The 56,009-nt window shown below is 64.8% G+C and carries 52 protein-coding genes and 1 pseudogene (1 of these 53 running past the window's edge); 18 read left to right on the top strand and 35 right to left on the bottom strand.

Going from position 1 to position 56,009, the window contains the following annotated elements:
• The 4 genes from YU9_RS42370 to YU9_RS0123845 form a co-directional block, all read left to right on the top strand.
• Positions 1–162: the 3' end of an IclR family transcriptional regulator gene (locus YU9_RS42370; protein WP_051380494.1), read on the top strand. It extends 672 nt beyond the left edge of the window; only the last 162 of its 834 coding nucleotides appear in the window; the start codon falls outside the window, past its left edge; it ends in the stop codon at positions 160–162.
• Between the two features lie 108 nt (positions 163–270).
• Positions 271–1,566 (top strand): O-acetylhomoserine aminocarboxypropyltransferase, encoded by a 1,296-nt coding sequence (locus YU9_RS0123855; protein ID WP_027575059.1) that lies wholly within the window; start codon positions 271–273, stop codon positions 1,564–1,566.
• A 5-nt stretch (positions 1,567–1,571) separates the two neighbouring features.
• A complete protein-coding gene (locus YU9_RS0123850; protein WP_027575058.1) occupies positions 1,572–2,354 on the top strand; it encodes an alpha/beta fold hydrolase in 783 nt (260 codons plus the stop codon).
• Between the two features lie 69 nt (positions 2,355–2,423).
• Complete coding sequence (locus YU9_RS0123845) at positions 2,424–2,927, top strand: DUF6496 domain-containing protein (RefSeq protein WP_027575057.1); 504 nt, start codon at positions 2,424–2,426, stop codon at positions 2,925–2,927.
• A gap of 6 nt (positions 2,928–2,933) precedes the next feature.
• Here the strand turns inward: YU9_RS0123845 and YU9_RS0123840 are convergent, their stop codons facing one another.
• On the bottom strand, positions 2,934–3,887 hold the full coding sequence (locus YU9_RS0123840; protein ID WP_027575056.1) for an aliphatic sulfonate ABC transporter substrate-binding protein: 954 nt from the start codon (positions 3,885–3,887) through the stop codon (positions 2,934–2,936).
• 21 nt (positions 3,888–3,908) lie between these two features.
• Complete coding sequence (locus tag YU9_RS0123835; protein WP_027575055.1) at positions 3,909–4,130, bottom strand: hypothetical protein; 222 nt, start codon at positions 4,128–4,130, stop codon at positions 3,909–3,911.
• Between the two features lie 404 nt (positions 4,131–4,534).
• Between YU9_RS0123835 and YU9_RS0123830 the strand changes: the two genes are divergently transcribed.
• Positions 4,535–5,266 (top strand): SDR family NAD(P)-dependent oxidoreductase, encoded by a 732-nt coding sequence (locus YU9_RS0123830; protein WP_027575054.1) that lies wholly within the window; start codon positions 4,535–4,537, stop codon positions 5,264–5,266.
• A 277-nt stretch (positions 5,267–5,543) separates the two neighbouring features.
• On the opposite strand, the gene YU9_RS0123825 is transcribed toward YU9_RS0123830, so the two are convergent.
• From YU9_RS0123825 to phnG, 9 genes are read right to left on the bottom strand one after another with little or no spacing between them, the layout of a single operon-like run.
• Complete coding sequence (locus YU9_RS0123825; protein ID WP_027575053.1) at positions 5,544–6,155, bottom strand: pyridoxamine 5'-phosphate oxidase family protein; 612 nt, start codon at positions 6,153–6,155, stop codon at positions 5,544–5,546.
• A gap of 27 nt (positions 6,156–6,182) precedes the next feature.
• Entirely contained in the window at positions 6,183–6,779 is a 597-nt protein-coding gene (gene phnN, locus YU9_RS0123820; RefSeq protein WP_027575052.1) for a phosphonate metabolism protein/1,5-bisphosphokinase (PRPP-forming) PhnN, read from the bottom strand.
• The gene (locus YU9_RS0123815; RefSeq protein ID WP_027575051.1) at positions 6,776–7,933 is read right to left on the bottom strand and encodes an alpha-D-ribose 1-methylphosphonate 5-triphosphate diphosphatase; all 1,158 of its coding nucleotides are present in this window, start codon (positions 7,931–7,933) and stop codon (positions 6,776–6,778) included. The genes phnN and YU9_RS0123815 overlap by 4 nt, the downstream gene beginning before the upstream one ends.
• A 5-nt stretch (positions 7,934–7,938) precedes the next feature.
• Positions 7,939–8,637: a phosphonate C-P lyase system protein PhnL gene (gene phnL / locus YU9_RS0123810; protein ID WP_027575050.1), complete on the bottom strand. Its 699-nt coding sequence runs from the start codon at positions 8,635–8,637 to the stop codon at positions 7,939–7,941.
• Positions 8,638–8,645: 8 nt separating this feature from the next.
• Complete coding sequence (gene phnK, locus YU9_RS0123805) at positions 8,646–9,443, bottom strand: phosphonate C-P lyase system protein PhnK (RefSeq protein WP_027575049.1); 798 nt, start codon at positions 9,441–9,443, stop codon at positions 8,646–8,648.
• A complete protein-coding gene (locus YU9_RS0123800; protein ID WP_027575048.1) occupies positions 9,436–10,332 on the bottom strand; it encodes an alpha-D-ribose 1-methylphosphonate 5-phosphate C-P-lyase PhnJ in 897 nt (298 codons plus the stop codon). Before YU9_RS0123800 ends, phnK begins: the two co-directional genes overlap by 8 nt.
• A complete protein-coding gene (locus YU9_RS0123795) occupies positions 10,329–11,432 on the bottom strand; it encodes a carbon-phosphorus lyase complex subunit PhnI (RefSeq protein WP_027575047.1) in 1,104 nt (367 codons plus the stop codon). Before YU9_RS0123795 ends, YU9_RS0123800 begins: the two co-directional genes overlap by 4 nt.
• 3 nt (positions 11,433–11,435) lie before the next feature.
• Positions 11,436–12,044 carry a phosphonate C-P lyase system protein PhnH gene (gene phnH / locus YU9_RS0123790; RefSeq protein WP_027575046.1) on the bottom strand — a complete coding sequence of 203 codons (609 nt, stop codon included), beginning with the start codon at positions 12,042–12,044 and terminating at the stop codon, positions 11,436–11,438.
• 4 nt (positions 12,045–12,048) lie between these two features.
• Positions 12,049–12,525 carry a phosphonate C-P lyase system protein PhnG gene (gene phnG, locus YU9_RS0123785; protein WP_027575045.1) on the bottom strand — a complete coding sequence of 159 codons (477 nt, stop codon included), beginning with the start codon at positions 12,523–12,525 and terminating at the stop codon, positions 12,049–12,051.
• A gap of 119 nt (positions 12,526–12,644) precedes the next feature.
• Here phnG and phnF point away from each other — a divergent pair, with 119 nt between their 5' ends.
• Positions 12,645–13,376 carry a phosphonate metabolism transcriptional regulator PhnF gene (gene phnF, locus YU9_RS0123780; protein ID WP_027575044.1) on the top strand — a complete coding sequence of 244 codons (732 nt, stop codon included), beginning with the start codon at positions 12,645–12,647 and terminating at the stop codon, positions 13,374–13,376.
• A gap of 184 nt (positions 13,377–13,560) precedes the next feature.
• Here the strand turns inward: phnF and phnE (YU9_RS0123775) are convergent, their stop codons facing one another.
• The 4 genes from phnE (YU9_RS0123775) to phnC all read right to left on the bottom strand — a co-directional run bounded on the left by phnE (YU9_RS0123775) (position 13,561) and on the right by phnC (position 17,165).
• Positions 13,561–14,355: a phosphonate ABC transporter, permease protein PhnE gene (gene phnE, locus YU9_RS0123775; RefSeq protein ID WP_371259189.1), complete on the bottom strand. Its 795-nt coding sequence runs from the start codon at positions 14,353–14,355 to the stop codon at positions 13,561–13,563.
• 50 nt (positions 14,356–14,405) lie between these two features.
• Entirely contained in the window at positions 14,406–15,290 is an 885-nt protein-coding gene (gene phnE, locus YU9_RS0123770; RefSeq protein ID WP_027575042.1) for a phosphonate ABC transporter, permease protein PhnE, read from the bottom strand.
• Between the two features lie 62 nt (positions 15,291–15,352).
• On the bottom strand, positions 15,353–16,288 hold the full coding sequence (gene phnD, locus YU9_RS0123765; protein WP_027575041.1) for a phosphonate ABC transporter substrate-binding protein: 936 nt from the start codon (positions 16,286–16,288) through the stop codon (positions 15,353–15,355).
• Positions 16,289–16,355: 67 nt separating this feature from the next.
• Positions 16,356–17,165: a phosphonate ABC transporter ATP-binding protein gene (gene phnC, locus YU9_RS0123760; RefSeq protein ID WP_027575040.1), complete on the bottom strand. Its 810-nt coding sequence runs from the start codon at positions 17,163–17,165 to the stop codon at positions 16,356–16,358.
• 172 nt (positions 17,166–17,337) lie between these two features.
• Between phnC and YU9_RS0123755 the strand changes: the two genes are divergently transcribed.
• From YU9_RS0123755 to YU9_RS0123745, 3 genes are read left to right on the top strand one after another with little or no spacing between them, the layout of a single operon-like run.
• Positions 17,338–18,000: a chloramphenicol acetyltransferase gene (locus YU9_RS0123755; RefSeq protein ID WP_027575039.1), complete on the top strand. Its 663-nt coding sequence runs from the start codon at positions 17,338–17,340 to the stop codon at positions 17,998–18,000.
• Complete coding sequence (locus tag YU9_RS0123750; protein WP_027575038.1) at positions 17,997–19,190, top strand: alpha-D-ribose 1-methylphosphonate 5-triphosphate diphosphatase; 1,194 nt, start codon at positions 17,997–17,999, stop codon at positions 19,188–19,190. Before YU9_RS0123755 ends, YU9_RS0123750 begins: the two co-directional genes overlap by 4 nt.
• Positions 19,191–19,208: 18 nt before the next feature.
• Positions 19,209–19,907 (top strand): DUF1045 domain-containing protein, encoded by a 699-nt coding sequence (locus YU9_RS0123745; RefSeq protein WP_027575037.1) that lies wholly within the window; start codon positions 19,209–19,211, stop codon positions 19,905–19,907.
• Positions 19,908–19,910: 3 nt separating this feature from the next.
• Here the strand turns inward: YU9_RS0123745 and YU9_RS0123740 are convergent, their stop codons facing one another.
• From YU9_RS0123740 to YU9_RS0123715, 6 genes are all read right to left on the bottom strand, one after another.
• Positions 19,911–20,504 (bottom strand): hypothetical protein, encoded by a 594-nt coding sequence (locus YU9_RS0123740; protein ID WP_156952072.1) that lies wholly within the window; start codon positions 20,502–20,504, stop codon positions 19,911–19,913.
• An 83-nt stretch (positions 20,505–20,587) separates the two neighbouring features.
• Entirely contained in the window at positions 20,588–21,988 is a 1,401-nt protein-coding gene (locus YU9_RS0123735; protein ID WP_027575035.1) for a selenium-binding protein SBP56-related protein, read from the bottom strand.
• Positions 21,989–22,270: 282 nt separating this feature from the next.
• A complete protein-coding gene (locus YU9_RS0123730) occupies positions 22,271–23,209 on the bottom strand; it encodes a dihydrodipicolinate synthase family protein (RefSeq protein WP_027575034.1) in 939 nt (312 codons plus the stop codon).
• Between the two features lie 125 nt (positions 23,210–23,334).
• Positions 23,335–25,416 (bottom strand): methyl-accepting chemotaxis protein, encoded by a 2,082-nt coding sequence (locus tag YU9_RS0123725; protein ID WP_027575033.1) that lies wholly within the window; start codon positions 25,414–25,416, stop codon positions 23,335–23,337.
• A gap of 121 nt (positions 25,417–25,537) precedes the next feature.
• Positions 25,538–26,308, bottom strand: coding sequence for an enoyl-CoA hydratase (locus YU9_RS0123720; protein WP_027575032.1), 771 nt, complete (start codon positions 26,306–26,308; stop codon positions 25,538–25,540).
• Positions 26,305–26,754, bottom strand: a complete 450-nt coding sequence (locus YU9_RS0123715; protein WP_027575031.1) for a MarR family winged helix-turn-helix transcriptional regulator — start codon at positions 26,752–26,754, stop codon at positions 26,305–26,307. The genes YU9_RS0123720 and YU9_RS0123715 overlap by 4 nt, the downstream gene beginning before the upstream one ends.
• 40 nt (positions 26,755–26,794) lie before the next feature.
• Between YU9_RS0123715 and YU9_RS0123710 the strand changes: the two genes are divergently transcribed.
• Entirely contained in the window at positions 26,795–28,678 is a 1,884-nt protein-coding gene (locus tag YU9_RS0123710; protein ID WP_245266503.1) for an ATP-dependent Clp protease adaptor ClpS, read from the top strand.
• 111 nt (positions 28,679–28,789) lie between these two features.
• Here the strand turns inward: YU9_RS0123710 and YU9_RS0123705 are convergent, their stop codons facing one another.
• Complete coding sequence (locus YU9_RS0123705; protein WP_027575029.1) at positions 28,790–30,451, bottom strand: tannase/feruloyl esterase family alpha/beta hydrolase; 1,662 nt, start codon at positions 30,449–30,451, stop codon at positions 28,790–28,792.
• 82 nt (positions 30,452–30,533) lie between these two features.
• Positions 30,534–31,778 (bottom strand): phosphoglycerate dehydrogenase, encoded by a 1,245-nt coding sequence (gene serA / locus YU9_RS0123700; RefSeq protein WP_027575028.1) that lies wholly within the window; start codon positions 31,776–31,778, stop codon positions 30,534–30,536.
• A 103-nt stretch (positions 31,779–31,881) separates the two neighbouring features.
• On the opposite strand from serA, the pseudogene YU9_RS51135 reads away from it, so the two are divergent.
• A pseudogene (locus YU9_RS51135) lies at positions 31,882–31,926 on the top strand (hypothetical protein); the annotation flags it as partial.
• A gap of 152 nt (positions 31,927–32,078) precedes the next feature.
• Here YU9_RS51135 and YU9_RS0123695 read toward each other — a convergent pair.
• The 4 genes from YU9_RS0123695 to YU9_RS0123680 form a co-directional block, all read right to left on the bottom strand.
• Positions 32,079–33,311 carry a rhodanese-like domain-containing protein gene (locus YU9_RS0123695; protein ID WP_027575027.1) on the bottom strand — a complete coding sequence of 411 codons (1,233 nt, stop codon included), beginning with the start codon at positions 33,309–33,311 and terminating at the stop codon, positions 32,079–32,081.
• A gap of 71 nt (positions 33,312–33,382) precedes the next feature.
• The gene (locus YU9_RS0123690) at positions 33,383–34,579 is read right to left on the bottom strand and encodes a PepSY domain-containing protein (protein WP_027575026.1); all 1,197 of its coding nucleotides are present in this window, start codon (positions 34,577–34,579) and stop codon (positions 33,383–33,385) included.
• Positions 34,580–34,581: 2 nt separating this feature from the next.
• The gene (locus YU9_RS0123685; protein WP_027575025.1) at positions 34,582–36,903 is read right to left on the bottom strand and encodes a TonB-dependent siderophore receptor; all 2,322 of its coding nucleotides are present in this window, start codon (positions 36,901–36,903) and stop codon (positions 34,582–34,584) included.
• Positions 36,904–37,115: 212 nt separating this feature from the next.
• Positions 37,116–38,000 carry a dihydrodipicolinate synthase family protein gene (locus tag YU9_RS0123680; protein WP_027575024.1) on the bottom strand — a complete coding sequence of 295 codons (885 nt, stop codon included), beginning with the start codon at positions 37,998–38,000 and terminating at the stop codon, positions 37,116–37,118.
• A gap of 178 nt (positions 38,001–38,178) precedes the next feature.
• Between YU9_RS0123680 and YU9_RS0123675 the strand changes: the two genes are divergently transcribed.
• A complete protein-coding gene (locus YU9_RS0123675; protein ID WP_027575023.1) occupies positions 38,179–39,591 on the top strand; it encodes an FAD-binding oxidoreductase in 1,413 nt (470 codons plus the stop codon).
• Positions 39,592–39,598: 7 nt separating this feature from the next.
• A complete protein-coding gene (locus tag YU9_RS0123670) occupies positions 39,599–40,279 on the top strand; it encodes a GntR family transcriptional regulator (RefSeq protein ID WP_027575022.1) in 681 nt (226 codons plus the stop codon).
• A 6-nt stretch (positions 40,280–40,285) separates the two neighbouring features.
• Here the strand turns inward: YU9_RS0123670 and YU9_RS49170 are convergent, their stop codons facing one another.
• From YU9_RS49170 to YU9_RS0123640, 6 genes are all read right to left on the bottom strand, one after another.
• The gene (locus YU9_RS49170) at positions 40,286–40,528 is read right to left on the bottom strand and encodes a hypothetical protein (protein ID WP_036017950.1); all 243 of its coding nucleotides are present in this window, start codon (positions 40,526–40,528) and stop codon (positions 40,286–40,288) included.
• A 200-nt stretch (positions 40,529–40,728) separates the two neighbouring features.
• Positions 40,729–42,294, bottom strand: a complete 1,566-nt coding sequence (locus YU9_RS0123660; RefSeq protein ID WP_027575021.1) for an ABC transporter substrate-binding protein — start codon at positions 42,292–42,294, stop codon at positions 40,729–40,731.
• Entirely contained in the window at positions 42,291–43,349 is a 1,059-nt protein-coding gene (locus YU9_RS42360; RefSeq protein ID WP_051380495.1) for an ABC transporter ATP-binding protein, read from the bottom strand. Before YU9_RS42360 ends, YU9_RS0123660 begins: the two co-directional genes overlap by 4 nt.
• On the bottom strand, positions 43,346–44,335 hold the full coding sequence (locus YU9_RS0123650; RefSeq protein ID WP_027575020.1) for an ABC transporter ATP-binding protein: 990 nt from the start codon (positions 44,333–44,335) through the stop codon (positions 43,346–43,348). Before YU9_RS0123650 ends, YU9_RS42360 begins: the two co-directional genes overlap by 4 nt.
• Complete coding sequence (locus tag YU9_RS0123645) at positions 44,332–45,225, bottom strand: ABC transporter permease (RefSeq protein ID WP_027575019.1); 894 nt, start codon at positions 45,223–45,225, stop codon at positions 44,332–44,334. Before YU9_RS0123645 ends, YU9_RS0123650 begins: the two co-directional genes overlap by 4 nt.
• Positions 45,226–45,239: 14 nt before the next feature.
• Positions 45,240–46,181, bottom strand: coding sequence for an ABC transporter permease (locus YU9_RS0123640; protein ID WP_027575018.1), 942 nt, complete (start codon positions 46,179–46,181; stop codon positions 45,240–45,242).
• Between the two features lie 206 nt (positions 46,182–46,387).
• On the opposite strand from YU9_RS0123640, the gene YU9_RS0123635 reads away from it, so the two are divergent.
• The 4 genes from YU9_RS0123635 to YU9_RS42355 all read left to right on the top strand — a co-directional run bounded on the left by YU9_RS0123635 (position 46,388) and on the right by YU9_RS42355 (position 52,076).
• A complete protein-coding gene (locus tag YU9_RS0123635) occupies positions 46,388–47,431 on the top strand; it encodes a LacI family DNA-binding transcriptional regulator (protein WP_051380492.1) in 1,044 nt (347 codons plus the stop codon).
• A complete protein-coding gene (locus tag YU9_RS0123630; RefSeq protein WP_036017948.1) occupies positions 47,428–48,840 on the top strand; it encodes an amidase in 1,413 nt (470 codons plus the stop codon). The genes YU9_RS0123635 and YU9_RS0123630 overlap by 4 nt, the downstream gene beginning before the upstream one ends.
• 83 nt (positions 48,841–48,923) lie before the next feature.
• The gene (locus YU9_RS0123625) at positions 48,924–50,945 is read left to right on the top strand and encodes a YgiQ family radical SAM protein (protein WP_027575015.1); all 2,022 of its coding nucleotides are present in this window, start codon (positions 48,924–48,926) and stop codon (positions 50,943–50,945) included.
• Between the two features lie 558 nt (positions 50,946–51,503).
• Positions 51,504–52,076 (top strand): cupin domain-containing protein, encoded by a 573-nt coding sequence (locus YU9_RS42355; protein ID WP_198028289.1) that lies wholly within the window; start codon positions 51,504–51,506, stop codon positions 52,074–52,076.
• 162 nt (positions 52,077–52,238) lie between these two features.
• Here the strand turns inward: YU9_RS42355 and YU9_RS45110 are convergent, their stop codons facing one another.
• Both YU9_RS45110 and YU9_RS0123610 read right to left on the bottom strand, forming a co-directional pair.
• Positions 52,239–53,072, bottom strand: a complete 834-nt coding sequence (locus tag YU9_RS45110; protein ID WP_063623743.1) for a thioesterase family protein — start codon at positions 53,070–53,072, stop codon at positions 52,239–52,241.
• A complete protein-coding gene (locus YU9_RS0123610) occupies positions 53,069–53,890 on the bottom strand; it encodes a class I SAM-dependent methyltransferase (RefSeq protein ID WP_084299043.1) in 822 nt (273 codons plus the stop codon). Before YU9_RS0123610 ends, YU9_RS45110 begins: the two co-directional genes overlap by 4 nt.
• Before the next feature lie 156 nt (positions 53,891–54,046).
• Between YU9_RS0123610 and YU9_RS0123605 the strand changes: the two genes are divergently transcribed.
• Positions 54,047–55,585 (top strand): winged helix-turn-helix domain-containing tetratricopeptide repeat protein, encoded by a 1,539-nt coding sequence (locus YU9_RS0123605; RefSeq protein WP_027575012.1) that lies wholly within the window; start codon positions 54,047–54,049, stop codon positions 55,583–55,585.
• Positions 55,586–56,009 lie beyond the last annotated feature (424 nt).

Raw genomic sequence — 56,009 nt, 5'->3', positions numbered from 1 at the left:
GACGGGCAGCCCGCCGCGGCGATGACCGTCTCCGCGGTTCGCACGCGGCTCGGCCCCCGCCGCGAGCACGAGGTCGCGGAGATCCTGCTGCGGGAGGCGCGGATCATCGAGCAGGCGATCGGCGCTGAAGCGCGGACGGCGCTGCTTCGCCTCCCCCCGTAAGAACGGGGCGAGGGAGCGCACCGCCGATGCGGCGCTGTCAATGGCTGACTTCGTGCGCCGTTTTATGGCACAACGACCGCCATCGCCGACCGACCAACGAGGCCACGCATGCCCGCGCCGAAACCGCCTGCCTTCGAGACCCTGAGCCTGCATGCGGGCCAGCACCCGGATCCCGTGACCGGGGCCCGGGCGGTGCCGATCTACCAGACCACGTCCTACGTGTTCCAGGATTCCGACCACGCCGCGGCGCTGTTCAACCTGGAGCGCGCCGGCCACATCTATACGCGCATCTCCAACCCCACCACCGGCGTGTTGGAGGAGCGGCTCGCGGCGCTCGAAGGCGGTGTCGGCGCGATCTGCACGGCGAGCGGCCAGGCGGCGATGCACCTGGCCATCGCCACGCTGCTCAATGCCGGCGACCACATCGTGGCCTCGAGCTCGCTCTATGGCGGCACCATCAATCTCTTGGCACACACGCTGCCGCGCTTCGGCATCACCACGACGTTCGTGAAACCGCGCGATCTCGACGCATTCCGCGCGGCGATCAAGCCGAACACGAAGCTCGTGATCGGCGAGACCATCGGCAATCCCGGCCTCGAGGTGCTCGACATCCCCAAGGTCGCGGCGATCGCGCATGAGGCAAAGATCCCGCTCTTGATCGACAACACTTTTGCCACGCCCTATCTCAGCCGGCCCATCGAGTTAGGAGCCGACATCGTCATGCATTCGGCGACCAAATGGATTGGCGGCCATGGCATCGCAATTGGCGGCGCCATCGTCGACGGCGGCCGGTTCGACTGGCGCGCATCGGGCAAGTTCGCCGTGCTGACCGAGCCGTATGGCGGCTATCACGGCATCGTCTTCGACGAGCAGTTCGGCACCGCCGCCTTCATCATGCGCGCACGAACCGAGGGTTTGCGCGATTTCGGCGCTTGCCTGTCGCCGACCAATGCGTTCCAGCTGCTGCAGGGCGTGGAGACGCTTCCGGTGCGCATGGACCGCCACATGCAGAACACGCATCTCGTTCTGGAGGCGCTCAAGGCCAACAAGGCCGTCGACTGGGTGCTGCACCCCTCGCTGGAGGACCACCCCGACTATCAGCTTGCCAAGACGCTGCTGCCGCGCGGCGCCGGCTCGATCGTCTCCTTCGGCATCAAGGGCGGCCGGCCCGCGGGGCGCAAGTTCATCGAATCGCTGCGCATGATCAGCCATCTCGCCAATGTCGGCGATGCCAAGACGCTGGTGATCCACCCGGCGTCGACCACGCATCAACAGATGGATGCCGAGCAGCTCAAGGCCGCCGGCGTCGGCGAAGAGCTGGTGCGGCTGTCGGTCGGCATCGAGACGGCAAGCGATATCATCGACGACCTCAACCAAGCGCTGCGCATCTCGCAAAAGGTCTGAAAGCCATGAAGCTCTCCGTCAACGGCACCGAGGTGTTTGTCGCAACCGGCGGCCGCGATTTCGACAAGTCGCTGCCCGCGGTCGTCTTCATCCACGGCGCCGGCTTCGACCACTCGACCTGGGCGCTGCACACGCGCTGGTTCGCTCATCATGGTTTTTCCGTTCTCGCGCCCGACCTGCCCGGCCACGGCCGCTCGGCCGGGCCTTCGCTCTCGACCATCGCCGAGATGGCCGACTGGACGGCGGCGCTGCTCGATGCGGCGGGAGCCGCCAAGGCGCATCTGATCGGCCATTCCATGGGCTCGCTGATCTCCCTGGAGACCGCCGCGCGGCATCCGGACAAGGTCTCGGCGCTCAGCCTGATCGGCACCGCCGCGACCATGACAGTCGGTCCGGATCTCTTGAAGGCGGCCGAAGCCAGCTCGCAGGATGCAAACGACATGGTCGCGATCTGGGGCCTCGGTTTCAACGCCGAGCTCGGCGGCAGCCTCGCGCCGGGCCTGTGGATGCATGGCGGTGCGCAGGCGGTGCTGAAGGCTTGCGAGCCGGGCGTCCTTTTTAGGGATCTGTCGGCCTGCAATGCCTACGCGAACGCGCTGCCCGCTGCCGCAAGCGTGAAGGTGCCGACCACCCTCATTCTTGGCGAGCGGGACATGATGACACCGGCCAAGGCGGGCAAGGCGCTTGCCGCCGCGATCCCGCATGCAAAGACCGTCGTGGTGCCCGGCGCCGGCCACATGATCATGGCCGAGCGCCCGGATGAGTTGCTGGCGGCGCTGAGGAACTAAAACGGATCGATCTTCTGTCTTGCGCGTTGCGGTCAGACATCCCTGTCAATCACGAAGGGGAACTCGACCATGCCAAGACAAGAAGTCATTCGCAAAGCCCGGCAGGACAAGCGCGCCGGCAAGTCGGCCAGCACGCAGGCCGGCGAATTCGTCAAGGACGAGATCGACAAAATTCGCAAGGGCAAGCACGGCGCGCGCTCGACCAAGCAGGCCATCGCGATCGGCCTGTCCGAAGCGCGTCGCGCCGGTGTCGATCTGCCGCCACCGCGCAAAGGGCGCACCAAGAAGGCAACGCGCCGCAGCGCCAAATATGCCTATGAGGTTGGGCAGGGCAAGCGGACCGCGAAACGCCGGCCGCGTGTGTCGCGCGCCGTCGAAGGCGTGTTGAAGAAGGAGCCGCGGTCGACCGGATCGCGCAGCGCGCTGTCGAAACAGGCCAAGCGCGCCGCCAAGGGCCGCAGCGCTGCGTCCCGCTCGGCCGCCGCGCGGAAGGCGAGCCACACCAAGGGCGCCAAGGTCCGCTCCGCTGCCGCAAAGAAGGCGGCGCGCACCAGGGCGCGTCGGCGGCGTTGATCAGGATCAGGAGCCCGGCGTCCATTTCCAGACGATGTCGGAGACGTTGACCGGCTTCGGGATCAGGCCGAGCTTTGCGAAACGATCGGCGACGGCCTGCTGGCTCTTGACCACTTCGGCGTCGAGCGGCACCACGCGATAGTTGGAGCGGTCGACGAAGCGCCTGATTGCCTCGATGTCGACGCCGGTCGCCTCCGCCTGTGCTTTCGCCACATCCTCATGGTGCGAGTCCGCCCAGACGCCTTCGGATGCGAAGGTCGTGTTGAGCTTGGCGACCAGCGAAGGATACTTCTCCACGAAGTCGGTGCCGGCGATGTAGAAGGCGTTCGGCTTGTGCACGTCCTTGTCGAAGGCGATGACGCGGGCGCTCTCCTTCAATTCGGCGAGCGCGAGATACGGATCCCAGATCGACCAGGCATCGACCGAGCCCTTGATGAAGGCGGCCGTCGCATCGGCAGGAGCCAGTGGCGCCGGCGTGATGTCGGACCAGGACAGGCCGGCCTTTTCGAGCGCAGCGACGAGCAGATTATGCGCGCTCGATCCTTTGCCGAAGGCGACGCGCTTGCCCTTGAGATCTGCCAGCGAGTGAATCGGCGAATCCTTCGGCACGATGATCGCCTGGGTGTTGCCTTCGGATTTCACCGCGGCGACGTAGCGGATCTTGGCACCACCGGCCTGCGCGAAGATCGGCGGTGAGTCGCCGACATAGCCGAAATCGACGCTGCCGACATTGATGGCTTCCAGCAGCGGCGGACCGAACTGGAAATCGACCCACTTGATCTCGATGCCCAGTGGCTTGAAGGCGTTCTCGAGCGTCTGGCGCTGACGCACCGCCGGGAAGAAGCCGCCCTTCTGCGTGCCGATGCGGATTTCCGCCGGCTTGTCCTCGGCGCGCGCGGGTGCAGCCAGGGCCGTCGCAAGCAACAGCGTCGTTGCCAGAATGTGTCGTCGGTTGATCATGACGCGGTCCTTTCGGTGGGATCAGTTGGCGAAGAAGTGCGAGCTCGCGCGACGGCTACGCTCGGAGAACACGGCACGGGCGGCGCGTTCGGCCTCGCGGGCCGAACGGAACTGGCGGCCTTCGAGGCTGTCGAACAGGCGCTCGGAGGAGAAGAAGCGGAAGCCGCGCTCGTCTCTCGTGATGATGCCGGCGGCGCGGTCCTGGATCTCGATGATGTAGGCGTTCGACTGGGTCTGGGACATGACTGCTCGTTCGCCGGAGTTCGGCGTTCCTGTCTTGGGATTTTTCTTGGGATTTTCGGTGTTGGGTGCTGCTAAGAGACGGTCAGCAACAACAACAGGCGCCCGTTGCCGCCGAGAAACAGCGCCGCGTCATGCAGGCTTGCATGTCGTCTTGGTTACGCTGGTGATCAATTCTCATATCGCGGCATCAAGCTCGAGGAGCAGTCTCTACGCTCCGAATATCGAGCGGTTGGCACGATTGGTCAATGAAATGGCTATCCATATTTGCGACCAGCACGCCGGGGCGATTCTCCCGCCGCAAGCACGGACAGACGGATTCATCTCGCGATGAGTTCAACACGCGCGAGCCGCAAGCATGATACGCTTCGAGCACCACAAGCCCGACGACTTGGGAGGTTCCAGGCATGACGGTTGCTCTGAAGGGGCGCACGGCGCTCGTGACCGGCGGCTCGCGCGGAATTGGCGCGGCCGTCTGTCGCGCACTGGCCGAAGCAGGTGCAGCGGTGGCGATCAACTGCCGCGAGAGAATCGGGCAGGCCGAGCAGCTGGCGGGCGAGATCGGCAAGCAGGGCGGCCGCGCCATCGTCGTCGCCGCCGATGTCTCGCAGCGCGAGGCCGTGGCCGGAATGGTCGAGCGCGTCACGGCCGGGCTCGGGCCGATCGACATCCTCGTCAACAATGCCGGCATTGCCATCACGCGCGGCGTCGACGATCTCACCGAGGACGATTTCGACCGCACCATCCTGGTCAACCTGAAATCCGCCTTTCTGTGCACGCAGGCGGTGCTGCCTTCGATGCGCGCGCGGACATGGGGCCGCATCGTCAACATCTCCTCGGGCGCCGCGCGCGGTGCCGGCTCGATCGGCCCGCACTACAATGCGTCCAAGGCCGGCCTGGAAGGTCTCACGCGGGGCTATGCGGCGCGCCTTGTGAAGGAGGGCATCACCGTCAATGCCGTGGCGCCGTCGCTGATCGAGACCGACATGATGAGCGGCCAGCCGCAGCTCGTCAGCCGCATCCCGCTTGGCCGCTTCGGCACGGCGGACGAGGTGGCGAAAGCGGTGATGCTGCTGGTCGACAATGCCTACATGACCGGGCAGACCATCGCGCTGAGCGGGGGGATGGCGTTCAATTGAAGCGGAGCGGCGCTTCCTTCTCTCCCCGCTTGCGGCAGGGCTATCGCATATGAGAGCTTTTCCCTGCGGCCATCCTTCGAGACGCCCGCTTTAGGCGGGCTCCTCAGGATGAGGACGGAGTGGGTAGCTGCAGCTTCAAAGGGCACTGACGCTGATTAGCCTCATCCTGAGGAGGCGCGTAAGCGCCGTCTCGAAGGACGTGCGCGCAGGCCGCCGCAACAAGTCATATGCGATAGCCCTGCCGCTTGCGGGGAGAGGGGGACGAGAGAGCGCGGGGTCACCACATCGTTGCCGCGGCCCGCTCCGGCCACGCGCGGTCGTACTCCACGCCACCGACCTTGTTTTGGCTCATCTCTGCGAGGATCTGGCCGGGTGTCGGCAAACTCTTCGGGTCGACGCGCTTGTCGGGGTTCCAGAGATCGGAGCGGACGATGGCGCGGGCGCACTGGAAATAGATCTCCTCCACGTTCATGACCATGACGCTGCGCGGCGCCCTGCCTTCGACCTTGAACGAGGCCAGCAGCTCCGGATCGATCGACAGATGCGCGCGGCCGTTGGCTCGCACCGCATTGCCGGAGCCGGGGATCAGGAACATCAGCGACACCCTGGGATCGCGCACGATGTTGCGTAAGGAATCGACCCGGTTGTTGCCGCGGCGGTCCGGCAGCATCAGCGTCTTGGGGTCGTGAATGCGGACGAAGCCGGGCAGATCGCCGCGCGGCGAGCAGTCGATGCCCTCCGGGCCAATGGTGGCGAGCGCTGCGAACGGCGCCTTCTCGATGAAGATGCGGTAGAGCGGCGTGACGTGGTCGGCGACTTTCACGGTCGAGGCGTCATTGGTGGCGCCGTAGATGGCCTCTAGCTGTTCGACCGTTTCGACCACCGTCATTCTACTCTCTCCTTATTTTTCCGGCAACTACTCTTGCCAGTCTTCATTCCTGATCACGCGCATCAGCTGGCGGCTGTGGTACTCCGCGCTGCCGGCGTTGAGGATGGTGACGTCGGCATTGGCCGAGACGTCGTCGACACTGCGCGCAAGGCGATCGGCAATATTGCCGTCGCTGTGACGGGCGCGCGCGGCGAGCCGCTGCGCCAGCACGTCCGGCGGCGCCGTGATCGCGACCACCACGACATTGGCATAGGCGTGCCGCAACGCGACGATCACGGTGCGTGAGACGTTCACAACGACCGCGCGACCCGCGCGAATGTCGTCGTTGATTTCGATCGGCAGCGCATAGGCATGTCCATGCGCCTCCCAATGCACGGCGAAATCGCCGTGCTCGCGCGCGCGACGAAACTCATCGGGGCTGACGGCAATATTGTCCTCTGCCGAGGAGGACTCTCGCGTCACGATGCGACGCGGGAAGACGATGTCGGGATCGTCGATACAAGCCGCCTGCGCCAGCCGCAGCAGGGTATCCTTGCCGGCGCCGCTGGGGCCGACCACGAGCACGAGCCGGCCGGGGCCGATCGCACCCGCCTCGCCCTGCGCCGTGGTGACCATCTCGCTCATGCGACGCGGCTTCCTTCGCGCCACACGCTGCGGACCACGGGAACGTGGCCTGCGACCTGCACGCGGATCAAATCGGCGCGCTTGCCGGTCGCGACCTCGCCGCGATCGGTGAGGCCGACCGCCTCGGCCGGCGCCTTGGTCACGGTGCGAACCGCGGCCGGAAGGCTGATCGCCGGTACGTGTTCGGGCAATTGCAGCGCCGCCATCAGCAGGCTGGACGGAATGTAGTCCGACGACAGGATGTCGAGCAGGCCTTCGCGGGCGAGATCGACCGCGGCGATGTTGCCGGAGTGCGAGCCGCCGCGCACGACGTTCGGCGCGCCCATGAGAATGTCGATGCCGGCCTGGTGCAGGCCGCGCGCAGCCTCCAGCGTGGTCGGGAATTCCGCCACAGATACGCGATCGCGCACGGCGTCTGCGACGTTCTCCTCGGTGGTGTCGTCGTGGCTCGCCAGCGGAATCTCGTACTGATGCGCCAGCGCCACGATCTCGCGCATGTTGGCCGCTGCATAGAGCCTCTGATATTCGAAGCGTTTTGCGAACAGCTCGTCGAGCTCGGCATCGGTCTTGCCGCCGCCTTTGCCGCGGTAATAATCGCGCAGCTTCACCTCGTCGCGGAACTGGCGCTGGCCGGGCGTGTGATCCATCAGCGACATCAGCTTGACGTCGGGACGGCCGATCAGCTCCTTGGCCTCCTCGACCACGCTCGGCATCGGGATTTCGCAGCGCAGATGCAGGAAATGGTCGGCGCGCAGCAGGCTGGCCTCGCGCGCGGTGGTGATCGCGGCGGCGAGCACGCCGGCGCGGCCATCGACCTCCTCGGCGCCGTCCTCGCGCCAGACCCGGAGTGAGTCGAACACCGTGGTGATGCCTGACGTCGCGAGCTGGCCGTCATAGGAGATGACGGCGGCGACCGGATTCCAGAACACCTTTGGCCGCGGCACGTAATGCGCTTCGAGATGATCGGTGTGGAGCTCGATCAGGCCAGGCATGATGAGATCGCCGCCGGCATCCTCTGCGCCGGCGGGTGCCCTGCCCTCGCCGATCTCGGCGATGCGTCCATGGGCAAGAGCGAGCCAGCCCTGCTCGATCACCCGGTCGGCCAGGACGATCCTGGCGTTGGCGATCACTGTGTCCTTCGGCTTCATTTCCATGTCCTTCAGGCCGCGGCGGCAAAGCTGGTGACGTCGACGATGCGGTCGGCAATCAGATGACGGATTTCGTCGTCGTGGACAATGGCGACCATGGCAACGCCCTGGCGCTTCTTCTCGGCGACCAGCTCGACCACCACGGCGCGATTGGCAGCATCGAGCGAGGCTGTCGGCTCGTCGAGCAGCAGGATCGGCAGGTCCGAGATGAAGCCGCGCGCGATGTTGACGCGCTGCTGCTCGCCGCCGGAGAAGGTCGCGGGCGGAAGCTGCCAGAGACGCTCGGGAATGTTGAGACGATGCAGCAGCTCGCCGGCGCGCGCCTGTGCATCGGTCCGGCTCATACCGTTCACGATCAGCGGCTCGGCGACGACGTCTATGGTGGCAACGCGCGGCACGGCCCGCAAAAACTGGCTGACATAGCCGATGGTGGAGCGGCGGATGTTGAGGACCTGCCGCGGCTCGGCAGTGGCGAGATCGATCACCGCGCCGCGATGACGGATGCCGATGCGGCCGCTGTCACAGCGGTAGTTGCCGAAGATCATTTTCAGGATCGACGATTTGCCGGCGCCTGACGGGCCCGACAGAACGACGCATTCGCCCGGATTGACGTGGAAGGTCACGCCGCGGACGACCGGCAGCTCGATGCCGCCCTGAAGATGCATCGTGAAGGTCTTTTGCGCATCGGCAATGTCGATCATGGCAGGCATCGAAAAGCTCATGGCGGGAGAATCGAGGAGACGAGGAGCTGGGTATAGGGCTCGCGGGGATCGTCGAGCACCTGGTCGGTAAGGCCGGTCTCGATGACGCGGCCGCCTTTCATCACCATCACACGGTGCGACAAGAGGCGTGCGACCGCGAGATCGTGGGTGACGATGATGACGGCGAGGTGCAGCTCGGCGACGAGGCTGCGCAGGAGGTCGAGCAGGCGCGCCTGCACGGAAACGTCAAGGCCGCCGGTCGGCTCGTCCATGAACACCAGCCGCGGCTCGGTGACGAGGTTGCGCGCGATCTGAAGGCGCTGGCGCATCCCGCCGGAATAGGTGCGCGGCGCATCGTCGATGCGCGCGACATCGATCTCGACGCGCGTCAGCCAGTCCGACGCGGTGTCGCGGATGCGGCCGTAGTGATTCCACCCCACCGCCATCAGCCGCTCGCCGACATTGGCCCCGGCCGAGACCGCCATGCGCAGGCCCTGCGCGGGGTCCTGATGCACAAAACCCCAATCGGTGCGGAACAGGAAGCGGCGCTCGGCCTCGCCAAGGGCGGCGAGATCGCGGGTGACGCCGTCACGCATCCGGTAGGAGACGTGGCCGGCGCTGGCTGCGAGCTGGCCCGACAACATTTGCAGCAGCGTGGACTTGCCCGAGCCGGATTCGCCGACGATGGCCAACACTTCGCCGGGATAAAGCGAGAACGAGACGTCGCGGCAGGCGGCGATGCGGCCGAACGACTTGCTGAGACACTTTGCGACCAGCAGCGGCTCGTCGTTCTCGACCAGATTCTGATCAGCCATTCGAGGCCTCCTGCGCCTTCTCCTTGTACGGCGCGGCGCTGAGGCTGCCGTGATGGCCAGCGGCCTGGCGGCCCTCGCAATAATCGGTGTCCGAGCAGACGAACATTCGGCCGCCCTTGTCGTCAGTGACGATCTCGTCGAGATAGGAATTCTCCGCACCGCACAGCGCGCAGGGCGCATTGAAGCGGTAGGGCTCGAACGGGTGATCCTCGAAATCGAGCGACACCACCTGCGTGTAAGGCGGGATCGCATAGATGCGCTTTTCGCGGCCGGCGCCGAACAATTGCAGCGCCGGGCAATTGTCCATCTTGGGATTGTCGAATTTCGGCGTCGGCGACGGGTCCATCACGTAGCGCGCGTTGACCTTGACCGGATAGGCATAGGCGGTCGCGATATGGCCGAAGCGGGCGATGTCCTCATAGAGCTTCACATGCATCAGGCCGTATTCGGCGAGCGCATGCATGCGCCGCGTCTCGGTCTCGCGCGGCTCGAGGAAACGTAAGGGTTCCGGGATCGGCACCTGATAGACCAGCACCTGATTCGCGTTCAGCGCCGTCTCCGGGATGCGGTGACGGGTCTGGATCACGGTCGCCTCCTCCGTCGCCGTCGTCGTCGCGACGCCGGCGGTCTTGGCAAAGAATTTTCGGATCGAGATCGCGTTGGTGGTGTCGTCGGAGCCCTGGTCGATCACCTTGAGCACATCCTGCGGCCCGAGGATCGCGGCCGTGACCTGCACGCCGCCGGTACCCCAGCCATAGGGCATCGGCATCTCGCGGCTGGCGAACGGCACCTGGTAGCCGGGAATCGCGATCGCTTTCAGGATCGCGCGGCGGATCATCCGCTTGGTCTGCTCGTCGAGATAAGCAAAATTGTAGGCGGGCGCGTTCATTCCGCGGCCTCCTTCATGGCATCGGGCGTATTGGACTCGGCAAACTCCTGACGCAGCTTGCGCAGGAGGCCGAGCTCGGACTGGAAGTCGACATAGTGCGGCAGCTTCAGGTGCTCGACGAAGCCGGTCGCCTGGACATTATCTGAATGCGACATCACGAACTCTTCGTCCTGCGCCGGCGCACGCACCTCCTCGCCGAGCTCGCGGGCACGCAGCGCGCGATCGACCAGCGCCATCGACATGGTCTTGCGCTCGCTCTGGCCGAAGGTGAGGCCGTAGCCGCGGGTGAAGCACGGCGCTTCAGTCGCCGATCCCTTGAACTGGTTGACCATCTGGCACTCGGTCAGTTCGATGGCGCCGAGCGGCACGGCAAAGCCTGCGTCTTCCGCGAAGAATTCGACCTCGACCTCGCCGAAGCGGATCTCGCCGACAAAGGGGTGGTTGCGGCCATAGCCGCGCTGGGTGGAATAGCCCATCGCGAGGAGAAAGCCTTCGTCACCGCGCGCTAGGTTTTGCAGGCGCAGGTCGCGTTCGGCCGGAAAATTCAGCGGCTCGCGCGTGAGATCGCCGACGCTGGCGCCATCCTCAGCCTGCGGCGAGGATTCGATCAGCCCGTCGCGTCCGAGAATGTCGGTGACGCGCGGCGTCGGCGCAGTCGATGCTTCGGCCGTCGCCGGCGTCTCCGGCACAAAACCTTCGGCGAGCGAGGGATCGAGCAGGCGGTGGGTGTAGTCGAAGGTGGGGCCGAGGATCTGGCCGCCGGGAATGTCCTTGAAGGTCGCGGACACTCGCCGCTGCAGCCGCATGGCGCCGGTGTCGACCGGCTCGCTGGTGCCGAAGCGCGGCAGGGTGGCGCGGAAGGCGCGAACCAGGAAGATTGCCTCGATCAAATCGCCGCGCGCCTGCTTGATCGCGAGCGCCGCGAGTTCGCGGTCATAGAGCGAGCCTTCGCTCATGACACGATCGACGGCAAGGCCGAGCTGCTCTGAGATCTGGTTGAGGGTGACTTCCGCAACCCTTTGGTCGCCGCGCCGCTTATGTGCGAGCAGGCGATGGGCGTTCTCGATGGCGCGTTCGCCGCCTTTGACTGCGACATACATGCTTCAGCTTCCCATGCTCACGACGCGCGTGGTGCGGGGGATCGCAACCACGGCGTCATCGGCGACCAGCACCACATCAATGCCGCGCGGAAACAGCGCCTCGTTGAAGTGCAGCCGTTCAAACAGGTCGAAAGGCTCGATCGACGCCTGCAGCGTCGCGACCCCATCGATGCCGGGGCCGCGCAGCTCGAAGCTGCGCCCCGAGACCAGGCTATCGACCTGAATGATCACCGTGGTCGAACGATCAGGGTATTCGCTGCTGCCGAGCGCGAAGCGCTCAAGCGAGGGCAGCGCACCACCGTCGCTGATGAGCGCAAACGATGCAATCGAGGCGTCCCGCACGACCGGCGCGCCCGTGTGAAATTTCAGCCATTTCACCACGTCCGAGCTCTCCGCCATCCGCGCATCGAGCCAGAGCGGCGTATCGTGATCGAACAGCGTCAGTGCGATCGCCGCGGTTCCGCGCATCAGCGGCCCTGGGGCGCCCGCCATTGGCACGATGCGCTGGACCGAGCCCGGCCGCGCCATCGCGTCCATGACCGAGCGAAAGGTCGATTGCGCCGACAGCACCTTGTCGGCGAAACCCGGTGGCAGCTCCGCAATCGTGGTCATGATCTCACCCCTCACCGCGCACCATGGTGTAGAAATCAACCTTTGTCGCGGCGGTCTCGGCCACCGCCTGCTTGCGCTTGACCATAAGCTGCTCGCGCAACGGCGCGATAACGCTACGCTCGACGAGCCCGCCGAAATCGCGGGACTGCACCAGCGCATCGCACAGCGCGATCAGCCGCGCCTTCTCACCGTCACGGCCGAGCGTGTAGCCGAATCCGACCTCGCCGCTCGCAAGCCGCACCGCGGCGCGCGACACCGTGGCTTCACCGAGATTGAACGGCGCGCCGTCGCCGCCGACCCGGCCGCGCAGCATGACGAGACCGTTTTCGGGCGCGCGCAGATCCTGATGGGCCGGCAGGGCCGATTCCAAGGCCAAGTTGCGGAGGCGAGCGGCGATCTCGCCCGCCTCCGCGTGCGCCAGCACGGCCATCGCGGCCTTGCGCTGGGCTTGCTGGTTGTTGTGCTGCGTCACCTGGTCCACCGAGCTTTTCTACAGAACTTGCCGCATCGAAGTTGTCTATGATAATAGACAACTTCATACGGACGCGCCATGACTGTTTCGTGACAATGATGTGATTTCTGGAGTAGGTTTCCCGCGACATGAGCATGCAGGACACAGCCTCTTCGGGCGTCGCGCTATGGCGCCTCGTCGCCGACGGTATCGAGCGCGGCATCGCCGACGGTCGCTTTGCGGCCGGCGACAAGCTGCCGGGCGAGATGGAGATCGCCGAAACCTATCGCGTCAACCGCCACACCGTGCGGCGCGCGCTGGCAGCCCTTGCCGAGCGCGGCCTGGTGCGGGCCGAGCGCGGCAGCGGAACCTATGTCGAGGCGCAGAAGCTCGCCTATCCCTTGCGCTCCCGCACGCGCTTTTCCGAGATCGTCGGCGCGGGCGGACGCGAACCGCATGGCCGGCTGATCGAAGCGAGCGATGACGTCGCGACGCGCGAGCTCGCGCGGGAGCTGGGATTGAAGATCGGCGCGCCCTTGGTACGGATCGAAGCGATCCGCCTCGCCGACCGCACGCCCATCTGCGTGTCCACCACCTGGCTGTCGGCGGACCTGTTTCCGGATGCGGGCGCCGTGTTCGCGGCGACGCGCTCGATGACGAAACTGCTCGCACATTATGGCGTGCGCGATTATCGCCGCGGCGCGACCCGAATCACCGCCGGCATCGTCGACGCCACCGACGCCGCACGGCTCGATCTGGCGCTGGGGCGGCCAATCCTGGTGGTCGACGCCACCGACCACGATCTCCAAGGCAAGCCGCTGGTGACCAAGCATTCGCGGTTTGCCGCGGAGCGGGTGGAGTTTCTGGTGGAGAACGGGTGAGGCGGCCTGCTCTTCCTCCCCCCGTTCTTACGAGGCCGCGACGAGCTTCGCTCGCGCTGAGAGGGTTGGGGTGAGGGGCTGCTTCCGCAATGACGGTGAGAGACGGACTCGCGGAGACTCCCCTCACCCGGAATTTGCTTCGCAAATTCCGGCCTCTCCCCACAGGTGGGGAGAGGCGAAGAACTCAGGCCACCGCCCTTCGCCCGATGATGGCAAAGCGCAGCTTGCCGGAGATGAAATCGATCGCGGCGACGGCGACCAGGATCATCAGGATCAGGAACGACACCTTCTGCCATTCCAGCACGCGGATCTGCTCGGCGAGCTGGAGGCCGATGCCGCCGGCGCCGACGATGCCGATGATGGTGGCCGAGCGGGTGTTGGATTCGATGAAATAGAGCACCTGGCCGGCGATCACGGGCAGGACCTGCGGCAACAGGCCGAAGCGGATCTCGTGCAGCGCGCTGCCGCCGGAGGCGCGGATGCCCTCGACCTGCTTCTGGTCGGCGCCTTCGATCGCCTCCGAGAACAGTTTTCCAAACGCGCCGAAATCCGACACCGCGATGGCAAGCACGCCGGCGAACGGGCCGAGGCCGACGACATTGATCCACACCAGCGCCCAGATCAGCGTGTCGATGCCGCGGATCGAATCCAGGAAGCGCCGGACAGGAAAGCGGAGGATGTTCGACGGCACGATGTTGCGCGCCGCCAGCAGGCTGACCGGGAGCGCGAAGACGGCGGCGAGCGTGGTGCCGAGCAGCGCGATCGAGAGCGTCTCGCCCAATGCCTTCAGATAGACCGGCAGCGAGGAGCCGGGATCCGGCGGGATCATCATCAGGCTGATCCAGCCGAGCTGGCTGAGGCCGGCGACGAAGCGCGACGGCGAGAAGTCGAGATCGACGAGGCCGTAAGTGAGGATCGCGAACGCCGCGACGATCATCGCGGGTGTCGCGAGCCGCGCCGAGGCCGGCCGGTCGAACATTTCGGGATAGCGCGCGCGAATCTGCGCGGCATCGACCTCCTGCGGCCTCGTCACGTCCGCGCCTCCTTGCCGAACAGGCGGCCGCGCAGCCAGCCGGTGGTGATGTCGATGATGAAGACGGTGACGACGATGGTGAGCAGGATCGCGCTGACGTCGGAGTAATAGAACTTGCGGATGGCGACGACGAGCTCCTGGCCGATGCCGCCAGCGCCGACAAAGCCCATCACGGAAGCCTCGCGCACGTTGATCTCGAAACGCAGCAGCGCGTAGCTGGCATAGCCGGCCGTGACCTGCGGCACGATGGCGAAGCGCATGCAGGAGAGCCAGCTTGCCCCGGTCGAGCGGATGCCCTCGACCGGCTTCATGTCGGCATTCTCGACGATCTCCGAGAACAGTTTTCCCAGTGCGCCAGTGGAGTGGATTGCAATCGCCAGCACGCCCGCCATTGGCCCCAGGCCGAAGGCGATGACGAAGACCAGCGCGAACACGATGCCAGGGACGGTGCGGGCGAATTCGAGCAGACGCCGCACCACGAAGCGCAGCCAGGGCGCCGGCGAGGTGTTCTCGGCAGCGAAGAAGTTGAGGGCGAAGGCGAAGGTCGCGCCGATCAGCGTGCCGACGTAGGAGATCAGCAGCGTCTCACCCAGCATCTTCAGCCATTTGCGCCAACCCCAAAACCACTCGCCGACATCGGTCCAGACCCGCTGGCCGTTCTCGAGCGTGAGGATGCGGTCGAAATAGCTGACGAAATTGCCGAAATAGGTGAACAGCGTGCGCAGATTCACTTCGGCGCCGATCGCGGCGAGGATCAGCGCTGCGGCAAAGACCGCGGCTCCCAACAGGAGACGGAGCCGCCTGCGCGAAACCGCCTGGCGATAGGCGGCGTTGAGCACGGCGAGCTGCTGCTCGGGGAGGATCGAAACCGCTGTCGTCATCAGGTCCCGTCAAAGAAAGAGCCGGGTCCTGGGGACCCGGCTCGAGTGCATCGTCCCGAAACTCAGGACGCCTTCTTTTTACGCAGCGCATCGACGAACTTGATCAGCTCGATCGTGCCATCCCAGTCCTTGGTGGTGGCGGGATGGAAACCCTTCTTCTGGCCGTCGGAGAGACGGTCGAAGGCGGCCTTGTCCTTGGCCGGCGCGTCGAAGAACGCCTTGGCAATGGCGGCCTTGGCGTCTTCAGGCAGGTCGGAATTGTAGGCATAGGGGCCGTTGATGATCGGCGCCGATTTGTGGATGATGCGGAAATCGTCCTTCTTCATCGCCGAGCCGTCGGCGTTCTTCAGCATGCCCTTGGTCAGCATCTGCGCCAGCGTGGAATCGTCGTCGCTGGTCCACTGGTTGGCGGCGACATCGACCGTACCCTGCGAAAGGGCCAGCATCGCGTTCTCGTGGCTGCCGGTGAAGACGACCTTGCCGAAATAGGAATCGGCATCGTGGATGCCCATCTTGTCGAGCTCGAAGCGCGGCACGTTGTTGCCGGAGGTCGAGTTCGGGTCGACCAGGCCGAGGTTCTTGCCCTTGAGGTCATCGACCTTCTTGTAGGGGCTGCTCGCCTTGACGAAGAACACCGAGTAATAGCCGGTCGAACCGTCGGCGTTGATGTCGTTGGCAAAGGCGTCGGTCTTGACGCCGGTGAGGCGGGCGCGGGCGAACGAGGCCGAGCCGTAGCTGGCGATGTGGATGTTGCCGGCGCGCTGGCCTTCGATCACCGCAGCATAGTCGTTGGCGATGCGCAGCGTGACCTTCACGCCGAGCTGCTTCGAGAGGTAGTCCACGAACGGGGTCCAGCGCTCGGTGACACCAGAAGCGTTCTCGGCCGGCACGACCGCAAAGGTCAGCTCGGGATATTTGGCCTTCCAGTCGTTCGCCGAGGCGGAGGCCGTGAACGCGAGCGCGGCGGCGCCGGCGAGGATTAATCTGCGAGTGATCATGATGCCCTCTTCATCGGTTGGGGTCGGCTGACGCAAAGACTTGCAACTCAAAAAGGTGCGACGCGGCTCAGGCCGCCGCGGCGGTTCCGAGCGCCGGCACGCCCTCGGGCGCCGGCATAGGCACGCCGCCCATGACGTCGGCAGCTTCGAGATCGTAGAGCTCGCGCGCGACGTGATCGGTCAGCGCGGACGGCGCACCGTCGAACACCACGCGGCCTGCGGCCATGCCGATCAGGCGGTCGCAATAGGTCCGTGCCAGATCGAGCGAATGCAGGTTGCAGAGCACGGTGATGCCGAAATGCTTGTTGATGCGCAGAAGCGCATCCATCACGATCTTGGTGTTGCGCGGATCGAGCGAGGCGATCGGCTCGTCGGCGAGGATGATATCGGGTTGCTGCACCAGTGCGCGGGCAATCGCGACGCGCTGCTGCTGGCCGCCGGAGAGCTGATCGGCGCGCTGGGCGGCGAGCGAAGCGATGTCGAACTGCTCGAGCGCCGACATCGCCAGCGCCTTGTCCTGCTCGGGCCACACTTGCGACAGCGAGCGCCAAGCGGGCATCGTCGCAAGCCGCCCCATCAGAACGTTGGTGAGCACGTCGAGCCGGCCGACCAGGTTGAACTGCTGGAAGATCATCGCCGAGCGCGCGCGCCACTGCCGCAGCTCCTTGCCGCGCAGCAAGGTGACGTCGGTGCCATCGAACAGGATGCGCCCCCCGGTCGGCGTCACAAGGCGGTTGATGGTCCGCAGCAATGTCGACTTGCCGGCGCCGGATCGTCCGATCACACCGACGAAGCCACCGGGGGAAACTTGAAACGAAGCGTCGTCGACCGCGGCTTTTGCGCCGAAGCGACACGTCAGACCATCCACCACCAGCATGCAGGGCTCCAGAGTAGCTGGAGCCAACCGCTAACGTCCATGCTTAACACTTGTGTGACGGCGCCACTGCGGTGCGGCGATCCTGCACACCTCATCCCCTGTCATCTCGGCGTCATGACATCGTCATCAAGCCGCTCGAAGAGAGACGCCGCCCTCGCTCCTCGGATGCAACATGGCCGCCAAAGCTCTCTCGGTTCAGCCGACCATCGACCCCTCGGCCAAGCTGCACGAGTCCAGGCTCGGCGCCTATACCGAGGTCGGCGCGCGCACGATCCTGCATGAAGTGGCGATGGGCGACTACTCCTATGTCGTGAACGATTCGCAGATCACCTACACCACCATCGGAAAATTCTGCTCGATCGCGGCGATGACGCGGATCAATCCAGGCAACCATCCGATGCACCGCGCGACGCAGGCGCATTTCACCTACCGCTCCAGCGCCTATTTCGAGGGTGAGAGCGACGATGCCGAATTCTTCGACTGGCGGCGCCAGCATCACGTTCATATCGGCCACGACGTCTGGATCGGCCATGGCGCAATCGTGTTGCCGGGCCGCAACATCGGCACCGGCGCGGTGATCGCCGCCGGCGCAATCGTCACCAAGGACGTGCCGGCCTACACTATCGTCGCCGGCAATCCGGCCCGTATCGTGCGGCGGCGGTTCTCGGAGGAGATCGCCGGGCGCCTTGCAAAGCTTGCCTGGTGGGACTGGGATCACGACAAATTGCGCGAGGCGCTGCCCGATTTCCGCAAGCTCGGGATTGAAGATTTTCTTTCGACATATGAAGCACGGACAGGCTCCCCTCGCAGCAGCAAGAAAAGCGCAGTCGCGTGACAGACATCATCCTTGAAGGCGGCCGGGCCCTGATCGGCACCGAGTTCGTCGAAACCTCGCTTCTTGTGTCCGGAACGGACATCGCGCGGATTGATGCCTCCCGTGGCCGCGCGCGGCTCGCGATCGATGCCCGCAACCTGCTGGTGCTGCCCGGCATCGTCGATCTGCACGGCGATGCCTTCGAGCGGCAGATGATGCCGCGCGCCGGCGTCGACTTTCCGATCGACGTTGCGCTCGCCGACAGCGACCGCCAGGCGATCAGCAACGGCATCACCACCGTCTTTCACGCCACGACCTGCTCCTGGGAGCCGGGCCTGCGAAGCGCCGACAATGCGCGCAGCCTGATGGAGGCGATCGAGCGGCAGCGTCCACAATTCGCCGCCGATACCCGCCTCCACCTGCGGCATGAGACCTACAATCTCGATGCCGAGGCCGAGATCAGCCAATGGCTCAGCGAGGGCCGCGTCGACCTGTTCGCCTTCAACGACCACATGGACGGGGTGGTTGCCGACATCTCCAATCCGCGCAAGCGCAACCGCATGGTCGAGCGCACCGGGCTGTCGAGCGAAGATTTCGACCGGCTGGTCGGGCGCGTCATCGCGCGTGCTGCCGACGTGCCTGCCTCCGTGTCGCGTCTCGCGGCGGTTGCTCGCGCTGCCGAGGTGCAAATGCTCTCCCATGACGATGCGACCCCGGCGATGCGAACCGATTATCGTGCCATGGGCGCGACGATCGCGGAGTTTCCGATCAATGAGGAAACGGCGCGCGCCGCGGCAAGCCACGGCGATGCCATCGTCTACGGCGCGCCCAATGTCGTGCGCGGCGGCAGCCACACCGGCTGGACCAAAGCATCCGACATGATCGAAAAAGGGCTCTGCTCGGTGCTGGCCTCGGACTATTATTATCCCGCTCAGCTGCTCGCCGCGTTCCGCCTCGCCGCCGATGATGTGTTGCCGCTGGCACAGGCCTGGCATTTGGTCTCCGCCGGCCCGGCGCGCGCGACCGGCCTCACCGATCGCGGTATCCTCGCGGAAGGACGCCGCGCCGATATTCTGCTCATCGACGACAGCGTGAAGCTGCGGCCGCGGCTGATCGCGGTGATCTCAGGCGGCAAGCTCGTGCATCTTACCGATGCGACACGGCTGCTCACTGCTGTGGCGGCGCCGCACGAGGCTGTCGTCGCGGCGTAAATTGGTTATGCTGAGGCGATGACAGGTTTTCCCCGCTACGCGATCTATTTTGCCGCAGGCAGCGGCAGTGCTCTCTCCCGCTTCGGCGCCGCACTGCTCGGCTATGACGCCTATACCGGCGACGAGGTGCCGTTCCCGCGCGAGGCGCTGCAAACTGCTCCGGACTGGCGTGACATCAGCGCCGATCCCCGCAAATACGGCTTTCACGCCACGCTGAAGGCGCCGATGGCGCTGACATCAGGCAAGACCGAGGCCGATCTCATGGCCGCCTGCGCGACGTTCGCCGGCAAGCCGCAGACAATTCCGGTGATCCGCCCTGTCGTCGATACCATCAGCGGCTTCATCGCCGTCATTCCGGCCGAGCCGGTCGGTGCGCTTCAGCAATTTGCCGCCGATTGCGTTCGTGAATTCGATTCCTTCCGCGCCGCCCTCACCGCGGAAGATCGCGCGCGGCGGAAGCCCGACGGGCTCACCGAGCGCCAGCGCGATTATCTCGACCGCTGGGGCTACCCTTACGTGATGGAGGAATTCCGCTTCCACATGACGCTGACGGGACGGTTGGACGCGGAACGGCGTGGGCCGATCCTGGAGATGCTGCGGGGACGATTTGCGGTGCTTGGCATCGACACGCTGGCGGTCGACCGCCTCGCCCTGTTCAAGCAGGACGCGACCAAGGCGCGCTTCCGCATCATCGGCGAATGGGCTTTGGCACGGTAGACTTCAGCGCCAGCTGGCAAGATTGAAGGCGAGCGCCACCGCGCCAACCAGAACGAGGCTGGTCGCCCAGACGGCATCCAGATTGAACCAGCTGCGCGAGACGAACTTCAATCCCAGATAGCGGTAGACCAGCCAAGCCAGACATCCGCCGGCGCTGACCATGGCGGCAACGTGCACCACGGACACCAGCACCGCCATCCCGACACTTGCCTTCATCAACTCGCCCGCCGCCTGATGGCCGGTATCGAGCTCGAAGGCCTGGCAGAGCCCGAGATAGATCGGCACGAGCATCAAGGCGGCACCGTGAGCAATGGCGACGGCAAACGACCAGAGCACCAATTGCGTCGGCGGAATTCGTGCCAGCGCGCGGGGATGGCGCCGAACGATCAATCGATAGACGCCGAAGCCGATGACGAGAAGGCTCGCGACGAGCTGGATCGGACGCTGCCACTCCGCCAGCACGAGCAGGAATGCGAACGGCAGCAGCACGAGAAGTGTCGCCAGGAGATGTCCGGCCGACAGAGCCCACAACGCGCGGAAAAGCGCGCGTGGGCTCTTGTCCATGAGCCCGGCCGAAACCGCGAGCGGCCATCCCATTCCGGGATTGACCCCGTGATAGAGACCGCTCGCAACAAGCGCGAGCCACAGCCAGCCAAGCGCCGGGCTCGCGTGCCCCCAATCTAGACCGACGGGTAGCAAAAGGAGTCCGTCGAACAATCGCCGCCCTCGAGCCTGATCTGGTGCGCACGATATCCGTCGGGGAAGCTCACGAAATAATCCTTGTCGAGCTCGAGGCCGCCATCGTCACCGACATTGGCCATGACCTCCACGCCCGGAACCCCATCGGGATAGAACTGATCGTCCCAGGTGGAATAGAGCGAATTGGTCCAGTACACGCGCTTGCCGTCGCGGCTGATCTCGACCATCTGCGGACCGGCCGCAAAGGCCTTGCCATTTGGATGCGGCGTGCGGCGCGCGATGCCGCCGATATGGACCGAGCCCGCATGCGTCGGCTTGCGTGGATCACTAACATCGTACTGGCGCATTTCGCCCGTGCCCCAGCAGGAGACGTAGAGGAACCGGTCATCCATCGACAGGTCGATGTCGGTCACCAGCGGCGGCACGGCGCCAAATCCCTGCAGCAGCGGCGGGAGCTTCTCCTTTGGCGCGGGCTCGGGCGGGATCGTCGCAGTCTTCTCGGCATGGAATTTCCCGCCGTCGCGCCACCAGGTCCAGATCGATGCTTCGAGGTTGGTGGTGTCGACCACGACGCCGACGAAGCCATATTCGCGAACCGGGTCGTGCGCCGGTCGGACTTCCAGCGCCATCTGATGATTGGCGCCGAGGTCGATGGTCTGCACGTTGCGACGGGCGCGAAGATCCCAGAAGTGGAGACGATGGCCATATTTGTTCGCCAGCAGATCTTCCGGGACGATCCCGTTCTCGAACTGCGGCGGCAATGCCCATTCGCTCGTCACCATGTAGTCGCGCGGCAGATTCCACCAGAAGTCATAATGCAGCGTCTGCGGACCGCGGTCGATCTCCCATCGTCCCAGGACCTCGAAGGTCTCGCAATCCATGATGAAGACCCCGGGAGGTCCGTTGGTGCCGTCCTTTCCGCCGCCGCCCAGGGTGCTCACATAGATGCCGTCCGGTCCGCAATGGATCGTGTGCGGCCGCGAGTAGCCGGTCTTCTTGAACACCTCCTCCGGCTCGATGATCTTGTGGATCTTGGCTTGGGTCGGATCGGGCTTGGTGTCGATGATGTAGATTCGTGATGAACGCAGCCCTGGGATGATGAGATAGCGCCGCTCGATGAAGGCATGTCCCGCGAGCGGCGACAAGGCCGAGGAGCACGCATTCCAGCCGAAGTGATGAAACTCATCGCCCTTGTTGGGCATCGTCACGGTGTGGACGATCTGGCTATAGGTCGGCGATCCCGGCTTGGCGTCGATGACCGCGAGAGCATCCGGCTTGGAGAAATCCGGACTGAGCAGCAAGGTGTAGGCAAAGTTCTCCGCAGGTGCTTCCATCGCAAGCTTGGGTGATGCGTGAAAGGTGGGATCCGGCCTCATCGTCATGGCACTGCCTCCCTGTTCTGTCGGTTCGCGCCAACCTGGCTCGGGATAACGGCATAATGAAGAGGTGTTTCGAGATGTCTTGGGATTCTCCGCAGGGCCGGTTGGCGAGCGTACAATATGCCATCGCCGGGCTGCGCGAAACTGGCGGAATCGCGTTAATTCGACGCCTTACAGCCGAAATGGGCAGACCCCGTCATTGCGCGCGAAACGAAGCAATCCAGACTGTCTCCGCGGACACATTCCTGGATTGCTTCGCGCCGCTCGCAATGACGAGGGAGAGAATTACTTCCCCCACCGGAGCGCCAACGCGTCGCGCTCCTTGGCGAGCTCGAGCAGGCCCGCGCGCGTCGCCGGATGCAGCGGCTGCAACGGATGCCGCACGGCTTCCGACTTGATCACACCGCCGGCCTGCATCATGGCCTTGCAGGCGATCAGGCCGCATTGGCGGTTCTCGTAGTTGATCAGCGGCAGCCAGCGTTCATAGGCGGCCTTCGCCTTCTCGCGATCACCGGCGAAATAGGGATCGATGATCTGACGGATGCCGTCGGGATAGCCGCCCCCGGTCATGGCGCCGGTGGCGCCGGCGTCGAGATCTGCCAGCAGCGTGATCGCTTCCTCGCCATCCCATGGACCCTCGATGTCCTTGCCACCCACCTCGATCAGACTGCGCAGTTTTGCAGCCGCGCCGGGAACCTCGATCTTGAAATAGCGGATGTTGGAGAATTCACGCGACAGCCGCGCCAGCAGCTCGACCGACAGCGGCGTGCCGGCCACCGGTGCGTCCTGGATCATGATGGGAATGTCGATCGCGCCGGAGAGCACCTTGAAGAACTCGACGATGCCCTTCTCCGGGACCCGGAAGGTCGCGCCGTGATAGGGCGGCATCACCATCACCATCGCGGCGCCGGCCGCCTCGGCCTGCTTGCTGCGCGCCGCGCACACGGCCGAGCTGAAATGCGTGGTGGTCACGATCACGGGAACCCGGCCGGCGACATGTTCCAGCACCGCATGCATCACGGTTTCGCGTTCGGCATCGGTGAGCACGAACTGCTCGGAGAAATTGGCGAGAATGCAGATGCCGTGCGAACCGGCATCGATCATGAAATCGATGCAGCGGCGCTGGCCCTCGAGGTCGAGCTCGCCGCGCTCGTCGAAGATGGTGGGCGCAACCGGGAACACGCCGCGATAGGGGCGCTGGGCCTTGTGTGGGGTGACCGGCATCGAACTCTCCATCCCTGATGCGTCTTACGTCTGTCGCCGCGCTCGCGCGGCATGGCTGACACATCTACCTGCCGCGCGGACCGGCGGCAATGCCCCGCGCGACATCTGATGAAGAGACGACGAGATTATGTGGTTTTCACCGCTCCCAAAAAGCCCTCGACCGCGACGCGGAGACGGTCGGCGTCGGCGGACATCTTCTTGACGGACTCCGACAGCACGGTGCCGGCGTTGCCGGTCTCCTGGTTGAGCCTCGCGACGCTGCCGATGGTATCGGTGACCTCGCGGGTGCCTTGAGCTGCCTGCTGGAAATTTCGCGAGATCTCGGTGGTGGCCGCGCGCTGCTGCTCGACTGCGGCGGCAATCGCCGTCATCTTCTCGTCGATGCCGCCGATGGCGCCGCCGATCGAGCGGATCGCGGCGACGGCCTGGCCGGTGGCACCCTGGATCTCCTCGACCTGGCGCGAGATCTCTTCCGTCGCTGTGGCCGTCTGGGAGGCGAGGCTCTTGACCTCGCCCGCGACGACGGCGAAGCCGCGCCCGGCCTCGCCCGCGCGCGCAGCTTCAATGGTGGCATTCAGCGCCAGAAGGTTGGTCTGGGCGGCGATCGCATTGATCATCTTCACGACCTCGCCGATGCGGCTTGCGGTCTGGTCGAGGATCTCGACCGTCGCGTTGGTCTGCTCGGCCTGTGCCACGGCCTCGCGGGCCTCACGCGCGCTCGACTGCACCTGCGCGGAGATCTCCCCGACGGATGCGGAGAGCTCCTCGGTCGCGGCCGCGATAGTCTCGAGATTGTTGGTGGCTTGCTCGGCGGCGGAGGAGACCGCGGCGGTCTGGCTGCTCGATTCCGAGACCAGCGAGCGTACGCCGGTCGCGGTAGCGTCGAGCTCCCGCGTCGAGGCCACAACACTTTGGATGACCGCCTGCACGGTATCGTCGAAGCTGCGGCAGGCCGCATCGACGCTGCCGGAGCGGGCGAGCTGGAGCGCCTGCTGCGATTCGCGTTCCTGGCCCAGCCGTTCCGCGGTCGCCGCGCTCTCGCGCAGGCTTTCGAGCGCTGCAGCCATGGTGCCGAACTCGTCGGGATGCCGGGATTGCGGCACCGGCGTCGCATAGTCGCGCGCGCTGATGCGCGCGATGGCGTCGAGAATAGCGCGCACCGGACGCATGAGGCGATTGCGCACCACGAACACGCCGGCCAGGGTCACGGCCAACGCGAGCAGGAACGCGAAGGACTGCACGATGAGATTGATCAGGGCCTTCGCCTGCACGGTCTCGGCGCGCGCAATCGACAGGTCGAGCGCCTTATTCGCGACCGCGACGATGGACGCGAAGGGCGACTGGCACAGCGCGTTCCACTCCGCAGCGGGCATCGCGGGCTTGCCGCTGCCGTCGAAATTCCTGGTGATCTCCCCCATCTTCTTGAGCGCGCCGTCGGTCTTTGCCCGCGCCTCCTTCGCCGCGTTGACCAGATCTGCGGCCACGTCGGGCGCGGCCAGCAGTTCATCCATGCCGGTCCAACCGGCGGCGACGGTTCCGTTCCAGCCGGCCACCGTCTGCTTCTGGGTTTCGTCGAGCGGCTTGCTGGCGTTGACGTTCGGCCGCAGCGTCGAGCACTGGATGCCGTAGCGATCACGCACCTGCCAGGCGAGGCGGCGGGCCTGGATCATGCGGGCGATGAAGGGATCGTTCATCCAGGCGCGGTTCGACACCGCGGTGGAGGCGAGATTGGCAGTCTCGATCACCTTGGTGACGGCATCGTACCAGGCTGCGGTGCGCTCCACCTTGCGCTCGGCGCGCGGCTGCCTGGCCTCGTCATAGAACAGCTGGAACTTAGGCGCGGCCTCGCTCCAGCGCTGCTTCAGAGTGCTTGCGAGTTCGTCGCGCCGGGCGAACTCGACATTGGCAAGCGCGGCGATGATAGCATCGAAGCCGGCCTGCTCGGCCTTCTCCGCGGCGCCGAGCTTGGCGCGCGGATCGTCCTCGCCGAGCAGCGCGCTCTGGGCATCGCCGCGATTGCTGCGCAGGGCAACCACACCATGGAAGATCGACTTGTCGGCATTCGCCAGCCGTTCGGTCTCCAGACTGTCGCTGTAGCTGCCGAAGGCCCCGACCATCTGGATGGCCGTGCTGGTCAGGGCGCCGGCGGCCAGCAGCGTCATCAGAGCCAGGAGGAGCGCGCTTACCGATTTCTTAAAAACTGACATGACCAAAAGACCTGCTCGTCACGAGCGGTCATCTTGCACGGTGACATGCCAAGGTTTGGTTAAGACTTTAATCGAATACCTGCGGTTGTGACCGCTGCGCCTCGGGCGGGCCGCCGCCCCTTCACGCCACCTTCGTGAAATCCGGCAGGCGGCGCTCGGCAAACGCCGTAAAGGCCTCGCGCGCTTCGGCGGTGCGCAGACGCTGCGCAAACTGCTCGCCTTCGGCCTGCATCTGCGCGACCAGCGCCTCGCCGTTACGCATCAGCCGCTTGGTCGCGATGAGGGCGCCGGCCGGCTGGCGGGCGAGACGCTGCGCCAGCGCGAGCGCCTCGGCGTCGAGCTTGTCGAGCGGCACCACGCGGTTGGCAAGGCCCCATTCCAGCGCCGACTTGGCAGCAACGGTCTCGCCGAGCGCGAACATCTCGTAGGCACGCGCGTAGCCGATGCGCGCCGGCATCAGCAGGCTGGAGGCGGCCTCCGGCACCAGCGCCAAGCTGACGAAAGGCGTCGACAGTTGCGCATCGTCGGCGAGCACGACGAGATCGCAATGCAGCAGCATCGTGGTGCCGACGCCAACGGCACGGCCCTGCACGGCTGCGACCAGCGGCCGCGTGCAGCGCGCCAGCGACTGGATGAACCGCACGACGTTGCGGCTGCCTTCGGACTTGCCGGCTGCGACCGCGGCGAACTCGCCGACGTCATTGCCGGCGGTGAACATGTCGCCCTCGCCGCGGATCAGGATCACGCGAGCGGACGGATCGAACTCGGCGGATTCGATTGCATCGGCCAGCTTGCCATACATCGCATCGGTCAGCGCGTTCTTCTTGTCGGGACGCGCCAATGTCAGGTTCAGAATTCCACCGTTGTTCTCGATCCGGACGTGCTCGGTCATTCGTCTGCTCCTCTTGGAAACTTGTCCTGAATGCTCGTCAGCCAGCGCGCGACGACGTCGATCTCCGCGGCCGTGAATCCTTCCGTCAGCGCCGCGTTGACCTCGGCCGCACCGGCCTTCGCCTGCGCCAGCGCGGTGAGTCCCTTCGGCGTCAGCCAGATGCGAAAGGCGCGGCCATCCTCGCGGTCGGCCCGCCGCTCGATCAGCTTGGCGGCCGCCGTGCGGTCGACGAGGCCGGAAATGCCGGCCGGCCCAAGATCGAGTGCCGCGCCCGCCTCGCCGATCAGCACACCATCCTGCTTGCCGAGGATGAACAGCAGGCCGGCCTGCGCCGGCGTCACCTCGCTCTCGGCCTGCGCCGCCATCCAGCGCTGCAGCCGGCGGTGCGCGACGCTCAGCAGATAGATCAGCCGATGGTGTCTGGCGCCGGCGCCTTTATTTCGCATGCGAAATATATAGTCAGGCTGGCTCGGATTGTCAAAGACGATGGTCTTTGCCGACCCGGCGCGCGAAGGTCGCGAGCAGATCAGCGGATCGGGATCGAGCATCAAATGGAAATGGCGACCATCCCGCTTGACGGCTGCCCTGTTTTGTGTTCCTCATTTGTTCTATTCTAGCTCAAGTTGCAGTGGGGGTCATTTCATGACGGAAAGTGCGTACGAGGAGCGTGGGCCGGCTCAGTTGGTGATTCACAATGACGACGATACGCCGGACGAATTCGTCATCGGACTGCTCCGCCAGGTTTTCGGCAAGACGGACCGTGAAGCCTCCGCGCTGATAGCCCGGATCGAGCGCGAGGAGAAAGCTGCCTGCGGTCCCTACCCGCAATCCGTCGCAGAGGCACTCTTCAAGTCGGCCCAACAATACATTTGGCTCCGCCAGCAGCCGCTGAAGATCACGCTTGAAGAGATCAGGACCCCTTGCGAGCTCTGCGGCAAGCCTGAAGGACAGATGGAGGTGCGGATCGGGGAGCGCACAGTCTGGCTGTGCAGCGACTGTATTCGCGCAGCAGACACCACGCCGCCGCCGCCGGAGCCGGAGGAGTTCGAATACGCTTGCGACGTGCTGGACTGGCATTTTGCCGACGTCGCGCGCAGCAAACTCGTGACCACCATCCGGCAGTTCCCCGGCCACATGCGAGTAGACGTCCAGGCCGCGATCGACCGATTGTTCAGCGAGGGAATTCAGCTATTCGGGCTGAACGAGGAACAACGCTACGAAACGCTGTCGATCTCGCGGCTCCTGCGGGACGGTCGCTATGCGACCGCGATTGCACCACTGCAATATTCAGATGTGGATGTCGGCGAGAAGGCCCCGGTCAAATGTCTCGATAACGGTCTGTGGTTGTGCGAGCAGGATGGTCTCCGTTATGCGGTCTTGCTCTGCGCTCACCGCGAATTCAGCCGCGAACCGGGAATTCGGATCGAGATTCTTGTGCCGTCAGGCACTGCAGGCGCGGCCCTCGTCCAGACGTGTTTTGGCGAACTGGAGCAGGCCGTACAAGCTGCGCGCAGCTATCGCGGCAAGATCCTGTCGCTCGACGCCGATTCCGACTACCGCGGCCGCTCGCGCGGCATCACCGTGCATCGGTTGGCGCCGGTATCGCGGAACGACGTGATCCTGCCCGAGCAGACCTTACGCTTGCTCGATCGCAACGTTCTGACTTTCGTCGACATCCGCGATCAATTGCGCCGGCTCGGCCAGTCGACACGCAAAGGCATCTTGCTTTACGGACCGCCAGGCACGGGCAAGACCCACACGATCCGCTATCTCGCAACACATTTGCCCGGGCATACGACGCTGATCATCACCGCCGAGCAAATCGGCCTTCTCGGCGCCTATATGAGCCTGGCGCGGCTGCTCCAACCCTCGATGGTTGTGATCGAGGACGTCGATCTCATAGCCCGCGACCGCGACGACATGGGCCCCTGCGAGGAGTCCATGTTGAATAAGCTGCTCAACGAGATGGACGGGTTGAAGGAGGACGCAGATATCCTGTTCGTCCTGACCACCAACCGGCCTGAGGACCTTGAAGGAGCCCTTGCTGGTCGCCCTGGCCGCATCGATCAAGCCATTGAAGTGCCACTCCCCGATGAGACCGGCCGCGGCCAGCTGGTGCGGCTTTATGGTAAAGGACTTCCGCTTGAGGATACGATCATCGCGGAGGCCGCCCAGCGCAGCGAAGGTACGAGTTGCGCATTCATCAAAGAATTGATGCGGCGACTTGCGCAGGCCAGCCTCGCGCGTGATGGCGGCAACTCCGTGATCTCCGCCGATATCGACGAGGCGCTCGACGACATGCTGTTCTCCGGCGGCCGGCTCAATGCGCAATTGCTCGGAGGCGCACAGGCCATGGCGGCGGGGCAATGATTGGCCTGAGCTGGAGCATGATCCGGAAAAGTGTGTAGCGGTTTTCCGAATAGATCATGCTCAAACAATACCCTAAAGCGCGATGACGATTCATCCTAATCGCATCGCGCCTTAGGGTGCGCAGGTAAAGCTCGAGGCCTCGGTCACCGGGCCGCTCTTGTAATGCGGCCAGGCCGGCCAGCGGCACAGCGGCAGCGCGCGCGTCGCTGCAAACGACGGCGCCTCGACCTTCTGCTCGCTGACTTCGACGTCGCCGGGCGCCTTGCCGTTCTCCACCCAGTCGACCAGCACGCTCAGCATGTCGACATTGGCGGGCGCGCCGGAGCCGACGTGGTCGACGCCGGGCGCGGTGTAGAGCCGCGCGAACTCCGCGGTCTCGGCCTTGCCCATCTTGCGCTCGACACTCTCGAAATAGCGGATGCCGGCATAGGGACTCTGCGCGTAGTCGGCCATGTGCTCGAGCATGATCAGCCGGCCGCCACGTGCACGGAAACGACTCAGATCGGGATCGGTGGAATCCATCAGGCTAGAGACCTCGAGCAGCCGCGCCTTATGGTCCTCCATCTTGTAGGTGGTCACATCAAGCTTCGGATCGCGCGCGAACACATATTGAATGCCGCCGGCGCCGTAGATCCAGGCGATGCCGTTATTCGGTGCAGGCGGCTGCGCCGGCGGCGCGGTGCCGAGCCACCACGCGACCCAGCCGCCGGTCGGCCCGATCGCTGGCGTGTCCTCGCCCGACACGCCCCAGCCCGGATAATCGTCGAGGCCATTGGCGAGCACGAACGGGAATTTGTAGGTCGCGTGCAGCGTCTCGATCGCCTTGATCTGCGCGTCAGTGAGACACTGATCGCCGCTCTTGGCCGCCGCACAGCGCAGCGTCTCGGCCTTGAACGCCGCCTTGCAGCCGACGGGATCCTGCACCAGCGCATCGTCGGAGCCGTCGGCCTTGTCGCAGGCCGCGCGCACCGCCTCGCCCACGAGCTTGACCTGCGCCGGGTTGATCCAGCCCTCGCCCATGGTGACGAGGCCGGAGCGCGTGCCGGCATGCTGCAGGCCGACCCAATTGATCACGGGCACGCGGGCGAAGATGCCGTCGAAATCGTCGGGATAACGCTGCGCCATGGTGAGGCCTTCGCGGCCGCCTTCCGACGAGCCCATGAAGTACATCTTCTCCGGCTTCTTGCCGTAGGCGCGCTGCATCAGCGCGACGGCGGCGTCCCGCACCTTCTTGTAGGCGCGATGGGCGAAATTCTCGAAGGCCTCGTCGTTCAGCGCGAAAAGCTGCGGCGGCTCGCCCGGCTTGGATTCGTGGCCGGAGTCCGTACCGTAAGTGACGAAGCCGCGCGCGAGCGGCGACGGCTTGTCGAAGGGATAGGCCGGCGGCAGCGCAAGCCCCGTGATCAGCACACCATTGAAACCGCCGCCACCATATTGCAGCGAGCGGCCGTTCCATTCGACGGGAAGGTTGACCTGGAATCGGATCGGCGGTGCCTTGGGATCGGTGGGGTCGATATGGCCGAGCACCTTGCAGAAGCGCGGGTTGGCCGGCGTGATGCGCCCGGACGGCGTCGGCCCACGTTCGGCGACGGCGAGAGGCGATGGTGCCTGCAGGGTCGCGGAATCGATCTTCACGGCGTCAGTGCCGCCAACGAGGCCCTTGCAGACCGTGTCCGCGTCCTCCGTCAATGTCACGGCGAACGCGGAGTCCGCGCTCAACGCGGCCGCCGTCCCCACGAGCCATGCGCACAGCTTCGCCCTCGTCAGAGTCATCATTTCCACCCAGCTTTTTTGTTTGTTCGATCTGTCAGGAGACCGCATTGAATGCGACCTCCTGACGGCCGTCAACAAGCCTCTAGTGCTCGAACACCAGCCGCGCGCCGACCGTGCCTTCGAGGCCGCGGATCTGCTCAAGCAGCTCGCCGGAATCCTGACCACCGAGATCGGCGTCGAGCACGACATAGCCGAGGTCGCCAGCGGTCTCCAGATATTGCGCGGCGATGTTGATGTCGCGCTGGAGGAAGACCTCGTTCAGCCGCCGCAGCATGCCCGGCACGTTGCGATGGACATGGCTGAAGCGCGCGCCGGACGGGCGAAGATGCAATTGCACTTCGGGGAAATTCACCGCGCCCATGGTCGAGCCGGTGATGTAATAGTCGACCAGCTTGCGCGCCACCTCGCCGCCGATCCGCTCCTGCGCCTCTTCGGTCGAGCCGCCGATATGCGGCGTGAGGATGACGTTCTCGAGGCTCTGCACCGGGCTGTTGAAGCGCTCGGCGTTCGACGAAGGCTCGACCGGAAACACGTCGATTGCCGCACCGGCGAGGTGACCGTCACGCAAGGCGCGCGCGAGCGCGTCGAGATCGACCACGGTGCCGCGGCTGTTGTTGATCAGGAACGAACCCGGCTTCATCGCCCGCATCTCTTTCTCGCCGATCATCCCCGCAGTCTCCGGCGTCTCCGGCACGTGCAGGCTGACGATGTCGCTCTGCGCCAGCAGCTCCTCCAGCTTCTCGACCGGCTCGGTGTTGCCGTGGCGGAGCTTGTCGGTGCGGTCGAAATAGATCACGCGCATGCCCATGGCTTCGGCCAGGGTCGAAAGCTGCGAGCCGATATTGCCGTAGCCGACGATGCCGAGCGTGCGGCCGCGCACCTCGCGGCTGCCGGTCGCCGACTTGTCCCAGCCGCCCGCATGGGCCGACACCGAGCGCGGAAAGATCCGCCGCAGCAGCATCACGATCTCGCCGATCACGAGCTCGGCGACGCTGCGCGTGTTGGAGAACGGCGCGTTGAACACCGGAATACCGCGCTTGCGCGCGGCCAATAAGTCGACCTGGTTGGTGCCGACGCTGAAGCAGCCGACCGAGAGAAGCTGGTCGGCGGCGGCGAGCACCTCATCGGTGATCTGGGTGCGCGAGCGGATGCCGAGCAGCGACACGCCCTTGAGCGCGCGCCGCAGGTCCTCGCCCTCCAGCGCCTTGGTCAGCCGCTCGACATTGGTGAAACCCGCGCTCCGGAACAGGTCCACGGCGCTGTCATTGACGCCTTCGAGCAGCAGCGCCTTGGCGCTTCGCTCAGGGCTTTGGCCTGGGGCTGACATGGAATCTCCTGGAATGGCGGCTTTGCCGCAGCTCATAGACCGCAGACGAGCCCGAGCACAATAGGGGTCGGATACGGGGAGAAGATGGCGGGGCGGGAGGTGGGCTTGGCATCCCACCAGCTCCGTTCCGCTCGCTCACAGCAGCTGATCCGTCATCCTGAGGTGCGAGTGGCGCGATGCGCGGCATCGCGCCGGGAGCCTCGAAGGATGAACGGCCCCACTGTAGCCGGGCCGTCGCCCTTCGAGGGCCGAGGCGGCCGCCTCAGGGTGACGGAAACGGGTTCGCCCCCTTGGTCAGCATCAAATCACATAGAACCCGTGCGTGGCGTCGCGGCGGAGCTGCTCGACGAGGCCGTATTCCCAATCGAGATAGGCCTGCATCGCAGCTTCGGCCACATCAGTGCCTTCATAGGGGCGGCGGTAGCGGTGTGCCGGATCCGGCTTTGGCAAGATTTGCGGCGGGCCGACCTCGCGCGCACCGTCATAGCCGCCTTCGAGCACATAGACCTCCCAGCCCATCTGCGCCAGCCAGGACGCCGTCATGTCGGCGCGGACGCATCTGTCGTCGGTCAGGAGGATGCGCGCACCGCGCACGGGCGCGGCCATGTCGGTTTCCTGGACGAGCTGGCCGCCGGGATAATGGCGGAAGCCGGGGAGATGGCCGGTCGCATAGTCCTCGGCATCGCGCACGTCGAAGCGATAGAGCGTACGATGGGTCTGCGCGGCAAGCGCCGACATCTCGTTCGCGCCGATATGGCGAACACCGGCGCGATAGGCGACATCGCGGGCGTTGGCCGGGCCGCCCTCGAACGGGCCGATTGCGCCGCGCCTGTCGGCGCCGTGATCGAGCGCATGGCGCGCCAGCGTCCAGCCGATGGTGCCGTTGCGCAGCGCGCGAACCTTATTGGGCACGCCGGCATTGATCAGCGACTGGGTGCCGATGATGGAGCGGGTACGGCCGGCGCAATTGACGATGATGGTGGTTTCAGGATCGGGCGCGGCCTGCCCTGCCCGCAACACCAGCTCCGCGCCGGGCACGCTGACCGAGCCCGGGATGTTCATGGTCGCATATTCGTCGAAACGGCGGACGTCGAGGATGGCGATGTTGGCCTTATCGGCGACGAGCTTTGCCACCTCGTCGGCGCTGAGCGAGGGCGTGTGGCGGCGCGACTCGACCAGCTCGCCGAACGCTTTCGAGTAGGAATTGACGTCCTCGAAAACCTCAAAGCCCGCCGCGCGCCAGGCCGTCAGCCCGCCGTCGAGCGCGCTGATATTGGTGTAGCCGAGCGCGGCCAGACGCTCGGCTCCCATCGCGACCAGCCCCTCCCCGTCATCATAGAGCACGATCGGCACATCCTTGCGCGGCAGCCTGACCTCGGCCTCGACCGCGATCCGCTCGGCGGCCATGTTGGCGGCGAACAGCGGATGACCGGTCGCGAAGGCGGCCTCGTATCGGAGATCGAGCAGCGCGATCTCTTCGCGCAGGAGCAGTGCGCGGCGGATGGCGGCGGGGGTGACCGTTGGTAGCTTCATGGCATGGACCCTAGGAAGGACAGGCCATGGGCTTTTGGACGATTGAGAGCGCGTTGGCTAGCCTTCTCGGCTCATTCGCCGGGAACGAGCTGCCCGAGCGGCGGCTGCGCCGGGCGCCGCAGCTTGCGGCGCGACAGATAGAGCAGGATTCCCGTGACCGAGAACAGCGGCATCAAGGCGGCGGCAATCATGAAGACAAGCTTGCCCGGCCATCCCAGGATCGCGCCGCGATGGATGTCGTAGATCGCCGCGATGATCTTCTCGCCGAACGTCTTGTCGTCATAGCGCTCGGCGGAGACCAGCTGCCCGCTGGCCGCATCGATGCGAAATTCGTCGCGCGTGGTCTCGAGCGTCCTATCCTTCCCCCACGATCGGATCCGTATCACCGTGCCCGGGCCAGCCGGCAGCGTCAGCAGAGCCCTGGAGAAGCGACCGCCCTCCTCGCGCTGGAACGTCGTCCATGCCTGGTCGAATCCGATCGGCTGAGCCGGGTCGGCACGACCGGCCGCCCGCGGCGCCTTCGCGGACATTTTTGGCTGCATCTTCGCGGCAGAGACTTCTGGACGCGACAGCAGCCAGGCGACTCCATCCTTGTACCATTCGAAAGAGAACCACAGCCCGGTGAGCGTCATCGTCAGATAGATCGGGAGAACCCAGGTTCCGATCACGGTGTGCAGCGTCCGGTGCAGTCCGCGGCCGCTGAGCCCGAGATTTGGCTTCAGCCACATCTTCACGCTGCCGGCGCGACGCGGCCAGCGCAGCACGAGACCCGAGATGAGCATGACGATCAGACCGAGCGCGATCGTGCCGGTGATCGGGCGTCCCCAGCCCTTGCCGTCGCCTGGAATGAGCAGCCAGCGGTGCAGCTTGCGCACGGTCGCGAAGAAAGCCTCGCCGCGGGGCGAGCCCAGCACGTGCGCGTCATAGGGATCGACATAGAGCGAGGCCGGGCGTCCGCCCTGCTCGTCGCGGCCGAAGCGGACGTGGGCCGCCGCCGACGGATCGCTCGACAGCGTGACGGCCGAGACCTTGCCGAAATCCTGCGCCGCCTTCAGTCGCGCGACCAGCGCGTCCGGCATCAGTATGGGCGCCTGACGCGGCGCGACCTGCATGATGCCGGCGTTGAGATGATCGACGATCTCGTCCTCGAAACTCATGATCGCGCCGGTCAGCGCGATCAGGGACACCAGCAGCGCGAGGACCAGGCCCGCGATGGAATGGACCTGGAACAGGAACGCCTTGATCGTGTGTCCCCACCGCGCTGCCATGGCTAGAACTTCACCGTCGCCGACAACGAGACACGCCGCGCATCGCCGATGGCGACGTTGAGGGCGTTGCCGGTGGTGGATGTGTAGTAGACCTTGTCGAACAGGTTCTTGACGTTGAACTGATAAGTCACCGGCAAATTGTCGACCTTCGTGTCGTAGGTCGCAAAGATGTCCGCGACGGTGTATGCCGGCAGAAAGAACTTGTTGGCGGTGTCGCCGGGCCGGTCACCGACGTAGTGCGCGCCGCCGCCGAGCCGCAGGCGACCGGGGAGCGCGTCGCCGAAATCATAGACGAGATAGAGCGAGGCCGTGTTCATCGCGACGTTCAGCAGCTTTGCGTTGCCGACGACGGGATCATTGATCAGGCGCGCATCGGTATAGCCGTAACTTCCAATCATGCTCCACTGGTCGGTCAGCTTGCCGGTAACATCCAGTTCGACGCCGCGCGACCGCGCAGCACCAGAGGTGCGCGCAGCCGACTTGCCGTTGCCGATGTCATCAAGCACCAGCACGTTCTTCTTCTCGATGTCGTAGACCGCCAGGGTGCCTGACAGCCGCTTGTTGACATCGAACTTCAGCCCGGTCTCCCACTGCGTTCCCTGTTCGGGCGCAATGGTGGAGTCGACGACGAAGCCGGTGGTGAAAGCCGCAATGGTCGAGGTCGGCTTCAGCGACTGCGTATAGCTCACGTAGTACGAGAGCTGCTCGTTCAGCTTGACGATGACGCCGCCGAGCGGCAGCACCTTGTCGCCTACGAGATTGGTGTTCGTGACGAAGACAGGCCGGCCCTTTCCTGCGAGCTGCTCGTATTCCATCCAGCGGACGCCCCCAACTACCGACAGCCAGTTGGTCAGATGGAAGGTGTCCTGAGCAAAGAAGCCGCGGGTGGCGAGCTTGTCGGTCTGCTCGCTGTCGGTTGCCGAAACGGTCGTTCCCGGCACGACCAGTCCGTAGACCGGGTTGTAGAAATTGAAGCTCGGCGTCACCTGCCGAATCAAGTCGTGGCGATCGATCGTGCGATACAGCGCCTCGCCTCCGAACAGGATCTCGTGGCGGAAGCCGCCCATCCAGACGTCGCCCTGCAAATAGGCGGTGCCGTAGCTGGCGTTGCTCAGCGAGTTACGGGTGCCGTCGTTGCTGCGGGTCTCGACGCCGGTCGTGGCGTTGACATTGGTGATGCGGAGCTGATTGGCGCTGAAGGTCTCGGTGTTGTAGCTGTAAGCCGCGGTGACCTTCCAATTGTCGTCGAGTTTCTGCTCGACCGAAGCCTGCATCAGGTCGGAGGTGCCCCACATATTGTTGAAAGGCTCGTCGAGCCGGCGCGTCGCCGGGATCGCCAGCGGCGCTCCCTTGACGAAGGACGTGCCGCGGTCGAACGGAGTGATGAACTCACGGTGCTCATAGGTGAGCTGAACCGTCGTGGTGTCGCCGTACCAGGCCAGCGACGGGTTCACCAGCATTTCCCTGTGCCGGCCGAAATTGCGCCAGTAATCCTCGCTGACGCCATAGCCAATGAAGCGATAGGCAAGCCCCCGGTCGCCGATCGGGCCGGTGACGTCGAGCAGGCCGTCGGCGCCGGTCTTGGAGGCACTGAAGGCCGAGCCGAGCAGCGTGACCGAGCCATGCTGATAGAGCTCCGGACGCTTGCTGATGGTGTTGACGATGCCGCCGGGATCCATGATGCCGTAGAGCAGAGAGGCCGGGCCCTTCAGCACCTCGACGCTTTCGACGGCACGGTTGAGGCTGCGGCCCTGCACCAGCGGCATGCCGTTGCGCATGATCGAGCCGTCGCGATTGTCGCCAAAGCCGCGACGGATGACGGCGTCCTGGGTGCCGGCGAGCGTGTTGGTCTGGGTGATGCCTGAGACATTGCCGAGCGCGTCGTCGATGTTGCGCGGCAGCTGATCCTTCAGCACCTGCTCGGGCACGACATTGACGGCTTGCGAGGTGTCGAGCGGCGAGGCGCCACTGCGCAGCGTGGTCGCGCTCGGCATCGCGCGGTAGCCGAGCTTTGCGGCTTGCTGTGCGGCAGCCTCCGCGGCCGCGCGCTCTGAGAGCGTCGGCGCGGCGGGTGCCGTATTGCGATTACGCTGGCGCGCGGCGGCTTGCGTGCGGCGCGAAGACTGGTCCGACGCCCGCGCTGGCTTCGGCCGCAGCGTCGGCGCCTCCACCGTCACCGGCGGCAGGGCCGATTGCGCCTGCGCACTCGTCATGTTGGAGGGGCATTCGGCGAGCAGCACAGCCGCTCCGATGAGAAGACCGGCACGGCTCTTGCCGGCACGAGTCCGATGGCCGCTGTCGCGGACATCCAGATGAGCACGCACGTTCGATTCACTTCCAGGTCAGACGCTGCATTGAAGCTTGCGCGTCTAACAGCCGCTATGCGTGAAGAGAACCGTAAGCGGACTTGAATCGCTCTAGTGTTGAATCGTTCTAAGAACGGAGCGGCGCTGAACAGCAATCTCCAATTGCCGTCATGCCGAGCGCGGCACGCAGCACGCGAATTCGCGGCCGCGCGTCGCGATCTTGCGCAGGCTCACGCGAGGGCAGGCGCGATCAACGCGTCGAGCTTCCGCTTGAACGCAGTGCCGTCGGACAAGGCACGGAGCGGCGGGCGCACGCGCAACCAGGCTGCATCGCCGGTCTGTGCCGCAAGGATCGCTTTCAGCGTCGCGGTGAACGACGGCGTCTTCAGCACGACGTCAATCGCAGCCTGCATGCGCGCTTCGACATCCTTTCCGTCGACCATGCCCTTGACCAGCTCAGGCACGACGTTGGCCATGCCGCAGATGGTACCGGCGCCGCCGGCAGCGATCGCGCGGGCGATATCGGCTTCGTTGCCGACGGTGATGGCGAGCTCGGGAGCTGCGGCACGGAAGGCCTGGAACTGCTTGAAGTCGCCGCTGGAGTCCTTCAGGCCCGCGACCTGCTTGCCATAACGCTTGCGCAAGCTCGCGGCGACGCTGGCAGGGATCGCAACGCCCGATGTCTGCGGGATGTGATAGAGATAGGCGCGCAGCCGGTCGTCGGCGATGCCGTCGATGATCGCGGCAAAGGCATCCTCGATACCTTCCGGTGTGACACCGCGATCGAAGTAGGGCGGCAGCAGCAGCACGTGACGCAGGCCGAGGCCGAGCACGGCGCGCGTGAGCGCGATGCTATCGGTGATGGCAGGAAAGCCGCCGCCCAGTCCAATACGCTCCGGCGCGATGCCGGCCTTGAGCATCGCTTCGATGGTCGCGACGCGTTCGCTGACATTGAATGAGGTGCCTTCGCCGGTGGTGCCGAACAGCACGACGCCATCGACACCCTCGCTGAAGAGGTGCTTGGCGTGGCCGGCGAGCCGGGCGTGATCCACGCTACCATCGGCCGCCAGCGGCGTCGCCGACGCCATCCAGAACCCGCGAATTGCCTCCATCATCACACCGCCTTTTGCTGCCATCCCGAACTAAGCCGCTGATCTCCAACGATCTTTCGCGCTTACCCGGACCTTGTTTTTGCTTTACTTTTGCTCTTGTACCTTACATACAAGAAGTGCGCAAACCCTTTCCACCGTCCCGGCGCGCGTGAGGCGCAGCCGAATCCAGAGGAGGTCTCGCATGAACATGGTGACCCCAATTGAAGGCCCCGACCAAGTGCTCGGCGCGTTGCGCGACAGGCTCGGTGCGGCCGCCGTGCTTGTTGGCACTGATGTGCCCGCCCGCAATTGCAACGACTGGAGCGCGAGCCTGCCGCAAACCCCGCTTGCGGTAATCCGGCCGCTCGACGCGCAGGGCGTCGCCGATGCGATTGCGACCTGCCGGCAGGCGCGACTGCCCTTCGTGCCGCAGGGTGGCTTGACCGGGCTGTGCCGTGGCGCTTCGCCCGAAGCGGGCTGGGTCGCGATCTCGCTGGAGCGCATGACCGGCGTCGAGGAGATCGATCGCGCGTCCGCAACGATGACGGTGAAGGCCGGCACGCCGCTGGAGACGATCCAGAAGGCTGCGGACGAGGCCGGCTTCTTCTTTCCGCTCGACCTCGGCTCGCGCGGTTCCTGTGCGATCGGCGGCAATCTTTCGACCAATGCCGGCGGCAACCGCGTGATCCGCTACGGCATGACGCGCGAGCTGGTGCTTGGCCTGGAAGTGGTGCTGCCCGACGGCACCATCATCACCAATCTCAACAAGCTGATGAAGAACAACGCGGGCTATGACCTCAAGCATCTCTTCATCGGCTCGGAAGGCACGCTCGGCATCATCACACGCGTCGTGCTGAAGCTGTTTCCGAAACCACGCTCGACCATGGCCGCGCTCTGCGCGCTGAAGGATTATGCTGCGGTGATCGCGCTGCTCGGCGCGGCACGCAGCGGGCTCGGCCCGCTGCTGTCGGCGTTCGAGGTGATGTGGCCGGATTATTGGGACGTCATCACGACGCGCGCCGGGGTGAAGCCGCCGGTCGCAGCGGGTCACGGCCTCTACGTGCTGGTGGAAGCGCAGGGCACCGACGAGAGCATTGATGCGCCGCGCTTCCAGAGCTGGCTCGAAGAACTGATGGAGCACGGACTGCTCGCCGACGCCGCTGTGGCGCAGTCGCTGGCGCAGACGCAAGCCTTCTGGCGCGTGCGCGACATCTGCGCCGAGTTCGGCCAGGTGCTGGGGCCGCACATCTCCTACGACATCGGCCTTGCGGTGGCACACATGAACGAGTTCGTCACGCGCTGCAAGGCCGCGCTCGCGGACGGCATCAAGGGCTGCGAGAGCGTCTATTACGGCCATATCGGCGACGGCAATCTGCATCTCGTCTCCTGGGTCACCGGGTTCTCCGTCGCGCAGCAGCCCAAGGAGGAGATGGACGCGATCATCTATGGTCTCGTTCGCGAGATGGGCGGCAGCGTCTCCGCCGAGCACGGCATCGGCATGCTGAAGAAGCAGTGGTTGGGCCATGCCAGGAGCGAGGCCGAGATCGCGCTGATGCGCACCCTGAAGGCTGCGCTCGATCCCGATCACCTGCTCAATCCCGGCAAGGTGATCTGAGAGCACCATGCGCTCGCTCAAGCTCGATCCGCCGAAATCGCTGGCGCAGCGCGTGATGCAGCGGCTGCGCCAGGCCATCATCGAGGGCGAGTTCGCGCTCGGCGCTGCCATCTCCGAGGAGATGGTGGCCAGCTCCTTCGGCGTCAGCCGCACGCCGGTGCGCGAGGCGATGGGACAGTTGCAGGCGCAAGGCCTCGTCGTGATCCGGCCGCAGGTCGGCAGCTTCGTGTTCACGCCGAGCGCCGAGGACATCAATGCGCTCTGCACTTTCCGCATCGCGCTGGAGCCCAAGGCGGCCGAGCTCGCCTTCCGCCACGATCGCGACGGCGCGATCGCAGCAACGAGCGCAGCGATTGCGGCGATGGAGCCGGCGGTCACCGCGAAGGACAACATCGCCTATGGCCGCGCCGATGCCGCCTTCCACGAGGCGCTGTTCACCCATTGCGGCAACCGCTATCTCGCCGAATCCTATCAGCTCGTCTCTGGCCGTGTCGCCGCGCTCCGCACCAATTTGACCTCACCGATAGACGTGCGCACCCGCACGTCCTTCGACGAGCATCGCAAGCTGCTCGATTTGTTCGCACGCGGCGAATTCGCCGCCTTCGAAGACCTGATGACGACGCACATCACCAATTCGGGCGTGGTCTATGCCAAGGCGTTGAAAGTAGAGGCGCTGAAGGTCGGCTGAGCGCCGTTACGTCCCGTCCTTCGGTCCCGGCCTATCCAGGAAATCCAGCGCGGTGTTGATCTGTTCGAGTTGATGCTCGATCCTGTCGCGGTCCTCGACGGCATGCGCCTTCTCGAGTTCCTCAACGAGCCTCTGCTTCCGCATCAGCAAGTTCTCTATGACCGTACCCACGGTTCCCCCATCGGCCGAGGCTGGCGTCCCGGCGAATTTCGTTGCACGCACGAGCGCCACGATCGTGAAGGCGCGCACAGGCCGGGCTCGTGTCGAACCCATCAATCAGAATGTCTCTGCGAGCAGTTGGTTCCTGCCCCCGACAGTCAGTCCGTCACACGGATGGGAACTCTCGGCTGACCGCGACGAGGCGATGCCCGCGAGCTCTACACAACCCGGGGGGCGGCTGATGGTGGGCTGCCAGGCGATCGCAGATTGCGACGCCTGGCGGGATCGCACTATTTCTTGGTGATATTCCAGTAGACTGGGACCGCGCCTTTCACGATGCCGTCGACATTGCCGCGGACGGCCCGCACCAGGTAAAGCTGTGCAGCCGGCCAATACGGCACATAGTCAACAGCGCGGAGCTGGAGGTCGGCTGCGATCTTCCTTTTCTGCTCGGGATCTGTCGCAAACGCGAATTCGTTGCGCAACTTCTCGATTTGCTCGTCGCAGGGCCAGCCAAACCAGGCCTTGTCACAATTTGCGCGCAGCCCAAGGTGGCCGACCGGCTCGAACATGTCGGCACCTGTTGGTCCCGACATGAACAGCGACCAGCCGCCCTTGTCGACGGTTTCCTTGGACGCGCGGCGTCCGACCAACGTGCCCCAGTCCATCGCCTGCGGCTCGACCTTGAGACCGATCTGCCGCATCAGCTGCTCGGCGACGAGGCTGAACGTATTGGTCGGCCCGCTTTCGGTCGCGTGCAGCACCACAACCGGCGTGCCGTCATAACCACTCTCGACAATCAGCTTCTTGGCTTTTTCGATATCAGGCTTGGTCCAGCCCGCGGCGGTGAAATAGGGCGACGAGCACATGTAAAAGCTCGGGCAGTTCTTGTAGAGCTTGGGATCGCCGACATAGGCTCGCGCGAATTTCTCCTGGTCGATCATGTAGCTGATCGCCTGGCGGACCTTTGGATTGTTGAACGGCGGGACCGTCGTGTTCATGCGGAACACCATTTGCATGCCGAGCGTGTCCTGCGGCATGGTCTTGATGTCGGAGTTGCCGGCAAGTGTCGGCAGAAAATCCGGCGGCACCTCCTCAAAAATATCGATCTCACCGGCCTGCAGCGCATTCAGCGCGGTCTGCGCGTCCGGGATGTAATGCCATTCGACGCGGTCGACCTTGGCGAGCTTGCCGCCGGCAAGCCCGCTCGCCGGCTCCGAGCGCGGTTTGTAGGACGGGTTCTTGACATAGACGACCTTGGAGCCCGGCACCCATTCGTCCTTCTTCATGATGAAGGGACCGGAGCCGGTCGCATCCGTGATGGCGGTATCCGCCGGCGTCGCCGCGATCGCCTTCGGCATGATGAAGGGCACGTTGGAGCTCGGCTTGGAGAGCGCCTCGATCACCAGCCCCCACGGGCGCTTGAGCTTCAGCTCGAAGGATTTTTCGTCCCTGACCGTCAGGCTGTCGCTGACGGAGGCAAGCTGTTGGCCAAGGCCATCGCGCTGCCACCAGCGCTTCAGCGATAGGACTGCATCCTCCGCGGTGACCGGCTGGCCGTTGCTGAAGGTCAGGCCGCCGCGCAGCGTGAAGGTATAGGTGAGTTGATCGCTGCTGACCGCAAATGACTCCAGCATCTGCGGCTGCGCGACGAGCTTCTCATCCAGCGAGAACAGCGTGTCGTAGACCATATAGCCGTGGTTACGAACCATATAGTCGGACGTGATCACGGGATCGATCTGCTTGAGGTCGCCGAAGGGGCGGATCTTGAGCACCGTCTCCGCAGCGGCAGGCGACATTGCACCCAGCAAGCCTGCTGCGACCATCACGGCAAATGTTCTGTTCGGCCAGTTCATTTTGCTACTCCTCCCATTGATCGTTTCTTGTTGACTGCATCGGTGGCCACAGCCCAGCCCGGACGCGAAGCGCCGCAGCGCGGCAGCGACTGTGCGTGGTGACATGCGACGGCATGCCCGGGCGCGATCTCGGTCATCGCTGGCGCTTCTTTCGCGCAAATGTCCGTCGCGAACGGACATCGCGTGCGGAAGCGGCATCCGGACGGCAGCGAAGCGGCGCTTGGCACCTCGCCTTCGAGAGCCGCGCGGCGGCGCCGGTTGCGCGGATGGATTGCGGGGACCGAATCGATCAACGCGCGCATATAGGGATGCGCCGGCGCAGCGAACACGGCCTCCGCCGGCCCCTGCTCGACGATGGCGCCGAGATACATCACCGCCAATTCGTCCGCGAGATAACGCACCACCGCGAGATCATGCGAGATGAAGAGATAGGAGATCCCGATCTCCCGCTGCACCTCCTTCAGGAGGTTCAGGATTTGAGAGCGAATCGACACGTCGAGCGCGGCGACCGCCTCGTCCGCGACGATCAGCGCAGGATCTGCGGCGAGCGCCCGCGCGATGCCGAGGCGCTGCCGTTGTCCGCCCGACAGATGATGCGGCAGACGTGTGCGAAAGTGTTGGGGCAGGCCGACCTGGTCGAACAGCCGCGCGACCTTGCGCCGTCGCGACATGGCATCGCCGATGCCAAAATTCAGCAGGGGCTCTTCGACGATCTCCGCCGCCGTCATGCGCGAGTTGAGGCAGGCATAGGGATCCTGGAACACCATCTGCACCTGCCGGCGCTTCTTCCGCAGCGTTTCGCCGGACAGGCTGCCAAAATCCTCGCCATTGATGCGGACGGAGCCGGCCGTCGGCTGCAACAGGCGCACGACCATGCGACCGATCGTGGTCTTGCCGCAGCCGCTTTCGCCAACGAGGCAGAATGTGCGTCCGCGCGCCACAGCGAAACTGACGTCGTCGACCGCGCGAAGTTCGCGCCGGCCGAACAGGCCGAACGGCCCCTTCCGTGAGGTGAAGATCTGGGTCAGGCCGGAGACTTCGAGGACAGCACTCATGCGGGCCGCTCCGCGCCGGCCCTGCCCAGCCAGCATGCCGTCAGGTGCTCGCCTGCGCCCGACAACAGCGGCAGCTCGGACTGACACACCGGCATTGCCTCGCAGCAGCGTTGGCGAAAGGCGCAGCCGGTGCCGAGCGAGGCCGGGCTCGGCACGCTGCCAGGAATCTCGGCGAGACGATCGCGGGTGCCGCTATTGAGTTGGCCGATCGCACCAAGCAGGCCGCGCGTATAGGGATGGGCCGCGGCATCGAAAATGTCGTTGACACCGGCCTGCTCGACGATGCTGCCGGCATAGAGCACGACAACACGGTCGGCCATTTCCGCGACCACCCCGAGATCGTGCGTGATCAGCAGCACCGACGTGCCGAACTCGCGACGCAGATCGTCGATCAAGGTCAGGACCTGGGCTTGGATGGTGACGTCGAGTGCGGTGGTCGGCTCGTCGGCGATCAGCAATGCGGGCCGCAGAGCGAGCGCCATCGCAATCATCGCCCGCTGCCGCATCCCACCGGAGAGCTGGTGCGGATATTCGGAGGCCCGCCGTCGCGCATCGGGAATGCGGACGAGATCGAGCAGCCCGATCACCTGCCGCCGCGCGTCCGCCTCGGACACGCCACGATGCTCGACGATCACCTCGGCGATTTGCTCGCCAACCCGCAACAGCGGATTGAGCGACGTCATCGGCTCCTGGAATACCATGGCGAGACGGTCGCCTCGGAGCTTGCGCATCTCCTCAGCGCCGAGCGTGACGAGGTCGCGCCCTTCGAACAGGATGCGGCCGGAAGCGACCTGCATGACGTTGCGGTTGAGCAGACCAATGATGGAGAGCGCGGTCAGGCTCTTGCCGCAGCCGCTCTCGCCGACGAGGCAGAGCGTTTCACCCGGATCGATCGCGAATGAGACGTTGCGAACGAGCGGCACCGAAGCGCCTCGCGCCTTGAGCGCGATCGAGAGGTTCTCGACGGAGAGCAGCGGCGCACTCATCGCATCTCGCCTCCCCCGAGGCTCGGATCGAGCAGATCGCGAAGGGCATCACCGAGCAGGTTGGCGGCGAGCACCGTGATCGCCAACATCAAAGCGGGAAAGCCGAGGATCCAGGGCGCGATCTGGAGGAACTGCCGGCCCTCCGACATCATGTTGCCCCAGCTCGGCACATCAGGCGGCGTGCCCGCGCCGAGAAACGACAATATCGATTCCAGGATCATCGCGGATGCAAAGACGTAGGTCGACTGCACCATGATCGGCCCGGCGGCGCCGGGCAGGATGTGACGGCGCAGGATGGTCGTGGCGCGTCCGCCGCAGGTGATGGCGGCCTCGACATAAACGCGTTCACGCAACATCAGGACGCTGGCGCGCACCACACGCGCCATACGGGGAATTTCGGGCAGGCTGATCGCCGTGACGATCACGAGAGGCGAAGCGCCGATCAGGGCCACGAGTGCGATCGCGAGCAGGATCGCGGGGATCGCCATGACCGCATCCATCGCGCGCATGACGACCTTGTCGACGCCGCGGAAGTAGCCGGCGACGACGCCGATGCTCACGCCGATCAGGGTGGTGAGACTCGCGACGGCAAAACCGACCGACAGCGAGACGCGCGTTCCCCACAGCGCGCGGGCGAACACGGGCCGACCGACCTGATCAGTGCCGAATGGCTGCGCGAGCGAGGGCGATTGAAGCCGGCTCAGCGGGTCAAGCGCGGCGGGATCTGCAGTGACCCACGGGCTGACCACGGCCAGCGCTCCGAAGGCGAGGAGCAGTGCGCAGCTTAGAGCCAGCATCGGATGGCGAACCGGCAGGCTCGCGATCCGCGCAAACCGGTTGAGGCGGATGTCCGGCGGATCGAGCCCTTCTGCTGCGGAGGTGATCGTCATCGGCTCGCCCCGCATCAGTACCGGATCCTCGGATCGACGACGGCGTAGAGAATGTCGACCACGAGATTGACGACGACATAGACGAAGGCGAACAGCAGGATCAGGGCTTGCACCACCGGATAGTCGCGCCGGAGGATCGAGTCGGCCGTCAGCCGGCCGAGGCCGGGGATTGAAAACACGGTCTCGGTGACGACGACGCCACCAAGCAGCGCGGCGAATCCGATGCCGACGACCGTGATGATCGGGACCGCGGCATTGCTGAGCACGTGCCGCGCGATGATCTTGCGAGCCGAGAGCCCCTTGGCATGGGCGGTGCGGACATAATCTTCGCGCAGCACCTCCAGCACCGCGGCGCGCGTCACCCGCGCGATCAGGGCAATATAGAGGAAGGAGAGCGAGATCGCGGGCAGCACCAGCGAATGCAGGCAGGCCAATACGCCCTGCGACAACGGCTTGTAGCCCTGCACCGGAAACCAGTGCAGGCCGAGCGCGAGCGTATAAACGAGCGCGAAAGCGACGACGAAGACCGGCAGTGAAAAGCCGAGCACCGCACCCGCCATCGTCATGCGCGCGACGAGTCCCCTGGGACGATAGGCCGCGACGAGGCCAAGCGGCACGGCGACGACGACCGCAATCGTGATCGTCATCAGAGACAGAAGCAGCGTCGGCTCGATGCGCTGCGCGACAAGCTGCGAGACCGGGATGCGGCTGAACAGCGACAGACCGAAATCGCCGCTCAACATGCGTCCGGCCCATGCGAGGAAACGCTGCAGCAGCGGCAGATTGAGTCCCAGCGCCTGGCGGACTGCCTCCACCTGCTGCGGTGAGGCGAAGTCGCCGGCGATCAGCACGGCGGGATCGCCCGGCACGAGGCTCAGCAGCAGGAAGACGAATACCGCGACGGCGAGCAGCACGGGTACCGCCGCGAGCAGCCGGCCTAGCACATAGCCGGTCATGCCGCGCCCTCCGGCCCGCGCATGCGGTCCGGCGATTGCCGAACGCAATCCACGCTCCGCACCGTTGCCTCCCCGAGTTAGTTAAACGTTTTTCTAGTGAAGCACGATCGCCCGTCATCCGCAACATGTTCGCGCCTATTTAGCAGCAATTTTACTTGCATAGGGCCGATCGCAACGATACAGAAATCGTTTAACAGGAGGAGCTGATGTCGGGAGGGCCGCTGCCCACCATCCATGAGGTCGCGCGGCTGGCCGGCGTTTCCGTCGCCACCGTGTCGAAGACGCTCAACCGGTCGGGCAAGGTCAGCGAACTGCTCCAGGAGCGCGTCAATGCGGCAGCACAGAAGCTCGGCTATGCGCCGCATGCCAGCGCCCGCAGCCTGCGCAGCGGCGCCACGCGCATCCTCGGGCTGCTCGTGGCGGATCTCGCCAATCCCTATTTCCTGAGGCTCGTCGAGAGCATCGAGCGGTTGTCGAGCGCCGCGGGCTATTCGGTCATTCTCTGCAACAGTGCCGAAGACCCCGCGCGCGAGGAGCGGCATCTTGCCATGCTGCTGTCGCAGCGCGCCGACGGCGCCATCGTCATCCCAACCCGGCGCGGCTGGAGCGGACGCCAGGCCGCGCTTGCGAACCTGCCGATGCCCGGCATTCTGGTGGACCGACGCATCGAGGGGCTCGATCTCGATTCGGTCACGACCGACAATGTCGCGCTGGGACGGCTCGCGGCCGAACATCTCGACGATCTCGGTCATCGCCGCATCGCCGTGATCATGGGCTCGCCCGAGCATCAGATCGCGCGCCACCGGCTCGATGGACTGAGAAGCGGCTTGGCCTCGCGCGGCGTCACGCTCGACGAACGGCTGATCGAGAAGGACAATTTTTCGGAGGCCGCCGGTCATGCCGCTGCATTGCGGCTGCTCGGCCATGCGCAGCGGCCGACCGCGATCTTCGCCACCAACAATCATCTGTCGCTCGGATTGCTTCGCGCCATTGCCGAGCGCGGGCTCTCGATTCCCGACGACCTCTCCGTCATCGCGGTGGACGAGCTTCCATGGGCCGGGCTGGTGCGGCCCGGCATGACCGTCGTAACGCAGCCGTCCGAGGCGATCGCCGAGACCACGGTCTCGACCTTGCTGTCGCGCATTTTGGAGGGACGCTCCGGCGCCGAGGACGAGGCGAGGTCGATCCAGCTTCAGCCGGCGCTCGTGGTGCGCGGGTCCACCGCCGCGGTCCGGACATCATCGACATGAGTGCTGCATCCGGCCTGGCGCCCCATACCGACCCTCTTGCGCTGTCCGCCGTCGATGCCATCGCCGAGATTCGCAGAGGCCATCTGTCACCGCTCGATGTCGTCGATGCCGCAATCGACAGGATCGAGGCGACGGATGCGGCGATCAACGCGATTCCGGTTCGCTGCTTCGAGGCCGCACGCGGTGAAGCGCGGCGGCTGATGGAGAGAAAGGCCGCCGGCGAAGACTGGCCGCTTCTCTGCGGCCTTCCGCTCGCGGTCAAGGACAATACCGATGTCGCGGGCGTGCCGACCAGCGGCGGCAGCGCACTGACGGCCCGCCGCCCTCCGGACGTATCGAATCCGGCCGTCGATCGCCTGCAGCGCAACGGTGCGATCGTTGTCGGCAAGAGCAATCTGTCGGAGCTCGGCGGCGCCAACACCACCAACGCGCTGTTCGGCGCGACGCGCAATCCGTTCTTTCCCGCGCTGACTTCGGGAGGCTCATCCGGCGGATCGGCGGCAGCGCTGGCCGCGCATCAGATCTATCTCGGCCATGGCAACGATGTCGGCGGCAGCCTGCGCACGCCGGCCGCGTTCTGCGGCGTTGCGGGGCTGAGGCCCACACCGGGCCTCGTGCCGAGAAAGCCGCTCACCGATCCCTTCGACACCGTCTTCGTCGAAGGGCCGATGGCGCGGACGATTCCCGATCTTGCCCTGATGCTGGATGCGATGACCGGCTTTCATCCGCCTGATCTGCTGTCACGCGAGCAACCCGCGTCATTTCGAAACGCCGCCGCACAGCCGGGATGGGCGGGACGAATCGCCGTGTCCGAGGACCTCGGCCTGCTGCCGGTCGATCCGGACATTCGCTCCGGCTTCCGCGGCGCGATCGATCGGCTGCAGCGCGCCGGCTGCGAGATGAGCGAGACCGCACCTGATATCGCCGGGCTGCCGCGCGTGATCCGCGCTCTGCGCGGTCTGGCTTATCTTGCCAGCTGGGGCAGACTTTGGCCGCAATCGCGCGACCGCTTCACACCCGAGGTTGCCGGCGACATCGCACATGGCGAAAGCCTGTCCGCGAGCGACATCGCGTCTGCGATCGAGCAGCGGGCGGCGATCTACCGGCGCATGCAGGACTTCTTCATGGAGTTCGACATCCTGATCTGCCCGACCACGCAGGTCGCGCCGTTCCCCGTCGAGATCATGTGGCCGGACGAGATCGAGGGCACCGCATCGGAGAGCTACATCGACTGGATCATGATCACCTATGTCTGGTCGATCCTCGGCTGCCCCGCGCTCGCGGTGCCCGCCGGCCGCGACCAGGCCGGCATACCGGTCTCCTTGCAGATCGTCGGCCCGCCCCACAGCGAGGCGCGCCTGATCTCCTTCGCTGCCCGGATCGAGCAGGCGTTTTCCTCGCGGCCGTGAGGAACGGCGCGACCGCGCGGAACCGGATCTTTCACGCGCCCGTCGGTTGATTTCGTGGCCCCGGAGCCCTATGCGTAGGCGCCATGGACACCCAGATGATCACCGCCGAAAAGCCGCTGATGGCCCGGGCGCAACCGCGCAAGCCGGCACCGTTCCTCCCGATGAGCCGCGCCGAGATGGATGCGCTCGGCTGGGACGCCTGCGACATCGTGCTGGTGACCGGGGATGCCTATGTCGACCATCCGAGCTTCGGCATGGCGATCATCGGCCGGCTGCTGGAGGCGCAAGGCTTTCGCGTCGGCATCATCGCGCAGCCGGACTGGCACTCGGCCGAGCCATTCAAGGCACTCGGCAAGCCACGCGTGTTCTTCGGCGTCACCGGCGGCAACATGGACTCCATGGTGAACCGCTACACCGCGGATCGCCGCCTGCGCCACGACGACGCCTATACGGCGGGCGGCGAAGGCGGCAAGCGGCCGGACCGCTGCACCATCGTCTATGCCCAGCGCTGTCGCGAGGCGTTCAAGGATGTGCCGATCGTGCTCGGCGGCATCGAGGCCTCGCTGCGCCGGATCGCGCATTACGACTACTGGTCCGACAAGGTGCGCCGCTCGGTGCTGGCCGACGCCAAGGCGGACTTGCTGCTCTACGGCAATGCCGAGCGCGCCGTCGTCGAGGTGGCGCAGCGACTCGCCGCCGGCGAGGCACCGCGCGAGCTCGACGACATCAGGGGTGTCGCGCTGTTCCGGCGCGTGCCCGAAGATTACACCGAGCTGCACGCCGACGATCTCGATTCCGCCGACGAGGGCGCATCGCGTCAACGCGGGGCCACCGTGATCCGCCTGCCGGCGCTGGAGCAGGTCGAGCAGGACCGCGAGGCCTATGCCCGCGCATCGCGTGTGCTGCACCGGGAGAGCAATCCCGGCAACGCACGGCCGCTGGTGCAGCGCCACGGCGATCGCGATCTCTGGCTCAACCCGCCGCCGATCCCGCTCACCACCGAGGAGATGGACGCGGTCTACGATCTGCCTTACGCCCGCGCCCCGCACCCGTCCTATGGCGACGCACGCATCCCCGCCTGGGAGATGATAAAGTTCTCGGTGACGATCATGCGCGGCTGCTTTGGCGGCTGCACCTTCTGCTCGATCACCGAGCATGAGGGCCGCATCATCCAGAACCGCTCGGAAGGCTCGATCCTGCGCGAGATCGAACGCATCCGCGACAAGACACCGGGCTTCACCGGCGTCATCTCCGACATCGGCGGCCCCACCGCCAACATGTACCGGATGGCGTGCAAGGATCCGAAGGTCGAGGCGGCGTGCCGGCGGCCGTCCTGCGTCTTCCCCGAGATCTGCCCGAACCTCAATACCTCGCATGACGATCTGATCCGGCTCTATCGCAAGGTGCGCGAGACCAAAGGCATCAAGAAGGTGATGGTCGCCTCCGGCGTGCGCTACGATCTTGCGGTCGAGAGCCCCGAATACATCAAGGAGCTCGTCACCCATCACGTCGGCGGTTACCTCAAGATCGCGCCTGAACATACCGAGCGCGGCCCGCTCGACAAGATGATGAAGCCGGGCATCGGCGCCTATGACCGCTTCAAGCGGATGTTCGACGCCGCGGCCGAGCAGGCCGGCAAGAAATATTACCTGATCCCCTATTTCATCGCGGCGCATCCGGGCACGACCGACGAGGACATGATGAACCTCGCGCTGTGGCTGAAGAAGAACCGCTACCGCGCCGACCAGGTGCAGACCTTCCTGCCCTCGCCGATGGCGACCGCAACCGCGATGTACCACACCGGCGTCAATCCCTTGCGCGGCGTACGCCACGGCGGCAGCGACAAGGTCGATGCGATCAAGGGCCTGCGCCAGCGCCGCCTGCACAAGGCGTTTTTGCGCTACCACGATCCCGACAACTGGCCGGTGCTGCGCGAGGCCTTGATCGAGATGGGCCGCCGCGACCTGATCGGCTCGCAGCCCCACCAGCTCGTCCCCGCGCACCAGCCGCCCGGCACCGGCAAGGCCGCCGGCACCAAGCGCCCCGTTCGCCCCGGCGGCAAGACGCAGCGGTTCACGACCAAGGGCGTGCGGGTGATGAAGTAGCGGGCGAGCGCCGGATCAGGTCCGGATCGGCGTGGCGCTTTCGCACCTCCAAAACAAAAATGTCGAAAACAACCCCATGCACAGTAGCCGGGGGCAGCAAAATCAACGGCTTAGAGTGCGATGAGATGGGATGGATCATCATCGCGGCTCAGCTCGTTGATCGAGCGTGATGTTTTTGGAAGACAACTGCGCATCTTGCTGATTTTGCGAAACTGTTGCACCGTCGGGCAAAACAGGAGCAGGATGGCAGCATCGGAAGAGCCAGGATAGGGCGAGCCCCTTCCGCTGCTCCGTAATCAACATCCTCGAGCTTCACACCACGTCCCGCGCGGGCGATACCGCTTTTTGGCGCGCTGCAGAAGCTGGTGTTCCTGGTCGCCAGTTCGCCTGACAGCCAGCAACGTCTACGAAATAACCGCCGCAGACTCTGCCCTGCCCGCACCGCGCTCAAAGTGCCCCCTCTCTTGGTTCACTGTGCGCATCGACGTCAGCTTTCCAGGGCAAGGCGGAAGTCAGCCGTCTTGAACGGGAGAGGCGGCTTGTGACCCCAAGCCGTCTTTGGCCACGGGCGTCGCTCGTGGTGCAGCATTCTGCTATTGTGGCTTTTTCATTGTTGAATATCGGTCAATGGAGCGCATGATGCCAAACAGCAAGGAGATCGGGGCGAAGTCGCACAACCCGGTGCCGCAGGGCTATGTGCTTGGTGCCGGAGAGGGTGAGCACCTGATCCATTTTCGTGATGGCGGTAACATCTTCATCAAGGCCGACCCCATAACGGGGTCCAATAATCTTGGCCTCGGCATTCAGCAGCTACCCAAGGGGTCAGGCATTCCGGTTCACCGACACCTCGACAGGGACGAAGCCTTCTACGTTCTGGAAGGCAGTGGCACGGTCACACTCAACGATGTGCGTCACTCTTGCGAAAGAGGTGGAACGATTTTCATACCCACGAACACGTGGCATGGTTTCAGTAGTCCAGATCAGGAATTGGTTCTGCTGTGGATCATGGTACCCCCAGGCCTCGACGGTTTCTTTCGCGAAACCTGCAGCCGACCCGGCGAACCGCGAAAGGAATGGACGCGGGAGCAGATCAACGCGATCGCTCTCAAATATGGGCAAGAATTCAGGTAGGCGGGCTCAAACATTTGCTCACAGGAGCTAAGACGCTGAGGCCGAAATTGGCCCTACCCAGACCTCCCGGGAAAGCAGCGCTTACGTCGGCTGCTTGAGGACAGGTGGACTCATAATGCGCGCCGCGAGATATTCCGAGTCTGCCCCTGAGCAGACACGTGCCTATGCGAACAGCGCAAGCGTCTGCCTCCCAACAAGGATCGGTTCGCCAGTCGAATTCCAGATTGTCACCGATTCGGTCGTATAGCCGTTGCGCGCACTTTCGGCAGAAGTGCGCAGAAGCCACCAACCGTTTTCCGTAGTTGGCTGCTCGGACAGGTAGTGAACGGCCCATGTCATGGTGCTCAACGGAGGCATCTCACGGACCCGTGCCATCATTGCGGGAGCGGCGGCGTCGGCTATTGCGGTCAGCATGGGTAAACTTACGTTCTTTGCGTCGTCGCGAAACCTGTACCATAGCAATGTGGTTGGATCTTCAGCCTCGCTATAGGGTACGCTGCCACCAGCGAAGCCGGCATCAAAGTGCTGCGCAAATTTAGGCTTTCGCGGAAACGGCCGACAAAGATCGGGGTGGGCGACGGCCGGCGCTGTTATGCCTTGGAATGAATGGGCCGAATGACGCCCTTGCGCGAAACACAATGTGGCGCGCGTCGCGAGGCCGCTTTCGCCTGACAGGTCAGTGGAAACGAATGCTGCGGATTTCCCCCTACGCAACAATTCTGCGCGGATTCTAACGGTTCCGGAATGAGGAGCCATCAGCGCGAATTGGGCTGACCGCAGTGGCGGAAGGTCGGTGAACTCGCGCGCTGCCGCTTCGAGACAAAGAGCCGCGGTAAGGCCGCCGAATAGCGTGCGTCCCTGCCGCCAATCTTCTCCAGGACATGCGGTCCAGGCTCCTTCGTGGCGCTCCATCGCGCTCGTCAGCACAGAATAGCTGGTCGATCTACGCTCTGCGCTGGCGTCCGCAGTGGTGAGCGGTTGCGTGGCGCAGGTCATGGCTTTGTACCCCAGGCTTGCACCAGCAGGCGTTCGACGATCAGGGTATCCGGATCGGACAGGTGCTCGACCAATGCTTGCTTGTGGACGGCGAACTCGCGAGCGCTAAAATGCCCGAGTGTCAGTATTTTTGTGTGCAGTGCCTCAAGCATCGCGAGCGCATCCATCCTCCGGGTGTCGCCCCGTTCAGTGATCGCAGCATGCACCTTCGTCGAAATGTTCTGGACACCGGCCTCGCGCAAGAGCCTTGGCAGCGATCGCCCGGTCGAGATCGTGCCGCCATTGGCCTCAAACGCTTCGCGGTATGCGTTGGAGAGCGCGGCCCATGAGGGATGATCGGGGTAGCAAGCATACGAAATACGATCATAGTCTTGCAGTGCGATCTTTCCACCCGGCTTGAGCAAAGCAAGCATCTGATCGATGATCGCCTTCTGGTTCGCAACAGGCACGTTAATCAGAAGCAGCCGTTCGTGAACCAGATCGAACGACGCCGGCTCCAGTTCGACAGTGAGCGCATCACCCAGCACCATGCGCACGTTACGGAGGCCGCGCCGCGCGATCACTGATCGTCCAATATCGAAGAACCGCTTGTCGCGCTCGATGCCGACGACAGCACCCGAATCTCCAACCCGCTGTGCCAGCAGATCAAGAATGCCGATCGGGCCGCAGCCGATGTCGGCAGCTTTCCAGCCCCGCTGCACGCCAATACTGTCGAGCAACCATGTGGCCTCAGGTGCAATCGCACGAGCCTGGCTCTCCAGGCGCTCTATTTCGTGAGAATTGTCGTCGAACACATAAGCCGCTGACTGAATTGCCATTTCTGCCTCCCGTGCGGACCTGCCGAAAGATCTGCTTCGTTGGCGAGAGTGGCTGAGCGCCAAGCCGTTTGCTTAAGGACGGTCTTTGGGTTTCCTTGGCATTTTCTGAGGGTCGGCTATGTTGCGGCTCGCAAAGAGCCGCTGAGGGGTAGCCCGTTGCTCTATCTCTTTGATGATTGCACGATCGACGCCTCCCGCAGGGAGGTACGCCGAGCCGACAAGTCGATTCCGGTAGAACCGAAGGTCCTTGACCTGGTGCTCTACCTGCTTGCGAACCGCGACCGGTTGGTATCGAAAGATGAACTGGTGTCAGCGGTGTGGAATGGCCGCATCGTGTCCGATTCGGCGATATCCGCGTGCATCCACTCTGCCCGAGTCGCGCTCGGAGACGCGGGAGCTGGCCAGAGGCTCATCAAGACTTTTCCGCGCAAGGGTCTTCGCTTCATCGGAAAGGTGAGGGATACGCCCTCACCATCGATCCCGCCAACGAGCGTTCCTGCGTTGGCACTTCCAGACAGGCCTTCAGTCGCTGTCCTCCCATTCGTAGCCGAGCCGGACCAGAGTTACTTCGCCGACGGCGTCGTTGATGAGGTCATCCTGGCGCTGTCGCGGATGCGCTGGCTGTTCGTGATCGCACGCAATTCGAGCTTCACTTACAGGGATCGGGTGGTCGATGTCAGGCAGATCGGCCGTGAGCTTGGTGTCCGTTATGTCATTGAAGGTAGCGTACGCAAATCTAGCAACCGCGTGCGCATCACTGCACAGCTGATTGATGCGGAATCGCGGCTGACACTCGCTGGTCACCGCTGCGACGGTGTCCTCGGTGACATCTTCGAGCTTCAGGACACGATTGTATCGGAGATGATTGCGGTCATTGCACCCAAACTCGAAGCAAACGAAATCAATCGGACCAGGCGCAAGCCGACAGAAAATCTCGATGCCTACGATCTCTATTTGCGAGGACTAGAAAGCTATTATCTCTGGACCCAGCCAGCGCACGAATTGGCACTGTCATTTTTCAAGCAGGCATTCGCGCTTGATGACAATTTTGCTGCAGCGTGCGGCATGGCCGCGCGTTGCTATACCAGCCGGAAGGTGAACGGCTGGATGGTAGACCGAGAAGCCGAGGTATCGGAGGCCCGGCGTCTCTCGAGGCAAGCGGTAGCGCTCGGGGGTGACGATGCAGTCGCATTGACCGCTGCCGGCTTTACCAATGCGCACGTCCTCAGCGAAAAGGCCGCCGGCAGGGCTCTCGTCGAGCGAGCGTTGCGGCTCAATCCGAACTATTCAGTCGCCTGGTATTGCGCCGGTTGGATCGACGTCTGGCTTGAAGACGCTGCGAGCGCGCTCGAGAAATTCGGCTATGCCATGCGTTACAGCCCCATCGATCCCCTGATGTTCAACTTTCACGCGGGGATAGCGTCGGCTCATTTCGTTGCCGGGCGCCTCGACGATGCGCGCCTCTACGCGATGAAGGCGATCGACGGGCGGCCTTCTTTCGTAACCGCACTGCAAATCGCGGCAGCAACCAGTGCGCTGGGTGGACGACTGGCAGAGGCTCGCGAGCATGTCGCGGCGCTGCGAAGGATCAATGGTGACCTTCGGGTGGGAAACGCAGCCGATCGCTTCAGCCTCCACCCAAATACATTGAGCAAGCTGATGGAAGGTCTGCGGCTTGCGGGCATGCCGGAGTGATTGACCTGGCGACCGGGCCGGTCGAATGTATCGACTGCCATATGTCTGCTGTTGGCCCGCGGCTGAGCCTAACCCAGAGCGCCGCGAGGTCTGTTTCTTGAAGGTGACCCGAACGGGCATGCAAGCTGACCAAGGCAGCCTTTGACCCTAATGTATGGTCCGGCCGTGCGGTGCAAGAAGATTTCGACGATGCGGTAGATACGGTCTTGCATCAATGTATCCGGCCTCTGCTTGGAGCGGAGTGCTCCGGGCCATCATGGATATCAGCACGCATGTGATCTGGTTAGCGGACAGGCCTCGACCGGGCCATTTGGGTCACCAGGGTTCGCATGCGTCGGGAAGACCGATTCTCCATCGTCGTGTCATCCTCTCGCAGACCTCGGCGGGTAAGGTGTTGTTACGTCATCGATAGCTCCTCACTTCG

The sequence above is a fragment of the Bradyrhizobium sp. WSM1743 genome (assembly GCF_000473065.1).
In the GTDB taxonomy this organism is placed as follows: domain Bacteria; phylum Pseudomonadota; class Alphaproteobacteria; order Rhizobiales; family Xanthobacteraceae; genus Bradyrhizobium.
The sequence above is the reverse complement of the archived record's forward strand: the minus strand, read 5'-3'. Positions and strand labels throughout refer to the sequence as shown.

Excerpts from the sequence above, each read along its gene's own strand:
- YU9_RS0123855 (WP_027575059.1), top strand. The coding sequence starts at position 271 with ATGCCCGCGCCGAAACCGCCTGCCTTCGAGACCCTGAGCCTGCATGCG.
- YU9_RS0123850 (WP_027575058.1), top strand. The coding sequence starts at position 1,572 with ATGAAGCTCTCCGTCAACGGCACCGAGGTGTTTGTCGCAACCGGCGGC.
- YU9_RS0123845 (WP_027575057.1), top strand. The coding sequence starts at position 2,424 with ATGCCAAGACAAGAAGTCATTCGCAAAGCCCGGCAGGACAAGCGCGCC.
- YU9_RS0123840 (WP_027575056.1), bottom strand. The coding sequence starts at position 3,887 with ATGATCAACCGACGACACATTCTGGCAACGACGCTGTTGCTTGCGACG.
- YU9_RS0123835 (WP_027575055.1), bottom strand. The coding sequence starts at position 4,130 with ATGTCCCAGACCCAGTCGAACGCCTACATCATCGAGATCCAGGACCGC.
- YU9_RS0123830 (WP_027575054.1), top strand. The coding sequence starts at position 4,535 with ATGACGGTTGCTCTGAAGGGGCGCACGGCGCTCGTGACCGGCGGCTCG.
- YU9_RS0123825 (WP_027575053.1), bottom strand. The coding sequence starts at position 6,155 with ATGACGGTGGTCGAAACGGTCGAACAGCTAGAGGCCATCTACGGCGCC.
- phnN (WP_027575052.1), bottom strand. The coding sequence starts at position 6,779 with ATGAGCGAGATGGTCACCACGGCGCAGGGCGAGGCGGGTGCGATCGGC.
- YU9_RS0123815 (WP_027575051.1), bottom strand. The coding sequence starts at position 7,933 with ATGGAAATGAAGCCGAAGGACACAGTGATCGCCAACGCCAGGATCGTC.
- phnL (WP_027575050.1), bottom strand. The coding sequence starts at position 8,637 with ATGCCTGCCATGATCGACATTGCCGATGCGCAAAAGACCTTCACGATG.
- phnK (WP_027575049.1), bottom strand. The coding sequence starts at position 9,443 with ATGGCTGATCAGAATCTGGTCGAGAACGACGAGCCGCTGCTGGTCGCA.
- YU9_RS0123800 (WP_027575048.1), bottom strand. The coding sequence starts at position 10,332 with ATGAACGCGCCCGCCTACAATTTTGCTTATCTCGACGAGCAGACCAAG.
- YU9_RS0123795 (WP_027575047.1), bottom strand. The coding sequence starts at position 11,432 with ATGTATGTCGCAGTCAAAGGCGGCGAACGCGCCATCGAGAACGCCCAT.
- phnH (WP_027575046.1), bottom strand. The coding sequence starts at position 12,044 with ATGACCACGATTGCGGAGCTGCCACCGGGTTTCGCCGACAAGGTGCTG.
- phnF (WP_027575044.1), top strand. The coding sequence starts at position 12,645 with ATGAGCATGCAGGACACAGCCTCTTCGGGCGTCGCGCTATGGCGCCTC.
- phnE (WP_371259189.1), bottom strand. The coding sequence starts at position 14,355 with ATGTTCGACCGGCCGGCCTCGGCGCGGCTCGCGACACCCGCGATGATC.
- phnE (WP_027575042.1), bottom strand. The coding sequence starts at position 15,290 with ATGACGACAGCGGTTTCGATCCTCCCCGAGCAGCAGCTCGCCGTGCTC.
- phnD (WP_027575041.1), bottom strand. The coding sequence starts at position 16,288 with ATGATCACTCGCAGATTAATCCTCGCCGGCGCCGCCGCGCTCGCGTTC.
- phnC (WP_027575040.1), bottom strand. The coding sequence starts at position 17,165 with ATGCTGGTGGTGGATGGTCTGACGTGTCGCTTCGGCGCAAAAGCCGCG.
- YU9_RS0123755 (WP_027575039.1), top strand. The coding sequence starts at position 17,338 with ATGGCCGCCAAAGCTCTCTCGGTTCAGCCGACCATCGACCCCTCGGCC.
- YU9_RS0123745 (WP_027575037.1), top strand. The coding sequence starts at position 19,209 with ATGACAGGTTTTCCCCGCTACGCGATCTATTTTGCCGCAGGCAGCGGC.
- YU9_RS0123740 (WP_156952072.1), bottom strand. The coding sequence starts at position 20,504 with ATGGGATGGCCGCTCGCGGTTTCGGCCGGGCTCATGGACAAGAGCCCA.
- YU9_RS0123735 (WP_027575035.1), bottom strand. The coding sequence starts at position 21,988 with ATGACGATGAGGCCGGATCCCACCTTTCACGCATCACCCAAGCTTGCG.
- YU9_RS0123730 (WP_027575034.1), bottom strand. The coding sequence starts at position 23,209 with ATGCCGGTCACCCCACACAAGGCCCAGCGCCCCTATCGCGGCGTGTTC.
- YU9_RS0123725 (WP_027575033.1), bottom strand. The coding sequence starts at position 25,416 with ATGTCAGTTTTTAAGAAATCGGTAAGCGCGCTCCTCCTGGCTCTGATG.
- YU9_RS0123720 (WP_027575032.1), bottom strand. The coding sequence starts at position 26,308 with ATGACCGAGCACGTCCGGATCGAGAACAACGGTGGAATTCTGAACCTG.
- YU9_RS0123715 (WP_027575031.1), bottom strand. The coding sequence starts at position 26,754 with ATGCGAAATAAAGGCGCCGGCGCCAGACACCATCGGCTGATCTATCTG.
- YU9_RS0123710 (WP_245266503.1), top strand. The coding sequence starts at position 26,795 with ATGGTCTTTGCCGACCCGGCGCGCGAAGGTCGCGAGCAGATCAGCGGA.
- YU9_RS0123705 (WP_027575029.1), bottom strand. The coding sequence starts at position 30,451 with ATGACTCTGACGAGGGCGAAGCTGTGCGCATGGCTCGTGGGGACGGCG.
- serA (WP_027575028.1), bottom strand. The coding sequence starts at position 31,778 with ATGTCAGCCCCAGGCCAAAGCCCTGAGCGAAGCGCCAAGGCGCTGCTG.
- YU9_RS0123695 (WP_027575027.1), bottom strand. The coding sequence starts at position 33,311 with ATGAAGCTACCAACGGTCACCCCCGCCGCCATCCGCCGCGCACTGCTC.
- YU9_RS0123690 (WP_027575026.1), bottom strand. The coding sequence starts at position 34,579 with ATGGCAGCGCGGTGGGGACACACGATCAAGGCGTTCCTGTTCCAGGTC.
- YU9_RS0123680 (WP_027575024.1), bottom strand. The coding sequence starts at position 38,000 with ATGATGGAGGCAATTCGCGGGTTCTGGATGGCGTCGGCGACGCCGCTG.
- YU9_RS0123675 (WP_027575023.1), top strand. The coding sequence starts at position 38,179 with ATGAACATGGTGACCCCAATTGAAGGCCCCGACCAAGTGCTCGGCGCG.
- YU9_RS0123670 (WP_027575022.1), top strand. The coding sequence starts at position 39,599 with ATGCGCTCGCTCAAGCTCGATCCGCCGAAATCGCTGGCGCAGCGCGTG.
- YU9_RS0123660 (WP_027575021.1), bottom strand. The coding sequence starts at position 42,294 with ATGAACTGGCCGAACAGAACATTTGCCGTGATGGTCGCAGCAGGCTTG.
- YU9_RS42360 (WP_051380495.1), bottom strand. The coding sequence starts at position 43,349 with ATGAGTGCTGTCCTCGAAGTCTCCGGCCTGACCCAGATCTTCACCTCA.
- YU9_RS0123650 (WP_027575020.1), bottom strand. The coding sequence starts at position 44,335 with ATGAGTGCGCCGCTGCTCTCCGTCGAGAACCTCTCGATCGCGCTCAAG.
- YU9_RS0123645 (WP_027575019.1), bottom strand. The coding sequence starts at position 45,225 with ATGACGATCACCTCCGCAGCAGAAGGGCTCGATCCGCCGGACATCCGC.
- YU9_RS0123640 (WP_027575018.1), bottom strand. The coding sequence starts at position 46,181 with ATGACCGGCTATGTGCTAGGCCGGCTGCTCGCGGCGGTACCCGTGCTG.
- YU9_RS0123635 (WP_051380492.1), top strand. The coding sequence starts at position 46,388 with ATGTCGGGAGGGCCGCTGCCCACCATCCATGAGGTCGCGCGGCTGGCC.
- YU9_RS0123630 (WP_036017948.1), top strand. The coding sequence starts at position 47,428 with ATGAGTGCTGCATCCGGCCTGGCGCCCCATACCGACCCTCTTGCGCTG.
- YU9_RS0123625 (WP_027575015.1), top strand. The coding sequence starts at position 48,924 with ATGGACACCCAGATGATCACCGCCGAAAAGCCGCTGATGGCCCGGGCG.
- YU9_RS45110 (WP_063623743.1), bottom strand. The coding sequence starts at position 53,072 with ATGACCTGCGCCACGCAACCGCTCACCACTGCGGACGCCAGCGCAGAG.
- YU9_RS0123610 (WP_084299043.1), bottom strand. The coding sequence starts at position 53,890 with ATGGCAATTCAGTCAGCGGCTTATGTGTTCGACGACAATTCTCACGAA.